This is a genomic window from Tuberibacillus calidus DSM 17572 (genome assembly GCF_000430685.1).
GTDB classification, from domain to species: domain Bacteria; phylum Bacillota; class Bacilli; order Bacillales; family Sporolactobacillaceae; genus Tuberibacillus; species Tuberibacillus calidus.
Map to the genome: position 1 here is coordinate 1 of NZ_AUMM01000018.1, position 57,671 is coordinate 57,671.

The following is a 57,671-nucleotide window of genomic DNA, read 5'->3' on the forward strand; positions in this document are numbered from 1 at the left end:
GATCCGGGGCATGAAAAAAATGAAGGTGCGCTGCGGGCTGGCTCTTTGCGTCATGCTGGCGATGGCGATCGGCCGGGTCAAAGAAAAGCAGGGAGATCACCTCCGAAGCCTCGTAAAGGCGGCGTAAACCAATATCCACAAGTGGATAAGTCGGGAAGGAGAAAAAATCCACAAATGCGAATTGTGGATAACGGGTGGCGTATGCCCTTTTTTGGGAAGCTGGAGAAACATGTTGGATTTAGGATCCGATCAAAAGGGACTCTTTGCGGAAAATCCGTATATCAAGCAAAAAAATTTGGCGACGTAGACCCCAAAATCGCTACATCGCAAAAAGCTCGGATAAAAGAACGGTTGTTCTTATACGAAAAACGTGATACCTTATTCTTAACTAATTGACTTTACCCTTAAGGAGGTGTAGCCCGAACCGGGGCAGGCGATGGATAAGCTCTCAGATGAATTATTGATTGAGTCTTATTATAAGGCAAAAGAACTCCAACTCAGCACCGATTTTATAAATCTCATTGAACAAGAAATCCGCAGACGCTCGCTGGAATGTCTGTTGCAATTGAATTAAAATCTCTTACATATGAGCGGTGACTCGCTCATTTTTTATTTTTCCGTTACAATATGGGTAATAAGTACCAAGGGGGGCTTTGATTTGAAAAATGTCGTTGTCAGTAAAATCGTTCAATACGTTTTTACCGAAGACCAGCTTCGCGGCAAATGGCGGGAACATAACAAAAAGCGATACTTTGAAGATCTTTCGAATCAGGAATTAATGGCTTTGGCTAAAAGAATATTGGAAGCGGCTTCACACAGCGAATTGGAGGAATTTACCGTTGGCTCTCCATGGCGAACAAAAGCCGATGCCGAAGGAAAAATGATCGCTGAAGACGATAGCGACCCGACGATGCACATTGAAGTCATAGACACTGAAAAAATCGCGGAAGAACCGAAAGTGATCGCTATCGACCGTCTATACCGCCTGCGATGCATGGCATGCAGTTTGGTTTTCTTTCTAGAAAATTCTGATATAGATATCACGACGTTAAAATGTCCCGCATGCGGCGGTCATGTACATGCTAAACGAGATTAAAAAAGAAGGAGTGACCGGCACATGTCCTTTTATATCGCCATCGCAATCTTTCTCATTACATACGCCATCATCATTTCTGAAAAAATCAACCGCGCCGTCATCGCACTGGCTGGCGCAGCTGTTGCCATTCTAGCGGGAATCGTCGATTTCGATGACGCTTTTTCACACTATATTGATTGGGGAACGATCTCTCTTCTTATCGGAATGATGATTTTGGTCGGCATTACAAACAAAACAGGGGTCTTTCAGTATGCGGCGATCAAGTCCGCTCGTCTTGTTAAAGGGCAACCTGCCCGCATCCTTGTCATCCTGTCCATATTGACAGGGGTGGGTTCGGCTTTTTTAGATAATGTGACGACGGTTTTACTCATCGTCCCCGTTACCTTTTCGATTACGCGCATCCTTGGCGTTAAACCATTTCCTTTTTTAATTTCCGAAGTCCTTTTTTCCAATATCGGCGGAACGGCCACCCTAATCGGTGACCCGCCAAATATCATGATCGGTCAAGCCAACAAGCATTTAACGTTTAATGCCTTTTTACTTCATTTAACACCGGTTATTATTGTGATCGGGGCTGTAACTGTTTTTCTTTTATATCTCATGTTTCGCAAGGAGTTAAACGTTTCCGAAGAAAAACGCCAAGCACTGATGAAGTTAGATGAGAAGGAGTTCATTAAAGACCCGAAGTTAATGAAAAAATCGCTCATCGTTCTTGCTCTGACCATTTTAGGTTTTCTGCTGCATCCGGTCATCCATGTTGAAGCGTCAGTCATTGCTATATGTGGGGCTATCGTCCTCATGTTAATTGGCGTGAAACATAATGAAGTGGATGAAACGCTGTCAGGGATCGAATGGGAAACGATTTTCTTTTTTGCGGGATTGTTCACCTTGATTGGTGCCCTGGAAGCCGTCGGCGTCATTAAGGATCTTGCCAAGCTCGCCCTTGAACTGACCAATGGCAACATCACATTAACCGCACTTTTAATTTTATGGGTTTCCGGCTTTGCCTCAGCGACCATCGACAATATCCCCTATGTCGCTACCTTAATTCCCCTCATCCAAAACATGGCCGAGGGGATGGGTTATGCAGTTGATTCACCGCATATTAATGCGCTCTGGTGGGCCTTATCGCTTGGTGCTTGTTTAGGTGGTAACGGCACGCTCATCGGTGCCAGTGCAAATGTCGTCGTCGCTGGCCTCGCTGCCAGAGAAGGGCACGGCTTCTCCTACATGGATTTTCTAAAAATCGATGCGCCGCTGACACTTGTGGCACTCATCATTTCAACGGTTTACATATATTTTAGGTATTTAGTTTTTCTTTAAAAGGGAGAAGGACTTTCGCCAATCGAACCCGTATCTATAACTATGCTTGTGACTTACAGCGCAACGAAGGACTTGATGTGGACAGTTTTTTATCCTTTCTTACCAGAACAAAAAAAGTAAAAGGCCGCGATGAGCCTTTTAAATCTTAATTTATGACTAAGGAAGGCCGCCAATGACGACCTTCCTTTTCTATTTTTGACTACCAGACGTAAGCGGCACCTACAATGATCAAGAGAATAAACAACACAACGATTAAGGCAAAGCCTGCCCCAAATCCGCCGGCGTAACTCATGAAATCACTCCTATCTCCTAAAGGTTTGAACTTTCATTGACACTATATGATACTTTCTGCCCCGACGTCAGGGCAGGTGCGGAGATTCCGTAAAAAAGTAGGCCGTTATGAGAAACATGGACAGGCTTTCCGTTCTTCTGGCCTAACTGTGAATGAGTCACATATTTTTAAGACCCACATCCAAAACTAAGAAAAACTGCTAAAGCGGGTGACAGTATGACTCCTTCATGGCTATCACTTATACCTTTTCTCATCGTTATTCCAGTTTCCATTATCACAAAGCAAGTGCAGCCAGGGTTATTCGTGGCTTTGCTCGTTGGCAGCTACCTTGTTGAGCCAAGTCTTCTCGGCGGCATAAAAAAGTTCTTGGACTATATTGTACACACGACGATTGTGTCGAATAATATACGAATTATTATTTTCCTTTATGGTTTCGCTGGGCTGATTAACATTATTAAAATGGCCGGCGGGATTAAAGGATTTGTGGACCTTGTCAGCAAAAAGGTGAAAACGAAAAGAAGTGCCATGGCCCTGACATGGCTTTCCACGATCGGGACCTTCAGCGATCCGGATTTCCGCATTGTTACCATTGCGCCAATCATGAAAGCGCTGAAAGATCGCTTAAAAATGTCGGCGCGCCGCATCGGCATCGTCATCGAAGTAACTTCTAATCCCGTTGTCGCGCTTGTACCGATCGCGACAGGGTTTGTCGGTTACATGGTGAGCATCATTAACACAGCGCTCAAGCAGGCCGGCATTCACCGAGCGCCTTACCTGACTTATGTTGAAAGCATCCCGTTTAACTTTTTTTCCTTTGCGATTCTTGGAGTCGGGATTTATTACACTTTCTTTATGCATCGGAAACATGAAAAAAAATATCATTTTACCGAAAATGAAAAAGCTGAAGCATTAAACAATGCCCGAAAATCGAGCGAGACGATCCCTCAGCTGGTTACACCGCCTCCGCAGCCGTCCTATGCCATGCTAAATGAAATGGCCCAAGAGCCGATGCCATTCCAATCCATCACAACAAATGCCGCCCCGCCGTTTAGTCCCGTCCAAAGCGGGGAATTATCCAATCTCGCTGACATCTCACTGAACGGTACAGGAGCCAAGCCGATTGTGGGCGGCGCATCTGATCGATTGCCAAAAAATAATGACCAACCAGTTTTAGGGCAAATGGGTGCGAATACTGCTAACCCCACAGGATCTAACGGCAACGCCCTTTCACTAAACGGGGGGCTGCCGTCGAACCCAAACGGCATGGCGGGACAGCCCAACGTCAACACTCTTCCGCAGAATGGGCTGCAACAGCCCCAACCAAACGCCATGTCGCCTCAGCCGGTCGGTAACACGCCTAACGGGGTGCAACTATCAAACGCAAACGGCATGGCGGGACAACCCAACGTCAACACTCTTCCGCCGAATGGGCCGCAACTGTCCCAACCAAACGCCATGTCGCCTCAGCCGGCCGGTAACACGCCTAGCGGGGTGCAACTTTCAAACGCAAACGGCATGGCGGGACAACCCAACGTCAACACTCTTCCGCCGAATGGGCCGCAATCATCCTTTTCAAGCGAGCTATCGGAACAACCTGTTGGTAACGCAAACCCACCGGCTGAACCATCGATGACAAATCCAAATCATGTGCCTTTACCTGACACATCGAATGCGTCCCTGTCCGCTACCACTATGTCAGCCGTTACGACAGCGCACGACCATGTTTTTAATGAAGAGTATGCCCGTAACTTAGATGCCTCTTTATTGAACAGCGGACATGTTGAAAAAATGAACAACCCGAATGAAAAACAAGGTGAGGAAGATCTACAGCAACCGAATAAAGATTATGACGAAAAAACCCCATCACGGCCGTGGAATTTGATTTTGCCGTTAGGAACCGTTTTGCTCCTCACCCTCTTTTTGAGTTGGTGGGACGGCCACTTTAAGGCAAACACTTTCTTTGGTGCTTTTATAAAGGTGGATGCCCTTGGGGTGATGCTTGAAGCCTTACTCATTACCTTGATTTTGACCATCATCTTTTTTATGGTACAAAAATTTCCGGTGGCCAAAATTGTCACCCACTTCATAAATGGTGGCAATCAGTTGATGTCCGTCATTGTGCTTTTGGCACTCATATGGGGGGTTTCAGCCGTATCCGAAGACCTTGGTTTTTCAAAATACATTACCATGCATGTCGAAAACTGGATCCCGCCTAGTCTTGTCGCACCGGTTTTATTCCTGCTTGGTGCTGTCATATCGTATTTTATTGGGTCTTCGTGGGGGACGTGGGGACTTCTCATGCCTCTAGGCATCATGCTCGCCCATCACGCCAATGCGAACATTTTTCTCGTCATCGGCGCCGTCTTTGCCAGCGGAACTTTCGGGGCCTTTGCTTCCCCATTAAGCGATAACACCGTAACACTGTGTACCATACTGGATTTGCCCGTCATTGAGTATGCTAAATCAAAACTCGTTCCGGCGCTCATTGCTGCTGGCATCGCCTGTGTATTATTTATCGGCTTCTCATTTATCCTTTAAGCTGTTGGAATGAGACATAAAGGAGGCCAACAGACACGAACGATCTACAATTTTGGGGAATTTTCGAGCCAGTATTAGTTGTAAAAACGCGCATCACACCATTTAGAGTAGCTTCACATCCCCAAATCGATTTTTATACAAATAGAAACTAAAAACAGGTCGTTTTCTCTCCACGCATGTCGGTAATCGACCCTTCCAAAACATTTATTGTCTTCAACTTTAAAAAATTAGGCTCCGTCTAGCTTTTTGGTGAAGGCGGAGCCAAAATTAGATGCATGATGACCTGCTAAATTAATATTTCTTATTGGTACTTGCCCTATAGACGCAATCAGCGCTTTTATTGCCCAAATGCTGGCTGGAAATAAGATTGACAGTCTTACCCATTATGAAAAAGACCGCCTGCAGGCGGTCTTTTTCATTGCTTAACACTCAGTTTTTCCCCTAGTGAACGCTTTTCGATCTCCTTTTTCAATAACGAGATAAAATCGGGGCTGAGTTCTAGTTTGACAGCTTCAGCATAACATTGTAGCAATGTCTCATCCGACAACAATTTGAGAGACATTTTCTCAATCCCCCTATTTAATCCCAAAAAATTATTTTTCTATATCTAATATAACAGAGATAATTCTTATTTCCTAGTCTTTTTTGACTATTGCAATTGGTTTTTGAACATGTATTGATAATAAAAAATATCATGCCATCTCCCAAATTTCCACCCAACTTCGCGCAAGTGGCCGACGCAGGAAAATCCGAATTTCTCATGTAGTTTAACACTTGCCGTATTCCCTTCGGCGATGATGCTGATCAGCGAATGAAAATGTAACTGTTCTGCTCTTTGTAGGATGTCCCTCATAAGAGCTGTGCCAATGCCATTGCCCCGATGGTTTGACGAAATATAAACCGAGAGTTCGGCTGTGTTTTCATAAGCGGGTTTTGGGTTAAAAGGACTCAAGCAGCAATAACCCGCCACTTCGCCGTTTAACTCTGCGACAATTAATGGATAACGGCCACCATGAGCCTCAAACCATTGTTGACGTTCCTCCAATGTTTTTTCTTCCAAATCAAACGTCGCGTTCAAATTCCGGATCGCCTCATTGTAAATGGCAAGCATCCCAGGAAGGTCATCATAAACCGCATCGCGTATCGTGAGCACAGCGATTCCTCCTTATATTCCTTAACGCCCATATTATAACGAATAAACGTCCAGGAGGCACCGGGCTTTTTTGCGTTTTTTAAAGAAACGTGCGGCTTGGTCATATTGCTATTGATAAAACTTAAGCTTGATTTCGTTCACACGTTACCCATAAAGTAAAAAAACTGCCCAAAAACCGCAGGCAATGGCGAAAGTTTTGCGATTTGGGCAGATATGGATGATCTCCATTGGGGTTCGAAATATCGGACGGTTTTAGCCGTCAAGCTTATTTAGTCAAAAATATCCTCGAATATATCAAAGAAAGACTTTTTCTTCTTGTGCTTATGGCCATAGTGTTTGTGATAATCATGATGGCTACCTTTGATGTAAGTATCATGCGGGGCATAACCCTCATACCATTGGTTGAATGGCTCGCGGAACGCCCGCGCCTCTTGCAAGAGTTTATCAAGTTCCCCTCGGTCCAGCCAGACGCCTTTACAGCTTGGACAAATGTCTATGAGGACTCCTTCTTTTTCCACTTCTTTCATCCGAACCTCATCACAGACTGGGCAAAACATGAAACAACCTCCTTTATTCATATTTCTTAATACGACCATTTTCCGAGGCTGGTTTCATTTTAACGCATTCTTCCAAAGTACTCGTGCGGCTGCACCCCTTTCCCTTGTGTTCCTATTTTCCCTCTTTGAAAACTGTAACAACCTGCGGACAGGCACCGGACGGGCGTTTGCCTCATATGTTACATATAAGGCTTTAAAGTCCAGTTTAACGGAGGTGGGACCGTGTTTTCGCTAATCGGGAGCCTCACATACTTGATTAAGGAGTTCTGGCTTTTTGTCTCTTACGTCAAAAACAACGCCTTCCCGCAACCGCTTCCGGAAGACGAAGAACGCGAATGCCTTGAACGGATGGCTGCGGGCGATAAAGCCGCCCGGGATAAACTGATTGAACATAACTTAAGGCTAGTGGCCCACATTGTCAAGAAGTTCGAGAACACGAAAGAAGACAGCGAAGATTTAATCTCCATCGGCACAATCGGTTTGATCAAGGCGATCGAAAGCTATGCACCAGGCAAGGGAACGAAACTGGCGACTTATGCGGCGCGCTGTATAGAAAACGAAATTCTCATGCATCTGAGAAGTTTGAAAAAAACTCGGAAAGACATATCCCTGAATGACCCGATTGGTCAAGATAAGGAAGGGAACGAAATTTCACTCATCGATGTTCTGAAATCCAAAAATAAGGATATCGTCGATGAGATCTCCTTAAAAATGGAGAAAAAGAAAATATATGAGTACTTACACATTCTTGATGACCGGGAAAAAGAGGTCGTTATTGCCCGCTTCGGGTTGGATAACCACAAAGAATTGACGCAGCGAGAAATTGCGAAAATGCTCAACATCTCTCGCAGTTACGTCTCACGGATTGAAAAGCGCGCCTTGATGAAGCTATTTAATGAATTTTACCGGCAGCCAAATCGAAAAAGTCGATAATAAAGGGGATTGCCTTAAACAGGTAGTCCCCTTCCACCAATTTAATCACTAATATTAAACACCTATAACAGACATAATATTTGGATGCCGCTCTGTAAAAAATCGCTAAAATTCAGCAGCTTCCAGACAGCCCCGTTACAAGGAAGACCGCTGTCCTCGGCTTTTTTTCAAAACCACATAAGCCATTTATTCCTTCATTTTCTTCCATTCTCTCATTTCATTAATCTTTTTAAAAGTACAAGTCTCACTACAACCCATATTCCTCGTGTTCAACACAAGACCTATTTTGATACACACACGGAGTTTGTCTGACGAAAAAAATGGCCATGTTTTTGTAACAAAAGCACAACCACCAATGGCAAAAAATGCAGAGAATACCCACTTTCTGTTAAACATTGTTTAAAAATATTACAAAACCCGTCGATTTTTGAAATATAACTTAAATAATTAGTAAAATAAATCCGACCAAAGGCCTGCTATAATAGGAATAAATAAAAGATTAGCGTTTTCATAGAAACCCATTTGTTAGGGGGAGGACCGATGGGGAACAAATTGACGACGACTGTTGCCGGCCTTTGCGCCTGCGGAATGTTGCTGGTTGCGCCATTAAGTGCCTCGGCAGATACATACTCATCTTTGGTAAAACAAAAAAATTCCGTTACCAAGCAAAAACAAGCTGTTAAAAGCGATTTGGAAAAGCTAAAAAGCCAAATTGAAACATTGACCGGAAACATTTCCAAAACCCAAATCGAAATTGGCAAAATCCAAGCCGAAGTGACGAAGCTGAATCAATCCATTGCGGAGACGCAAAAACGCATTGATGAACGGCAAAAGCTGTTGAAAGATCGCATGGTCGCTTCTTATAAAAACGGCGGGTCTTCTGTCAACATTTTAGAAGTGCTCATGGGTGCTGACAGCTTCGGTGATTTTATCAACCGGGCAGTAGCCATCTACAATATTACCGACCATGATAAAGATATGATCCAGAAACAAATGGCTGACCAAAAGCTGTTAAAGGATCAAAAGGCAAAAGTCAAAAAGGACTTGGCCAAAACGGAACAAAAACTACAAGAACTCAATCAACTCGTCGCCAAAATTAAAGCCATTCAAAGCGAAAAGCAAACGACGCTTAATGATTTAAATAGTAAGGAAAATAAACTTCTTGCACAAATTCAAAAGGAAAACGCAAGAAAAACGGCATTAGTTACGAGACCAAACAGCGGGCAAACGGTAGATGCCAACACCATCGTGCAAATGGCCTATATTCCGCAAAGTGCAGCCAATGGCGATATCGGTGACCTCGTCAGTGCCGCCCGTCGGTATATCGGTCACTCATCCTATGGGTTCGGGGCCATGGATCCCGTACACGGCGTCTTTGACTGCTCGGGATTTGTCAACTGGGCCTATCAGCAAATTGGCATCAATCTTGGTACGCGTTCGACATCCGGACTGCAGTATGTCGGTTCTCAAGTCTCCCGAAGCGAACTGCGTCCCGGCGACTTGGTTTTCTTCAATACATACAAGAATAACGGTCATGTCGGCATTTACATTGGTGGCGGTCAATTCATCGGTTCTCAAAATGGAACAGGCGTTGCGATTGTCAGCCTGAGCCACCCCTATTGGAACAGCCGCTACAGCACAGCGCGCCGTGTGCTTCATTAAGGAATGAAAAAACGAGGCTGTCTCTCATGTTCTGATCAGGACATTGGAGACAGCCTTTACTTTTTCTTTCGCTCATGTCTATCATTTGCCCCTCTAAAACTTGCCTTCTGTCCTTTTCTCCCTTTAAATACTTCCTGCTGCAATTTCCTTCTAAGGACTAAAATTTCTATTTTACTATTCAACAGGTTTTCCATTTTTCTATACAAGTCATTTGCCAAAGTCACATATGTATGAATATGGGGGTGTCGAAACATGAATTTAACGGTCATGATTGTCGGGGCGATTGCTATTTTCTTTCTGATCGGCCTTGCTGCACACTTTCAAGTAACCCGCTCCTTAACCAAGTGGCTGGACGAAGTGCAGAATCTTGCTTTCGATCGCACAAGCCGAAACCCACCATCGCCTTGGCTCGGCGTAGTCATTGAAGAGTATCGCAACCATCGCGTAAACCAAATCCCTGTCAATACCCAAGCATTGATTGAGAAACATTTGATGCAACAACGGGTGGTGCTTGCTGGAATTTTTCCCGCTCCAATTGGTAATGTCGCAAAAATGATCGGCTTTATTCCATCTTTTACGATCATTCTTGGTGTCCTCGGCACCTTTATTGGCCTCACGCAATCGCTGTTTGCAATGCAGCATACCCTGCTTTCTCTTGGGAACGGACAGGAAAACGGCCCCTTGTCCTTTGATGCCGTTTTAGCCGCGATCTCCTCTCCCTTCCAAGGGATGAGCACAGCTTTTATTACAAGCATCGCCGGAATCGGCACCGCTTTTCTGCTCAATTTCCTCCAATCAGGTTTTCTGTCCGGCGGCCGTTCCGTCTCCTATTTGACGAATAAACTTTTTAGCGAATGTGAGACATTGCTTGAGCACGTTTATGAAGCCAAAATAGCCCTTGAACAACCGAATGATACATACGAGCGCATCCTAGAGCGGCTGGCCAATAGAATCCGTGACAGTTTCCAAGAAACGATCGGAGATTTCAGTCAAAATATGATCCATTTCACCGAAAAGCTGGACGAAACCGTCGCAAAAGTTCACACATTGATCGGTCAATTGCAAACCCATGCCGAAGCCTTTTCGCAATCGGCGGAAAAGCTGAAATTGGTGAGTGTGTCTTTCGACAAAACAGCCATGCGATTTGCTGAAGCAAACAAAAGCAGCGAAAACCAGGTCCAAGCCTTAAAAGCAGCGGTCGAACGCGCTTTCCAACGGGCGGAATCTCACGAACAACGGTTAGAACAAGCGGCTAAACAAACGCTAAGCTTTATCGAAAGAAGCGACAAAAAGTCCGAGGAGCTCAGCCGCCAATTCTTGCGCGCAATGGAAGCGCAAATGGAAGGTTTCCACGAAAAATATGATCTAGCCGCAAACCACCTGCAGCGCCAACAAGAAGACTTTATTTATAAACAACAGGAAATGACCAATCAATACGCCCAGACAGCAGAGGCGTTTTCGGAGTCAATCGATCAACTCGAACGCTCGCTATATCAAATGTTCGAGAAGACGAAGCGCGATATTCTTGATCATATAAAATATCAAAACGACCGAAAAGCGCAATGGTTGAACCAAGATGACCGCCGCCAAGAGCTGCGCGATTTGTCAAGGAGCTTCGAAACCCTCTCGCACAACATGGAACGGCAGTGGGCGGACAATCAACGATATATCCAAGATTTTTACCAATTATTGAACCGAATCTCTTACCTCATCGAACAACAAACCGCCTACCAGCAACAGAAGATGTCCCGCCCATTACCAACACGGGTGATTGACACATGAAGTCGAGGAAACCATGGATCTCCGAACGGGTCGAAGAACAATACTGGCCCTCATTCACCGATATGATGGCGATGGTCGTCCTCGTTTTTTTATTTATCAGCCTCATCGCTTTCGTGCAAAGCATCTATCATTCCTATGAACAAACACAAATCCGTCGTGAACTCGCTAAAGCCGCAAATATAAAAAAGCATATTTCCGATTTGATTAATAAAAAAATGGCTGACCAAGTTGGGCGTGATAAAATCATTCGCGGGCCGAATAATACGATATCCATTCAAGGGGATGTCCTCTTTGATTCTGCGAGCGCGAGACTTAATGAGAAAGGTAAAAAAGTTTTGGACAATGTCGCCGATGCCCTCGTCGATATTATCAACGACAAGGCATTAAGCCAATATATTTACATCATCTTGATTGAAGGGCATACGGATTCGGTACCGTATGATAATTGGCATTTATCGTCCGACCGCGCCTTAGCCGTCTTAAAATACATGCAAAAGGCAAACCCGAAACTCAGTGAAGATCGCTATGCCAAATTTCTTGCGGTCACGGGCTACTCAAAATATAAGCCAGCCGTCCAAGGCGATTCACCGGAAGCCAGGCAAAAAAACCGTCGCATCTCTTTTCAAATCATCCTTGACGACAACAAATGGCAAACCAAAATCAAAGACATTATGGTCGGAAAATAACGGTAGACGTTTAAAACGCTATCCACCGATTTTTATACTTTCTCGCAAAAAAAAAGTGCGAAAGCCTTCCGCGGCTTTCGCACTTTTGTTTTTTGACATTAACCTTCGAGCAATAAGGATTCTGGATCTTCCAGGAGTTCCTTGACTTTTACGAGGAAGCTGACGGCTTCCTTGCCATCGACGATCCGGTGGTCGTAAGACAGAGCCAAATACATCATCGGGCGGATTTCCATCGTTTCTTTATCGATCGCGACTGGGCGATATTGGATTTTGTGCATGCCCAAAATACCAACTTGTGGGGCATTTAAGATCGGTGTCGAAATCAGGGAACCGAATGTCCCGCCGTTTGTAATCGTAAAGGTGCCGCCTTGTAAGTCAGCGAGAGTGAGTTTACCGGATCGGGCTTTTACGGCGAGGTCGGCAATATCCCTTTCGATTTCCGCAAACGTTTTCCGGTCAGCATCGCGAACGACCGGAACAACAAGTCCTTCATCGGTTGAAACAGCGATGCCAATATCGTAAAACTTCTTAATCAACAAATCCGTTCCTTGAATTTCCGCATTGAGAAGAGGGAATTCTTTCAAGGCGCCGACAACGGCTTTTGTAAAGAAGCTCATAAAGCCAAGTTTCACATCATGTTTTTTCATAAAGGCGTCTTTACGGCGGGCCCGGACATCCATGATGGCCGTCATGTCGACTTCATTAAATGTTGTCAGCATCGCTGCCGTGTGTTGAGCTTCCACGAGTCGAGTCGCAATCGTTTGACGACGGCGCGTCATGCGAACACGCTCAACGGGTTTTGCCGGGTTTTCGGTGGCTTTCGGCGCCGTTGCGCTAGCAGCCGGTTGAGCTTGTGATGCCGCCGGTTTTGTTGCTTCGCGTTTCACATCTTCAGGGCGAATGCGGCCGAGCGGATCACTTGCTGCAACGGTTTTCAAATCGATGCCAAGTTCACGGGCGAGCTTGCGGGCAGCCGGCGTTGCCACCAAGCGTTCATGGCTTTCAGCTGCTTCAGCTGCAGCCGGTGCTTCTGCTTTCGGGGCTTGAGCTTCCGGCTGTGCTTCTTCTTTTTTCGCCTCTGGTGCTGCTTTCGGTGCTTCTCCCGGAGCAGCATTCGGATCTAACACCGCAATGACTTCACCGACTTCAACGGTATCGCCTTCACCTTTCTTAATTTCTGTTAAAACCCCTTCGTCTTCAGCGGCGATTTGAACATTGACTTTATCGGTTTCCAATTCGACGATGTCATCGCCTTTATTCACCTTTTCACCGACATTTTTTAACCATTTGGCAATGGTACCTTCTGTGATGGATTCCGCCAGTTCCGGAACTTTTACTTCAACCACAATGTTTCCTCCTCAATGATCGGACACGTTATTGGATTTTCAATGCTTCCTTGAAATATAGGGCTTCTTTTAAAATGTTTTCTTGTTCTTGTTTATGAACATCCGGTTCACCAACGGCCGGGCTGGACCGATCGGGGCGACCGACATAGCCAATCGACCATTTGCCGCCTGAGAGGGCAACGAGCCGCGGATAAACAAACGACCATGCGCCCATATTTTTCGGTTCTTCTTGCACCCAAACGATTTCTTTTAAGTTGGTAAAGCGTTTGGCGATTTCAGCAATTTCTACGGCCGGGAACGGATAAAGCTGTTCCACACGGACGATGTGGATGTTATCCGGTACTTCTCCTTTTTGCAATTCGCTTGCCAAATCGACGGCGATTTTCCCGCTCGCGACGATCAAACGGGTAACCTTTTCCGTCTCTGTGCCTGTTCCTTCCTGCTCTATGATAGCTTGGAAGCGTCCAGCCGTCAAAGCTGGGCCATTTACCGTAGCAAGCGGATGGCGTAAGAGGCTCTTCGGTGTAACGATCACTAGCGGACGCACCGCTTCACTTTGCAACAGGGCCGCTTGGCGTCTAATAATATGGAAATATTGACCTGCTGTTGATAGATTAGCGACGATCCAGTTGTTTTCGGCAGCCAACTGTAAAAATCTTTCCAAACGGGCACTGGAATGTTCAGGGCCTTGACCTTCAAAGCCATGCGGCAAGAGCATGACGAGCCCAGATTTTTGCCCCCATTTTGCACGGCTGGCCGAAATGAATTGATCAAACATGACTTGCGCCGTATTGGCAAAGTCGCCAAATTGCGCTTCCCAAAGCACAAGTGTTTCAGGTGCAAAAACATTATAGCCATATTCAAATCCGACCACAGCCGTTTCAGTCAGCGGGCTGTTGTGAATGGCAAACGATGCCCGCGCATCTTTTAGCTGATGGAGCGGGGAAAATGTCTTCCCAGTTTTCGGATCGTGTAAAACCAAGTGCCTGTGGGCGAATGTGCCGCGCTCGGTATCTTGGCCCGTGATGCGAATCGGTGTGCCGTCTTTTAAAATCGAGGCAAACGCAAGTGCTTCTGCATGTCCCCAATCGATTTTACCTTCCGGCGAAATCGCCTCTGCGCGACGGCGCAAAATGCGCTCAAGCTTCGGATAAACCGAAAAGCCTTCCGGCCATTCCAAAAGGTCGGCATTCAAGCGCTTAAGCTCGTCTTCAGGAACCGCAGTATCCATTTCCGGCAGCGGATTTGTCACCGCTTCAGGCGGAGCTGTTTCTTCTGATTTGCCATTGGTATTTGCTTTGACTTCTTCAAAGACGTTTTGCAAATGTTGTTGCAAATCTTCATCAAGCTTGACGACATCGCTTTCAGTGACAACGCCTGCTTTGATCAATTTTTCAGCATAAACGAGCCGCACCGTTGGATGAGCCGTCACTTTTTCATAAAATAACGGCTGGGTGACAAACGGATCGTCCATTTCGTTATGACCAAAGCGGCGATAGCCAACGAGGTCAATAAGAATATCCTTCTTAAACCGTTGACGATAGTCGTAGGCGAATAGAATGACCGCAAGACAAGCTTCCGGATCATCGGCATTGACGTGAATGACCGGAATTTCAAAGCCCTTAGCGAGATCGCTCGCATACCGAGTAGAGCGGTCATCATCGCTTTCCGTTGTAAAACCAATAAGGTTATTAGCAATAATGTGGATCGTGCCTCCGGTTTGATAACCTTTAAGGCGGCTCATGTTTAGCGTTTCCGGGACGACCCCTTCACCGGAAAACGCCGCATCACCATGCACCATGATGGCAAACGCTTTCGTCACATCTTGCTCAGGATAACCGGGCTTCGTGCGATCGTCTTGAGCCGCACGCGCATAGCCTTCGATGACAGGGTCAACGACTTCCAAATGGCTCGGGTTGTTGGCGAGCGTAATTCTCGCTTTTACTTCCCCGTTATCTTTAATGTAACGGTCGCCGCCCAAGTGATATTTCACATCACCCGTCCAGCCGCCTGTGACCGGAACAAATTCTTCCGACGGATAATCTTTATTCGGCGAATGATTGAATTCCGCGATCATGCTGTGATACGGTTTATTTAACACATGGGTCAATACATTCAATCGCCCTCTGTGAGCCATGCCGATGAGAAAGTTTTTCGTTCCATCTTTTAAACCTCGACGAACGAGAGCATTCAACATCGGAACGAGCATGTCAACGCCTTCAATGGAAAACCGCTTTTGACCAACAAATGTCTTGTGAAGGAACTTTTCAAAACCTTCGACTTTTGTCAGTTCTTTCAAGAGATCCAAACGCTCTTCATTTGTCAGTTCGACCTTCACGCCGCTTTTTTCCACTCGCTCGATCAGCCAAGACAATTCCTCTTCATCGTGAATATGGCTGAATTCAAACGCAATGGTTTCTGTATAAATCTTTTTCAGGCGCTCAATGGCGTCAAAGCCCGTATGAACGTCGGCCGGAGCGTTTTTCCAAATCAAACGGGCTGGTATTGCCCGCAAGTCGCTGTCTGTCAGCCCATAATGTTCCGGCTCAAGCATGCGGGTATCTGGCTCTTTTCCGTTGATCGGATAGATGTCAGCGGCCAAATGGCCATAGGTGCGTATATTATCGGCGAGCTTGACAGCCGCCACGATTTTTTCCATATCGGCTTCGGCAAAACCGCCTACTGCACCGCGTGAATGGACTTCGGTAAAACCAGCTGGTGGCGCTCCCCAGCGTTCAAAAAGTTCCCTAAGATCCGCTTCCACCGATTGCGGATCATTTAAATACAACTCATATTGGTCTTGGATATAGCCTAAGTTTGGTCCGTAATATTGTTCCCAAGGCGATCCAACACCGCTTCTCTCCGCTGCCATGAATGGACACTCCTAACTTTGAATGAAATAACAGCAAACTAAGAAGACTGATGAAATAAAACATGACGAGTCACTCAGTTAGGGACTGTGTGCTCGATTTTCCGTCGACCGTGCTGACACCGGACCCCTCTCCCTTTTCCGTTCAATATTTATCTACGTAGCCATTTTAGTACAATAAATCGACAGGATTCAAGTCACAGGGTGCATTTCTTGTGCTTTATTAAAAAATTTCCATGCACCAGTAACAGGAGTCATTCTATTTATAGCATAATGAAACGCACCCGCCAAGAGTGAGCCCTTCTCACCTGAAGTATTTCTTTTTTTATGGTACAGAAAAAGAAAACCTAACTCCCCCCGCTTTTTTCACTACAAGCTTGCGGTGTTTCTTCCCGCAAAAGTCATTACTTCACATATACAAAACTTGGCTCCTGCCAACCTTTTAAACGAGGCTAGAGCGGTAGTGACCCTAAGGCTGGATTGAAAAATGATAGGCTTTCTTACCTAGCATAAGAAAAAACGATAGCCGAAAAGACTATCGTTTGGCATTTATCCTATAAATTTTCTTCATAGCGCTTCTTGGCCACTTGAAGCCGCCAATAAAAAACAAATGCTACCAGAAGAAAAACTAAACCAGCGATCATAAGGCCTTCGGCTCTCCCCGCTGTTTTTCCATCCATGGGCAGGGCAGAACCAATATATAAAAAGGCGCTGATGAATAAAAAGATAAAACTAAAACGTTTGTAGTCGGTGATTTTATGTTTGAGCTGTTTCATTTCCCGATCTTTTTCCATTGTTCTCCCTCCCTTTTCCTACTGTAACATGGAAAAAGGGCAGGATGAACCGGTAAATGCTGTTAATCGCCTAAAGCTTGCTTCAGATCCTCGATGAGGTCGTCGATATCTTCCACGCCGACGGAAAGGCGAATGAGTCCATCCGTAATGCCAAGTTCATCGCGGCGGTCTTTCGGAATGGAGGCGTGCGTCATTTTTGCCGGCACCGAAATTAAACTTTCGACGGCCCCAAGGCTTTCGGCAATAGTAAACCATTTGATCTTCCGCAACACTTGCTCCGATAACGCTTCGCTTCCGACGTCAAAGGAAATCATTCCGCCGAAGCCTGCAGCTTGGGCTTTCGCGATGCTGTGGCCGGGATGGTTTTCTAAACCGGGATAATACACTTTCTTTACCTTCGGATGTTGGGATAAGAAGTCAGCCAATTCCCAGGCGTTCTTCTCATGCGCTTCCATTCTTAATGCCAGCGTGCGTATTCCGCGGATGAGAAGGAATGAATCCTGCGGTCCAAGAATCCCGCCGGTTGAATTTTGGATAAAATGAAGGCGTTCGGCTAATTCTTCGGTTTTTACGACCACTAAGCCGCCCACGACATCACTATGGCCGCTTAAATATTTGGTCGCGCTATGCAGGACGATATCTGCCCCTAATTCCAGCGGGCGTTGAAGATAGGGGGTGTTAAACGTATTATCGACGATTAAAAGGAGCCCCTTTTCGTGCGCCAGTCGGCTCACAGCCCGGAGATCCGTAATTTTAAGGAGCGGATTCGTCGGGGTTTCAATATAAATGGCTTTCGTTTTTTCCGTTAAAGCTCCGGCAAGGGCCTCAAAATCACTCGTATCAACAAACGTAACGTCGATGCCGAAGCGGTTTAATACCTTCGTCATCACCCGGAACGTACCGCCATACACATCATCTGTCATGACAATATGGTCGCCTTTGTCAAAAAGCATCATGACGGCCGTAATCGCCGCCATACCAGATGAGAAGGCAAAGCCTGCATGACCGTTTTCTAATTCTTTGATTAATTCTTCCAGGGCATAGCGCGTTGGGTTTTTCGTCCGCGAATACTCATACCCTCTGTGTTGGCCAGGGCCGTCTTGTTCGTACGTGCTCGTTTGGTAGATCGGTACCGTCACTGCTCCTGTGACTTTATCTCCGGTGATGCCGGCGTGAATCATTTTCGTTTTTAATTTCATGACTACAGGCCTCCCTCATAAATCTTCTTGCTCAAGTAGCGATCGCTTGAATCCGGGAAAATCGTGACGATCACTGTGCCTTTTTTGGCCTTTTTGGCTTCCGCCATCGCTGCCACAAATGCGGCACCAGAAGAACTTCCGACGAGAAGCCCCTCTTTCCGAGCCAGCTCTTTAACCGCTTGGAAGGCGTCATCATCCGGCACCGTATGAAAGGCATCGAAATAGCTTGTGTCCATAAAAGGCGGCAGAAATTCCATCCCGATGCCTTCGGTTTTATGCGGACCGGGTTCACCTCCACCTAAAATAGAGCCTTCGGGTTCAACGATGACCGTCTTTATATTCGGATTTTGTTCCTTCAGGTAACGCGCGCAACCCATGAAAGTGCCGCCGCTTCCCGCTCCAGCAACAAAAATATCCACATGGCCATCGGTATCTCGCCAAATTTCCGGGCCGAGCGTGTGATAATAGGTGTCAGGGTTAGCTGGATTAGAAAACTGTGAAGGGGAATAGGAATTCGGAATCTCTTTTAATAGTTCTTCCGCTTTTTTAATCGCGCCCTTCATCCCCTCTTCAGTCGGCGTATGGATGATTTCTGCGCCGAGCGCTTTCATAATCGCCTGTTTTTCCACACTGAATTTTTCCGGAACACAAAAGATGACGCGCAAATTTTTCCCAATGGCGGAAAGTGCGAGACCAATACCAGTATTCCCTGCTGTCGGTTCAATGATCGTTCCGCCTTCTTGCAACTTTCCGCTCTCCAAAGCATCTTGGATCAAGGCTTGACCGAGCCGGTCCTTGATGCTGCCGCCGGGATTAAAGCTTTCAAGTTTCGCCAAAAGGCGCACGCCGTCAGGGAGCGGAAAAGCGGTGATTTCAACCAAGGGGGTATTTCCAATAAGTTCTTTGACGTTACGATACATATTCATGGCGCCTCATTCCGCAAAAACTTGACGCCATTCGGATTTTCCAGCGAGCATTTTTCGGGCTATGGCTTGCGCCCCTTCTAGGCTGTGATTCGCCGCCCAACCGCATTGGACAGGATTACATGCCGGCACCTCTGTCGCATTGATGACATCGTTTAAGGTTTTTTCAATGGCAAGAAGCACTTCGTCATAGCTTTCATTATTTAAAATCGACAGGTAAAAACCGGTTTGGCATCCCATTGGACTGAGATCAATCACATGATCGATGTGGTTGCGAATGTTTTCCGCCATGAGATGTTCAAGGGAATGAAGCCCTGGCATGTCCATGTGTTCTTTATTCGGTTGGCAAAAGCGGATGTCGTATTTATAAATTTTGTCCCCATGATCGCCTTCTATGACTCCAACGAGTCTGACGTATGGCGCTTTGACCTTGGTATGGTCCAAATTAAAGCTTTCGACATTCATCTTTTTAGCCATGGTTTTTCAACTCCTTCAACATATATAAAATGCATTCCGCCGAATGTTTCGCCGCTGTTTTTAAAAACTGATCAAAAGAAATGTTAGCATCTTTTCCGGCAATATCAGATAATGCGCGAATGATGACAAACGGCACACCGAATTGGTGACACACTTGGGCAATGGCAGCTGCTTCCATTTCCCCGGCTTTTAATTCCGGAAATTTCTGCTTGATAAAAGCCACGCGGTCAGGATCTGAAAGAAACGCATCACCGGTTGCGATTAAGCCTTTTGTCACGCGGGCGGAACCGAACTCCGCTTGACAAGCTTTCTCCGCAATCCCGACGAGGAATGGGTCAGCTGTAAAAGCCGCCGGAAGCTGAGGAACTTGCCCATAGTCATAGCCAAAAGCGGTAACATCCACGTCATGATGGCGAATTTCCGTCGAGATTACGACATCGCCAACGTCCAGGTTTTTGTCGAAACCGCCGGCTGAACCAGTGTTGATGACATAATCAGGTTGAAAACGATCGATTAAAAGCGTGGCTCCCATTGCGGCGTTCACCTTGCCGATGCCGGATTGAAGCAAAACGACATCCAAGCCTTCTAATTGTCCTTCGTAAAAGCGCAAGCCTGCCCATTCTTGTTCACGAAGCCGGCTGATATTTTGCTTTAATAGTGCTACCTCTTCTGCCATCGCGCCGATCATTCCGATGCGCAAAGCGTCCACTCCTATCTGTTATCTTTTGGTCGCATCCATTAACCAGACATATCGGTTTAAAGGTTCAAAGGACACGTCAAACCCGTTTTTCTCAAACAAAACTGCCATGGTTTCCTTCAATGGATAGTACTCAGTTTCCAAATCATGGGCCAGGTGTTGATAACCTTTTTGTAAGGCTTCTTCAACCATAGCCTTTTTCTCGAACAGATTTTTAAACATTGTATCTGCGAAAACGATTTTACCATTTTTCTTTAATAATTGCCCATATAAACGCAAGGCCTGATCTTTTTCATCATCGGTTAAATGATGGAAGGCGTACGAGCTGACAACGGAATTTACCTCCGGGAAGTGGGGAAAATGGAGAAAATCCCCATCATACAAATCTAAATCTGGAAATTTTTCTTTCGCTTTCGTCCGCATTCCCGCACTCGGTTCAATGCCGTGAACGAGGTAACCTTTAGCGAGCAATTTCTCCGTTAAGTTGCCGGTTCCGACGCCAAATTCCAACACATGACCATAGCTGCGCTCGGCCACCGCCTCAAGAATGCGCTCATAATCTTGAAAAACCTCTTTATATTCCTCGTCACCGCCCATGACGGTACTGTCATAAGTGTCGGCCCAATCATTAAAAAGATCAACAAATTCCAACCCCATCACATTCACCTACCCTTATTTCCGAGTAACTTTATAGGTTTAATCAATTTTATAAGTTAAAAGTATCATATTACGGATCATAAAGCAAAAAACCAATCTTATAGCTCAAAACTTATCGATGTTTTTTGGGGCGTGAAAATTTGGCGAAACAAGAAAATTTGTCGCACTTTCTTAACTATATAAAAAAGCCCCAGGGCATGATGCCTCTGAGACTTTTGACTGTATTTTACTTCACACTGATGGGCTGCCAACCTTTGTTGGTCACCCACTGTAAAACGACTTCATAAACTTTTCCGGGGTTTTGTTTATCAGACACTTTTCCGTAAGATTTATCAGGACCGCCGCCATTGCCAAGCCAGAGGATCGTCATCTGATCTTCTGGTATTCCCGTGGCGTATGACAAAGCTTTAACTTTTTCTTCCCAATCTACCGTTCCTTTATCATAGCTCGTGACATGCGGTTCTGACTGCTTTGTCCCAATAGGATGCCACGGCCCCTGAGGTCCTCCGCCTGTCGTATCATAAGACATAGATGCATCGGATGGATTGTTGTTTTGATCAGGTTCGGAAGTATTGGCATTATCCGTCGTATCTTCAGCTGATTGGCTTTGATCGGCATTTTCATCCTTTGTTTGATCTTTTGTATTTTTTTCTTTAGACGTTTGTTTTGTGGTTTTCGGTTTTTGTTGGGCCGCATGATGCGAACTATTTGTCGTTGTTTCCGGCGTATGAAAAATGGACACTAACAAAAACCCGCCGACAAACAGAATGCAGACGATGACAATCCCAATCGCCCAGTTTAGAAAGCGATCGAAGCGTTGTTCTTTTTTCCGCGAAGATCGGGACAACCGAAAATCATCATTTTTTGGCATAGTGACCCTCCTTCACTGTCTCTATAAAATCATAGCATCATTACAGTCCTTTTGCGCAGAAAAAGTCCTGTGCACATCCAACGATCTCTGAAATCTCTTTTATTTTCTCGTTGGCATAAGGTTTTACACGGGTTCAGCCATTTGTACTTTGTAATGCATTCCCTTTTAAGTTTTTCGTAAAGAGTAACAGATTTAGGGCGTCGTCGCCCCCACAGCCATTGCCCATTTGCCTCGTAAAGTGTATGGACCTGTCCAATTTTTAAGGGGAGCAAATGTTGCTTAAATCATTCGCTACGGGAGACGGAACATCCTCTTTTTGACGCGTTTTTCTCCAAACATGTGTATGCGGTTGTCCGGAAGATTATGCTATCACCTGCTTCTTCTAATGCGCAAAAGGTGCAGCCAACCCATTGTCCTTTTATTAAAGTAAAAAAGAAGGATCAAGGTTTCGTATGATCCTTCTCATAAAGACGATTCACGAGTTCTTTGTAGACGTTATAGACAGCATTTCCGTGCTGATGTCTAAGATCAACCACAACCATTACGTATTTGGGATCATCAGCGGGAAAATAGCCTGCAAACCATTGATTCGTATACCCATGCCCCGTTTCGGCGGTCCCGGATTTTCCCGCCACCGGATATTTGGCATCATTGAGGGAATGAGCGGTGCCATCGGGATTTTTCACGACGCCTCTAAGAAGTTGTTCAAGCTTCATCGCCGTATACCTGTCAATGGTTTGTCCCGGTAACTTCTGTTGGGGAAAGGTTGTGAGCGTGACACCAGGTAGCTTATTGTAATCAATTTCGGTTGCGACGCGCACGCTTCGTTTCTCCCCGCCGCGGGCAATGGTGGCCATCATATTGGCCACAGAAAGCGGCGTTAATTTCACATTGCGCTGCCCAATCGCCGTTTGGGCAATCGCCTTATGGTCACGGCGATCTGCTTCATCCTCCCAGATAATATTCTGTCCTTCATCACGAATCTGCCTGAAGTCCTCAAAATGAAACACTTTTCCCGACCATCCCGACTTTTGCATGAGCCCAAGCATAGCTGCAAATTTATCGAGCACTTTAGGGTCGGTTTCCATCAAGCGGTTGGCCAGTGACCCAAACGTATAGTTGCAGCTTTGGTAAAAGCTTTCGGCAAAATCCAATTGACCAAGTCGGCGGTCAGCAGGCCCGTCCCCGTATGGGTTCTGATTGCAATTGAACGTTTCTTCAGGTGAAAGAATATTTTTTTGAATCGCTGCTGCAGCCGTTACGATTTTAAAGACGGATCCGGGATACTGTGGCGTAAGCATATAATTGGGATGAAGAAACGGGCGCTCGGGATCAATGGCCGGACGGCTTGCCATCGCCAAGAGATTACTCGTTTCCGCATCTAAAAGAACAACCCCACCATATTCAATGCCGCTCTGATCTAGTGAGCTCTCCACCATTTCTTGCAGCGATTTATCCAATGTAGAGACGACTTTTAACGGATAATAATCCGATTCGCTTTCCGCTGACAGTTTGACTTCTTCACCAAACAGCGGTTCACCCGTCGCGGTTGTGTGATATAAAAGTTTTTGTTCATGGTGCGACAACAAGAAAGGATCGAAGGCTTCCTCCATGCCGATGACCCCGACCGGTGTTGTTTCTGTCACTACCCCTGCTTTCAATAGTTCCGGATAACGTGAATGGACGAGACTGGCATTTTCTCCAACCGCCCCAACAATATAGGAGGCTTGATCCGGACGCATGTAACGGATGGTCACCACCTCGCAACCGGGAATGCCTAAAGCGTTGACGGCCTTTTTTTGTTCATCCGTCAGTGTCAACGTCTTCAAATCGTAGGCAAAAGGTTTTTTGGCGTGATCCACCGCATATTTCAGAGCCCCCGGGGAGACGCCGATGATTTCTGCCACTTTCTCAACCGGCCAGTCAGTGTTCTTTAAAAACGGAAACAACACGAGCGCATTTTTTTCATCGGCGTTAAGCGCCTGACCGTTTCGATCGACGATGAGGCCGCGGCCATTGTTGATCACAAAGCCAGTCGTTCGTTGCTCAATGCTTTTTTGTATTAAGTTAATGTTTTGCTCAGAAAATGATTCGGTCGAAAAAAGCTGGATGTCCGCAAGCCGCAAGATGAGTGCACAAAAACCGCAAAGAAATAAGATGCCCATAAGGATGAGTCGTTTTCTTATCATCCAACCACTCCTCATCCCCATTTTTGACATCTATAAAAGCGCTTAATCCCGGAAATGAAACAAAGGCCGATGCTTTTTTGGCATCAGCCTTTCCTGTGCTGGCTAGGAAATATAAATGTTTTTTGGTCCAGCAGAAGTAGAACGAAGGCTCCGCCTGCACCTTTAAGGGTTTGGCGGAGCCAAGTTTCTTCAGAAGAGGTTTGTTTCATTCCAACGGTCGCTTTTTACCAAAGGCATTTCCCGTTTATTTTACCGTAACGATTTTCACGCGCAATTCCCCGCCGGGTGTCGGAACGGTGACCTCATCGCCGACCTTTTTGCCAATCAGGCTGCGGCCCATTGGCGAATCGTTGGAAATTTTCCCTTCAAAAGGATCGGATTCGGCACTGCCGACGATCGTGTACGATTCTTCTTCACCATCAGGGAGTTCGATGAACGTTACCGATTTACCAATATTGACAACATCCGGATTATCGGCATCGTCTTCAACGACAACCGAATTGCGGATGATTTGTTCCAATTGTTGAATGCGTGCTTCCACGAATGCTTGCTCGTCTTTTGCAGCATCATATTCCGAGTTTTCAGAGAGGTCTCCGAAGCTGCGGGCCACTTTAATGCGTTCCACCACTTGTTTGCGGCGTTCTGTTTTCAAATATTCCAATTCTTGTTCAAGTTTGCGCTTGCCTTCTGCGGTCATATAATGTTTTTTTTCTTCGGACATACCCTAACACACTCCTTCTTTTGTCTCACTAAAATAAAGAAAAATGGCTCGACGAATTTTTTGGAGCCTTCATTGCCCTGATATGGGTACTGGCCAGAATGCTTTCTTACCAGTATAAAATAATGAACGGTCAAAAACCGTTTCTTTTCAACACCATGCGCATTTTCGAAATCTGTTTCGTTTGAATTATGACCTGTCCAAAACGGCGTTTTCACTAAGCGATGAGGCTTGATTCAAAATGGATCGTATCTTGGTGACCATAAGATCAATGGCAACGGCATTTTGGCCGCCTTCCGGAATAATGATGTCCGCATACCGTTTCGTCGGCTCGACGAATTGGTTATGCATCGGCCGGACGACTGAGAGATATTGCTCAATGACAGAGTTTACGGATCGCCCACGCTCATATGTATCGCGCAGCAATCGACGAATAACGCGGAGATCCGAATCAGTGTCCACAAAAACTTTAATGTCCATTAAGTTCCGGAGGCGCTCATCTTCCAAAATAAGAATGCCCTCCAAAATAATGACATCTTTCGGTTCTATTGGGATAATTTTATCACTTCTCGTGTGAACTGTATAGTCATAAACTGGTTTTTCGATCGGTTCAAAGCGTAGTAATTTTTCAAGATGTTCAATTAAAAGATCATTATCAAAGGCGAGCGGATGATCGTAATTCGTTTTTAACCGTTCTTCCATTGACTTATGATCTTGCGCTTTATAATATGCATCTTGCTCGATGACGGCGATGGATTGATCAGGAAAATTGCGGTATATTTCGTTGGCCACCGTCGTTTTACCCGAGCCGGATCCTCCTGCTACACCAATTATAATCGGTTTTTTTGACATACAACTAACCCTTTCACTCGTTCTTTCGTATACTGACGCTCAAACCGTCACCGATCGGCACGAAAATCGTATCGAATGCCTCGTTTTGGCTGAGCCAACGATTAAAGTCGTGCATCTTGTGCGAGAGCTTTCGCCACCGCTTCGGCGCTTCATCCGGTTCGAGCACAAAACCTCTCAAGAAGACATTATCACAGATGATGACGCCGGTGGCCTCTATTAATGGTGCCACCAAGGTAAAGTACGCCTGATAGTGGGCTTTGCCTGCATCAATCAAGATAAAATCATATGGCGCTCGCTCCGAAAGCGCGTCATGCATAGTGAGAACGTCGCCAGAAAGCACATCTATTTGCGACTCTAAACCAAAGGAGCGGATGTTTTTTAACGCTTCCTCGACCATTTGCGGATCGCGTTCCACCGTCGTAATCCGGCTTTCAGGACCCGCTGCCAGTGCCATTTTCAGTGCTGACCATCCTATGGCCGTGCCTATTTCTAGAATTCGTTTTGGCTGCTTAAGGCGCAAAAATTGTTCCACAAGCGCCATCGCCTCAAGCCGCATGATGGGTATGCGGTTTGCCGTGGCGTGTAATGTGAGAGTTCGCACGGCTTCCGATTCCCGATCATTAAGACGGTTCGCATATTCCCGCCAATCAACAGATACCATTATGACACCCCGTTTTTATAAACACAAGTAGAGAGAAGAGGAGCACCAAGCGGTTACTCCCCTTTCACATGGCTCCATTCACTCCGGTATTTTCTCACATTCGCGTTGTGCTCGTCCAGCGTTTCCGCATAAAGCACTTTTCCATTTGGGCGAGCATAAAAGTATAGGTTTTTGCTAGGAATCGGATTTAAGACCGCGATAATCGATATTTCGCTTGGGTTATTAATTGGACCAGCGGGAAGCCCCTTCACTTTATAAGTGTTATACGGCGAATCGACGTTTAAATCCTTTTCCGTATAAGTCACTATATGCCGCTGTTCAGCGTATGAAATCGTCGGATCGGTTTGCAGAAGCATGTTTCGCTTCAACCGATTGTAAAAGACACCGGCGATCTTCCGGCGGTCGGTCTCATTATTGGCCTCACCTTCAACAAGGGAAGCCATGGTTAATACCTTATGCAAAGAGCCGAGTGAACTCTTCTGAATGTCATCTTGATATTTATTGGCAATCTTACTCGTTTTATCCAACATGGCTTTAATCATCACATCAAGGCTTGGGTTCTTCTTTGTAAATTGATAAGTCGCCGGGAATAAATATCCTTCCAAAGGATATTTTATATTTTTATCCGAAATGGGTGCTTTTAAAAATGGATAATCCTTCAAGTAGTGGGTTTTTATATAATTGCGATCCGCCATTTTCTTTAAAATATCATTTTCGTCTAAATTCGTCTTCTGAGCAATCCGCTTGGCGATATCTTTCACCCAATAGCCTTCAGGTATGGTTAACGTCAGACCATTGGTATACGTTTTCCCCGATTCCATGATGCTGATCACTTCATCAATCGTCATAGAAGGCGATAATTGGTAAACACCGGCCATAAAATCGTTTTCATTTTTATATTTGCAGTAGTAATGAAAAACAGTGCCGTTGCGTATGACCTTTTTTTTCTCGAGAATTTCCCCTATTTCTCCAACCGAAGCACCGTTTGGAATCGTCACGACCACTTTTTTAGCACTATTGGGATCTAAAGGTTTTAAGGCGCGGTTTATATAGAAATAAACCGATCCGACGCCTGCTAAAATAACGACGATAATGGCCGACAATGCGATGACGACAATGCGTCGTACTAACCGATTCTCCTCGGCGCGTTCCAACAACTTTTTATTTTTATCTTCGAAATTAGACAATCACGACGCCCCTTTCAAACGTTCACGACAATTATACTATAAGTTCGTCACTTGTCGAGATAGGGGCGAAATCTGTAAGGGAAATTTAAAGAAATTTTGCCAAATGAGCGCTATCCACCGCTCTCGCAGTCTATTTATCAAATGAAACATTATGACGATCTTACCCATTCAAGATTTTTTACCGTAACCAAGACCTTGGTTGCCCTTATACTAAACTGAAAAATAATGTAAAAAAAGCGGTCTTACAGAGTAAGCCGCTTTTAGATTTCTTCTTCTGAGAACGTATTGATCATTTCTTCGACCATGTCCCATTCTTCATCGGTTTCGATCGGGTAGAGGTTAAAGTCGTCCCCGTTTTCTTCATACCGAAAACCAAATACTTCTTCATAATCGTCATCGTCGGTGTCTTCAGGGGCTTCGACCGGTTTGACGACCATATACGATTTTCCGGTCTCCTCGACATCAAAGGTAAAAAGGACGTCAAATAGATGTTCCTCGCCGTTTTCATCGGGAATAATAATGCGGTCTTCTTCATCATGTTCATGAATATGGTTTGTCATGATCCGTTCCTCCATTTCGCGTCCGATCCAAATAATTTTGTAAAATTAGGACGGCCGCCATTTTATCAATCACTTTTTTCCGTTTACCCCGGCTCACGTCAGCTTCAATCAGCCGGCGTTCTGCTTCCATCGTTGATAACCGTTCATCGGACATCACAACAGGTATGTCAAACCGCTTTCTAAGTTGGCAAGCAAAGGCGAGGCAGTCTTCGCCGCGCTCGCCGACCGTCCCATTCATGTTTTTCGGCAGGCCGACGACTAATCGATCCACTTCATAGGCCTCGATTAACGCGGCAAGGCGTTGGAATAATTCATGTCTTTTATGTTGCGCATAATGGATGGTTTCAATACCTTGCGCTGTCAGTCCAAGCGCATCGCTGATCGCTACCCCGACCGTTTTCGTTCCGTAATCTAAGCCCATGATTCGCATAAACGGCACCTTAATCCCGATATTTTTCCAAATAGGAGGTCACAAGCTCTTCAATAATCTCATCACGCTCCACTTTTCGGATGAGATTGCGTGCGTCTTGGTGCCGCGGGATATAGGCGGGGTCTCCCGATAACAGATACCCAACTATCTGATTGATCGGATTATACCCTTTGTCTTGCAAGGCTTGATAAACCTTGAACAAGACGTCTTTTATGTCTTGTTTATCCGGATCGTCGTGGAAACTAAATTTCATCGTCTTGTCCACAATCGGTCTCCCCCTTATCGCTAAATAACTATTACACTCGCTGAACAGGGTTGATGCTTCAGAACTCCGCTTTAGTTATATGAAACGGCTCTTAAGGTGAGCGGACGCTTTAAAAAGTCCGTCGCAAACTTTGGTCAACCTTGTCCGGCGCGCTAATCAACGTTGGTTCAGTCATACCCGCTGCATTCACGGTTCTTACGCTAAATAGGCACTTATTTTCGGCTTAATACACCTTCAATCCATTCTGGCACAAAGGCGAGCGCTTTGTCGAGTTCGGCGACATTTTTGCCCCCGGCTTGCGCCATGTCTGGCCGTCCTCCGCCTCCGCCGCCGCAACGTTGGGCGACTTCCTTGACGAGTTTTCCGGCATGGAAGCCCTTTTCAATCCAATCTTTCGTCACGCCGCAAACGATGTTCACCTTACCATCGTGAGCAGCTGCTAATACCATAATACCCGATTTGACAGTATTTTTTAACTGGTCGACGGTCGTTCTCAGCCCATTCATATCCAAACCATCGATTCGATGAACAAGAACCGGAACGCCTCCGATCGTTCTGACGTGATTGACCAGCTCACCGACTTGTTGTTGACTTAATTTCGCTATGAGTGAGGCTTTTTCCTTTTCCAGCGTCGATATTTGTTCACGCAGGCCATTAATTCTTTCAGGAATGCCATCTAAATTAGTTTTCAATTCTGATGCTATAGCTTGCATATCTTTTAGGCGTTTATTTAACAAATCAAAGGCGTATTTTCCGGTGACGGCTTCAATGCGCCTTGTACCTGCGCCTATCCCAGCTTCGGATACGATTTTAAACAGGCCGATTTCCGCTGAATTTCGCACGTGGCAGCCACCGCACAATTCCAAACTGTAATCGCCGATTTTTACGACGCGGACAATGTCCCCGTATTTTTCTCCGAATAACGCCATCGCCCCCATGGCTTTGGCTTCCTGCAAGCCTTTTTCCATCGTCTCCACAGGTAGGGATGCCCATATTTTTTCATTAACAATGGCTTCAATCTGCGCCAACTCTTCTTCCGTGATTTTTCCAAAATGGGAAAAATCGAAGCGCAATCGATCCGGGGCAACGAGTGATCCGGCTTGGTTAACATGAGAACCAAGGACATCTTTTAATGCTTGATGCAAAAGATGGGTCGCCGAATGGTTGCGTTCCGCATGCCGGCGGCGTTCACTGTCGATTTTTGCGACAAACTGGTCGCCGACAGTCACCTCTCCTTTTTCTACTACAACAGTATGCAAGTTCTGACCGTTTGGCGCTTTTTGAACGTCCTTAACAATAAGTTTTGCCTGCTCGTTTTCGATGACACCGATATCTGCAACTTGTCCACCGCTTTCGGCATAAAACGGGGTCTGATCAAGCATCACGAGCACTTCTTCGCCGGCTTGGGCTTTCGTGATGCGTTCATTGTTTTTAATCATAACGGTCAAAACGGCTGAAGCCTTTTGTTCACCATAGCCGATAAAACGGCTTTCTTCTGTAATTTCCCGCAATGTCGTGTTTTGCACGTGCATGGAATCAACATCTTGGCGGGCATTTCGAGCTCTTTCTCTTTGTGCGCTTAACGCCTTTTCAAAACCTTCAAGGTCGACCTTTAAGCCTTCTTTTTGGGCATATTCTTCGGTTAATTCAACCGGAAAACCGAATGTATCATAAAGTTTAAATGCCTCTTCCCCTGATAGGACGGTTTCGCCCCGCTCTTTCGCCGTTTTGATTAACCCTGAGAGAATCGCCACACCTTCATGCAAGGTTTCATGGAAGCGCTCCTCTTCGGAACGGATGACTTTTTGCACATAAGGAATGTTGGCGCGCAAATTGTCATAGAAATCACCCATGATGTCGGCGACAACCGGCACGAGTTCATACATAAACGGTTTTTCAAGACCGAGGTCCATCGCAAAGCGGACAGCCCGACGGATTAGACGGCGTAAAACATAACCACGGCCCTCATTGGAAGGCAGTGCCCCATCTGAGATGGCAAACGTAACGGTCCGAATGTGATCGCTGATGACCTTAAACGCTGTGTCACCCTCTTTGGATGCGCCGTATTGTTTTCCGGAGATGCGTTCGATTTGCTGAATGATCGGCAGGAACAGATCCGTATCAAAGTTGGTCTTCCCGTCTTGAATAACCGAAACCATGCGCTCAAGGCCCATCCCTGTATCAATGTTTTTCTTTGGTAGCGGTGTATATGAACCGTCAGGATTATGGTTAAATTGCGAAAAGACGAGGTTCCAAACTTCTAGATAACGCTCGTTTTCGCCTCCCGGATACAATTCCGGGTCATTCGGGTCATCACCGTATTCCGGCCCGCGGTCATAAAAAATTTCAGAGTTCGGTCCACAAGGGCCTTCGCCGATATCCCAGAAGTTTTCTTTCAGGCGAATAATCCGCTCTTCCGGAAGCCCTATTTCTTTATTCCAGATTTCAAAGGCTTCATCATCTTCGGGATGAATGGTGACCGAAAGCCGATCCGGCTCAAAACCAATCCAGTTTTGATCCGTTAAGAATTCCCACGCCCAATGAATGGCTTCCCTTTTAAAATAATCACCAACCGAGAAATTGCCGAGCATTTCAAAAAATGTATGGTGGCGGGCGGTGATGCCGACATTTTCAATATCATTTGTGCGGATCGCTTTTTGGGCATTGCAAATGCGCGGATTATCCGGAACGACACGTCCATCGAAATATTTTTTTAACGTGGCAACCCCACTGTTGATCCAGAGCAGTGACGGATCATCAACGGGAATGAGTGAAGCGCTTGGCTCCACCTTATGCCCTTTTTCTTTGAAAAAATCGAGGAACATTTGACGGACTTCCTTTGACGTTAAACGTTTCATGACAACGACCTCCATTTTTCTTGTAAAAATAATAAAAACCCCCATCCACACAGGGACGAGAGTTGTGCTCACGCGGTACCACCCTGGTTACAAGGCGTAAAGACGCACTTGTCACCTCCACTGATGTTAACGGGTCAACCGGCAGGGATTAGCTGCACTCCGGAGTGGCATCCGTCCGACTCCCCTATGGATTTTCTTTCAGCCGTGGAAAATCCTCTCTGGTTAGGCCGTCGTACGGTTCGCTCCATCAACGCATTTCACGTATAAAAACGGATTATGCCGTCATTATAGATGAGAATCTTCTTCGTTGTCAATTTTTTTTGCGTAGTAATGCCAAAAATGGCGGATGAAGACGCGCAAAGTGATAAAAATCGGCACCGCCACAAGCATGCCGAGCACCCCACCCATATCGCCGCCGACAACAAGTGACAGCATGATAAAAATCGGATGAATGTTGACGCTTTTTCCGACAATCAATGGGCTGAGGATGTTGCCCTCCAAAAAATGAAGAACCAGAATGAACGCTGTGACAAAAATCGCTTTTTTTACAGATAGCGTCACAGCAATAAGAATCGCTGGCACAGCGCCGATTGCTGGTCCGAAATAGGGGATGATATCGGTGATCCCAATAAAAATACCTAAAATCACTGAGTAAGGCATGTGGAGAAGCCATAGGCCGACCGTTGCGATTGCACCCAAAGCAAAGCAAACCATGAGCTGTCCGCGTATATAACTGCCAAGTGAGATGTCGATCTCATGGACAAGGCGAACCGCTTCTTTTCGCCATTTCTTTGGCGTATGCCGATACAGCCAAGATTTGATGGCTTCCAAATCCTTTAATAAATAAAATACTATAAACGGAATCAATAAAATGGTGAAAATAGACCGGAACAATTTTTGAATGCCTTCAACAATTTTGCGAACGATGTTGTTGACACCTTGTTCCACCGAGGCAAGGAGCCGATCAAAGTGGTCATGAACCGTTTCCGGGAAGTCGGATGTCGCGTAATAGAAATGATTCACCTCATGATGATAAAGCCTGGACAATTCCGGAGCTTGTTTGGCAAAACTCCTTAATTGTTCCACAAAGATCGGCGCCCCTTTGACACCCGCATAGATGACCGTCCCAAAAAACAAGACATAGATGATAAGGATCGAAAGCGTTCTTGGTAGACCTTGTTGGTGAAGTTTTTCTATCAGTGGATGCAAAAGATAAGCAATCAAAACTGCGATGAGAAAAGGGGCGAGAATAGCCAAGAGATAGCCAATGGCATGGCCAATGTACGGCAGCAGTTTTAGTATAATCCAGCAATTTAAAAAGATAAGCAAAAGGACGAGCAAACGCTTCAACCAAACGCCAACCGACCACTTTTTCATAAAAAATCCCTCCGTTCTTATCATGCACAAACCAAGCCGGTTCAATCATACGGAGGAATCAAGGACAGTGGCCTTCATCTAAAAGGCCATTGATTATGCATTTTCAACGCGCAATTCACTTTCATCGAATAGATCATCCAATGTTGTCAAGCTGCCATCTTCTTCAACTTGGCTGAGCGACAACCGCCCCTGAATAAGCGACAATTCGATGAAACAATCCCAACAGTAAAATTGATTCGTGCCGATTTTCCCTAAATTTTTGCTTTTACAATTTGGACAATGCATCAACTTCACCTCATGCCACAGCTTTTCCATTTTTTCGGCTTTTCATACGAGCATTTTCCAATCCGGCCAAGTTTTCACAATCAACATTGGGTCAAAAGGCTTATCATGCCCTATGACATTCGAACTGTTTTTATCCAAACTTTTCGATAACCCACACAAATCGAAAAAAATGCCTTATATTATTTGAAAAGGAGGTTGGCAGAATGGCAGAAATGAAGCTCATCCCTTATCGCTTGGAACAAGTGTTGGAGACGGCCGGTGAAACCCCACAGGGTGTGGAACTGGTTCAAGCTCCGGCTGTATGGCAGGAAAGCCGAATGGGCGAAGGAGTGGTCGTTGCCGTTATCGATACCGGTGTACAAGCCGACCATCCCGACCTCAAAGGACGAATCATCGACGGACGCAATTTTACGACAGACTACAATGGTGACCCTCATCAATTTTCCGATAACAATGGGCATGGGACGCATGTCGCGGGAACGATTGCAGCCAACAACGATGAAAATGGCGTCGTCGGTGTTGCTCCGAAAGCAAAGATTTTGGCATTAAAAGTGTTAACCGCAGACGGAAGCGGTCAGTACCAGTGGATTATTGACGCTATCAACTATGCGGTCGATTGGAAAGGACCAAATGGGGAAAAAGTTGGGGTCATCTCGATGTCACTGGGCGGGCCGGATGATGATGAAGACCTGCATAACGCGATTAAAAAAGCCGTTGCTAATGGCATTCCCGTTGTCGTCGCCGCCGGAAATGATGGAGACGACGACGATCGCACCCCGGAATATTCTTATCCTGGGGATTACAATGAAGTGATTCAAGTAGGAGCCATTGACTTCAATCTTAAGCTTGCCCCTTTTTCCAATACGAATGATGAAATTGACTTGGTGGCACCGGGTGTGAATATTTTATCAACCTTCCCAACGAACCGATACGCTGTGTTATCAGGAACATCCATGGCTACCCCGCACGTTTCCGGAGCAGTTGCCCTTTTGATTAATGCCACAAAAGACTATTTCGGACGGAACTTAACCGAAGCAGAACTGTACGCCCAACTCGTAAAAAGGACATTTCCTTTAGGGTTATCGGGACAAGCGGAAGGAAATGGACTCGTTTATTTGAACCTTGTTGAAAAAATTCGTGAGTCTATTAATATTAACAATACCCCTTTAGGCCATGCCTAAAATTGGACAATCTCTCTAAAAAAAAGTTGATCCACGAGCATGTTCTCATGGGTCAACTTTTTTAAATAAACACTTCCTCAAATGGGAAGTCGTCTTCGCTATCGTTTACGCTTTTTGCAAATCGCTGTTCCAGCTTCTCTTTTAATCGCGAATGCCTGCGGTCGACATCGGTTTGGTCGATCGCATATCTTAGGGCCGCCCCTTCCCCGCACATGATTAAATAAGATTTACTGCGAGTAATTGCCGTATAGATTAAATTGCGGCGCAGCATGCGGTGATAGCCCCGTACGACGGGAAGGACGACGATCGGGAATTCACTACCTTGCGATTTATGAATCGAACAACAATACGCAAGGGTAATTTGATTTAAATCCCGCCTTAAATATGAAACTTCAATCCCATCAAACGAAACAACGAGCATGTCTTCGTTTTCTTTCGTTTCCTTAGCCCAAAATATGGCCACGATTTCCCCAATATCACCATTAAAGACATTCGCATCGGGATTGTTGATGAGCTGCAACACCTTATCCCCCGCCCGAAAGACACGATCACCGAATTTTAACGAGCGCTTATCTTCGCTTTCAGGGTTAAACAAATTTTGCAACGCTTCATTAAGGGCGTCGATGCCGGCATTGCCCTTGTAAATCGGCGCTAACACCTGAATGTCCCTCGCCGTGTAACCTTTTTTAATAGCGTTTTCGCATACTTGACAGACGACATCGATGATTTGCGCTTGTTGGCAGTAGAAAAAGCGGCGATCCTCTTTTGGCTGATCAAAATCATCAGGCAAATGCCCGTTTTTAATCGCATGGGCCAGTTCAACGATCGATGAACCTTCAGCTTGCCGGTAAATATCCGTCAATTTGACTGTCGGTATGACCCCTGAGTTGATCAGATCATTTAAAACTTGTCCGGGTCCGACAGAAGGGAGCTGGTCCTCATCGCCAACAATGATCACTTGAGTGGGAAGCGCGAGTGATTTCAGCAAATGGTTAGCCAGCCAAATATCGACCATCGACATTTCATCGATAATGAGGAGGCGGACAGAGAGCGGCTCTTCTTCATCATGTTCAAATTGACCACCGCTACCGCGCCAGCCGAGCAAGCGATGGATGGTCGATGCCGGTAGACCGGTCGATTCACTCATCCGTTTTGCCGCCCGTCCCGTCGGTGCCGCCAAAGCGATCGGAAAGGGCGTGCCGTTACCATAATCTTTAGGGTTTAGGGACAGGCCGTTTATTTCGGCAAAAATCTCAACGATGCCTTTAATCACTGTGGTTTTTCCTGTTCCGGGACCACCGGTCAGCACCATAATGGGTGAGGATAAAGCGGTGCGGATCGCTTCGCGTTGCGAGTCGGCATATTGAATGCCAATCCTTTCCTCCAATGCACCAAGCGCCTCAAAGAATTCACTTTCGGAAAAGCCACCAGCAAACTCCGTCTGTTCTGACAGCTTTTTCACAGACGTCACGAGACCTTTTTCCGCAAAATATAAAGAAGGTAGGTAAACATCCTCTTCTTCGATGACTAATTTCCCCTCTTCTTCTAGAATCTCCATCTCGTGTTTAATGGCTTGCGGATCGATGGTTTCTTCTTGACTTGATAAAAGTTTTTCCGTCCCTTTTACGGTTTCATCATACGGCATGAAAACATGGCCATCGTTCATACAACATTCGTTCAGCCAGTAAAGGATCCCGGCTTGAATGCGCTCGGGATGATGCCCGCTCAACCCCAAAAGACGGCCGATTTCATCAGCACGTTGAAACCCGATGCCCTCTACATCTTGAATCAATCGATAGGGGTTGTTTTGGATGATCTCTAACGCCTGGTTGCCATAGGTTTGATAGATTTTCATCGACAATTGCGGGCCAAACCCGAAATCGGACAGGCCGATCATCACTTTTTCCAAACCTTGATGCTCGAGCAATGTTTCATAGATAAACGTTGCTTTGTCTTTGGATAGCTTCGGGACCTGCTGTAAACAATCGGGATTTTCCAAAATCATCGAGATGGCTTTTTCTCCTAAAGTATCCACAATGCTCTCCGCCGTTTTCCGACCGATTCCCGGGAAAAGATCCCCTGATAAATATTGAGCAATGCCTGCTTTGGATTGGGGCAAGAGTTTGCGAAATTGCTGAACTTCATATTGTTCGCCGTAGCGCGGATGGCGCTTGATGGTCCCGAAAAACTGATACGTTTCGTGCAAGTGAATGACGGGAAAATAACCGCAAACCGCGATGTCCTTATGACTAATGGCTTCATTCGTTTCTTCAATCTTTACCCTCATGACGGTATAGGCATTCTCTTCGCTATGGAAAATAATGTGATGCGGCGTTCCCTTAATATATTTTTTCTCCTCGGAAAAGAGATCCAATGCGGATTGTTCGTTCATCGCGCTTCGCTTCCTTTAGGGCATCTTTTCATGGGACCCGTTTTCCAGTCGGTCGACCTGCTTCAATCCGTTGGCGGCCAGCAGATGGTCAGGCTGGATGGCCAAAGCTTTTTCAAAACAATGGCGCGCTTTAGCGTACGCTTCTTTATAGGCATAAGCGACGCCGAGATTATAGTAGCTATCCGCATGTCGGTCGTCTTGGTCCAGGACGCACTTGAATTGCTCAATGGCTAGATCGACTTCACCGAGCGCCCCAAGACAGAGGGCATATTGAAAACGCGCCTCAAGGTCTGCTTGATTCAATTCGACTGCTCTTTGCAAATGGACGAGCGCCATTCTTTTTTGTTCGAGATGAAAATACGCCATCCCGAGCATATAATGGAGATCCCCATCGGAGACGCCGTTTTTTTCGGCCAACTGGTAGCTCGGTATAGCTTCTTCAAACCGCTTCAGTTCGTAATAGGCATTGCCTAAACCATAATGGGCGGCACCGCATGCTCCATCAAGCGCAATGGCTCTCTCAAAAAACGGCACCGCTTTCTCAGGGTCATGTAAGCGCAGAAGCAAATTGCCAAAATTCGTGTAACCAATCGGATCTTTCGGATTGGCCTCAATGGCTTGGTTAAACGCTTCAGCCGCTTTTTCAAACTGTTTCTCTTTTAGATAACGCCACCCTGTCTCATTCCAATTCGTCATGTTATCACCCGAACCGTTAATTCTCTCGTTAAGTATATCAAAAAAGCAAGCGAGGTTGAAAGCATCGGGTAAATTGCCGTTTGAAGGCTTATTGATAAACTTCAATGTGAATGGGACCGACCCTTCTGTTTTCATCACCAAAGGATACTTTCCATATACCGCGTGAAGGAAAGTGCAGGGAGACCTTATACATATATTTAGCCCCAACCTTTTCTCTGATTTGATTAGAAATCGGTTCCTTTGAATAGGATGGAATGCCATAAATGCTGTCGGTATATACGATTCTTTCTCCCGTGGAGGATACGGTCAAAACCTCGTCGGCATGTTGAAGTTTTTTCCATGTAAAAAGCCATGTCGTATAATAACGGTTGGCATGCACTTTTTGATCCTCAAGAAGCAAAACTTTGCCCTCAATACCATTGACAAGATGGGAAGTACCATCCACTTTCACGATTATGGTTTCTTGATGATCTTTTATCTTGTCATAAATCCCGAAGCCGAGAAAATAAAGAAAGGCAATGGAGAGAGTGATCACCGTGAGACGAAACGTTTTTTTGTTGAAGGACAAGGTAAATTGTAAATTAGGAAGATAAATATAAACTGCAATAATCAAAACAAGCAGGATGAGAACAAAAACGCTAATATAAATAAACATCGAATCCCCCCTTTTTGCTAAATTATACCTCTTTTCCACTAGTCTGAAAACTGTTGAAATTTCCCTGCATAAATTTCTTGACCGCTCTTCCCGCATACTAATCGTACGGGGTGATGCACATGTTTCAAGAGTTATTTGAAGCCGCCATTGTCGGCGGGGGACCGGCCGGATTGAGTGCTGCGCTGACGCTTGGAAGGGCTAGGAGGTCAACAGTCATCATTGATCATCATAAGCCGCGCAATAAAATGGTCCGCCACTCTCACGGTTTTCTGACACGAGACGGCTTATCGCCGCGTGAATTCCGTGAACTCGCAAAGGAAGAATTAAAAAAATACCCTTCCGTCCGATTTATCAATGACGAAATTGTTGATGTGAGGCGGAATCACAAAATTTTTCAGGTCACCACCAAAAATGGCGTTCTTGAAACAAAAAAAATGCTGTTTGCGACTGGCCTTGTCGATGTGCTGCCGGAAATTGATGGGTTCGATGCGGTATACGGAATCAGTGCCTTTATCTGCCCATACTGTGATGGCTGGGAATTTCGCGATAAACCGATTGCGATCATCGGCCATCAATTAGCCGATTTTCATTTTGTTAAAGCGCTCTATGGTTGGAGTCACGATGTCCGCGCTTTTTACGAACGGCAAGTATAACCTCGATGATTCACTGCGGCAAGCCTTTCAGCAAAAAAACATTCCGGTTTTTGAGGAGAAGATTCACAAATTATGGCATTCGGATGGTCAATTGCAGGCCATTGAACTTGAAAGCGGTCAAACCGTTGCGAGAAGCGGCATCTTTTTCAATCCCAAAACCCAACAAAGCTCTCTGATCCCGAAAAAACTTGGGGTTCCTATGGATCAATTGGGTCAATACAAAACAAAAGAAGATGGAAAAACCAATATCGATGGCCTCTACATCGCTGGCGACTGCCGTAACCATCTTCATCAAATTATTCACGCCGCCTCAGACGGTGCCAAAGCAGCCGTCAGCATCAATATGGAACTGTTAAAGGAAGCTTGGGATGAAGTGGGATTGTGAATACAAGACAGTATGGCATCTCTAATCGATACGGGCTTACATAAACAAAATAAAACCACATGGGATGGGCCCCATGTGGCAGCTTTATTATAAAACGGCTTGGACAAAATCGAGTTTTTCAAAGTAATTTTTTTGTAGAACGGTCGTAATGGTGCCGCCGCCAAGACAGATGTCTCCGTCATAAAAGACAACGGCTTGCCCCGGTGTAATCGCCTTTTGTGGTTCATGGAACATCACTTTCACCGTACCGCCTACTTGCGGCATCACGGTGACCGGTTGGTCAGGCTGGCGGTAGCGGAATTTCGCGGTGCAGGTAAAGAGTGATTCCTGCGGCAGGCCGTTGATCCAGTTGACGTTTTCCGCCGTCAAACCTTCGGAGAACAAAGCCGGGTGATTTTCGGGTGCAACGTATAAAATATTGTTTTTCAAATCTTTGCCGCAAACAAACCACGGGCCACCTGGACCGCCGATGCCAAGACCTTGGCGTTGTCCATTTGTGTAGTACATCAGGCCGTCATGCATGCCCTTGTACTCACCGTCAATCGTTCGAATTTCTCCTTTTTGCGCTGGTAAATAGTGGCTGAGAAATTCCTTGAAGTTGCGCTCACCAATAAAACAAATGCCCGTGCTGTCCTTTTTATTGGCGGTTGCCAGTTGATGCGTTCTCGCTATGTCTCTGACTTCCGATTTGGTCAACCCACCGAGCGGGAACATGACTCGGGACAATTGAGCTTCGGTTAATTGATTCAGAAAATACGTTTGATCTTTGCCGCGGTCCACCCCGCGCAACATGCGTACGTGGCCGTCGATGTGTTCAACGCGGGCGTAATGGCCGGTGGCGACATAATCCGCGCCAAGCGCCAAGGCATGCTCTAAAAAGGCTTTAAATTTAATTTCTTTATTGCAGACAACATCGGGATTGGGCGTCCGCCCCGCTTTGTATTCATCCAAAAAATAGGTGAACACCTTGTCCCAATATTCTTTTTCAAAATTGACCGCGTAATAAGGAATGCCAATTTGCCCAGCGACGCGCGAAACATCTTCATAATCTTCCGTTGCCGTACAAACGCCGTTTTCATCGGTATCATCCCAGTTTTTCATGAAAATGCCAACGACATCATACCCTTGTTGCTTAAGAAGTAGTGCCGTCACCGAGGAATCGACGCCCCCGGACATACCGACAACCACCCGTGTTTTTTCCGGTGCTTTGGTCATGGGGCCAACTCCTTTCCTCATTTTGATGTAAAAATGCTCGATTTGTCAGCCGGAATGTTTTGGCTTCTGCCATCCGGAGACCGTTTTCGCGATGATCCGGGCGGCTGTTTCTACTTGCTCTTCCGTATTATATAGGCCAAAGCTGATGCGAAGCGAACTTTTTGCTTGGGGGGCATCACTACCAAACATGGCGGTTAAAACATGGGAGGGTTCGACGGAGCCTGCCGTACAAGCTGAACCGCTCGACACCGCAACACCAGCGAGATCAAGAGCGGATAAAAGTGCTTCAACCCGAGTTCCAGGAAAATATAGATTTAAAATATGTGCCAAGCCATTTTCTAGGTCGCCGTTGATGGCAAAGTCAATGCCTTCTTCCGTTAAACGATCGAGCATCCTTTGACGGAGACGGTACATCATTTGCTTTTTTTCCTCACGGTTTTCACTAACCAGTTTCACCGCCTTGGCCATGCCGACGATGCCGGGGACATTATGCGTACCGGCGCGGCGTTTGCGCTCTTGTTCCCCGCCGTGTTGATAAGTCTCAAGTAATACGCCTTCGCGAATGTACAAAAAACCGACACCCTTAGGGCCATTAAATTTATGGGCGGTGATGGACATTAAATCGACCCCGATGTCGCGCACATTGATCGCCTCTAAGCCGAAAGCTTGGACCGCATCGGTATGAAAGAGCGCGTTTGTCCCTTTTAGGAGAGAGGCAATTTCCTTAATCGGTTGTAAGGTGCCGACTTCATTATTCCCATACATAATGGAAACGAGGATCGTGTCCGGGCGTAACGCGTTTTTAAATGCATCTAGAGAAATCCGGCCTTTCTGATCCACATCCAAATAAGTGACGTCAAAACCTTCTTTTTCAAGATGTTCACATGTATGAAGAACGGCATGGTGCTCGATTTTCGTTGTGATAATATGGCGTCCCAATGCTTGCCGTGCATGAGCGGCACCAATCAAAGCGGCGTTGTCGGATTCTGTTCCACCGCTTGTAAAGATAATTTCCTTTGGAGTAGCCCCAATTTCGGCCGCGATCACTTCACGAGCATCCTCAATCAGTTTTCGCGCTTCTCGGCCAAAATAATGAATGCTTGACGGATTGCCAAAAATTTCACGATAGACGGGGAGCATCGCCTCAACGACAGCCGGATCTACAGGTGTTGTCGCCGCGTGATCGAGATATATATGATCCAACGTATCCACTTCCTCACTGACGATCTTAGATATAAAACATATAAGGATCCTGAACTTGCATATTTTCGTTATAATGCACAAGGTCAGCGACCGACGTGCTTTCTAAAACATCTTTTACCGCATCGCGGATCTTTAACCATAGCTCGCGTTTTGCCGGGTCATCATCATCCATCACTTCCACCGGCTGGATTGGGCCTTCAAGCACCCGAATGATATCTGCGGCCGTAATGTCTTCAGGATTGCGGGATAATTCATACCCGCCATAAGCCCCGCGAATGCTTTTGACAAGTCCTGCATTTCGAAGCGGGGCGATCAATTGTTCAAGGTAATGCTCAGATAAATGATTTTCCGTGGCAATCGTTTTTAATGAGAGAGGTCCCTTGCCATAATTTTTACCTAGGGCCATCATAATCGTTAAGCCGTACCGCCCTTTAGTCGAGATTTTCAAAATCACTCACCTCATCTTTCATTCCGATCATTTCATGTCACTTTTTAGGTACGTCACCATTTATGCGCTCATATTTGCGGCAATAGCTTTTGAACCTTTTATTGACAGATCCCACCTACGCCGCTCAAGCAAAGTCTCATAACCTTCAAAAAAGAAAAACACTGTAGATCAAAGACGGGAATGCTTATTTTAGCGATTAAGGAATGAAGCGATCAATAATAACAATCATCATTATAACATAAGCCGGATATCTTTCGACAATTCGTGACGGTCGCTTCTTCTTGCATTCTCTCGGCGAGTATTGTATTTTTCCAACAGAAGGAGCGTTTGTAGAAATGGATTTATTTGATTATTCAAACTCAAAGAAAATCGCAACACCACTCGCTGACCGGATGCGTCCACGGACACTAGATGAGTTTATCGGTCAAAGTCATATCGTTGGCGAAGGGCGGTTGCTCAGACGGGCCATTTTAGCTGACCATCTGACGCCGATGATTTTCTTTGGGCCGCCTGGAACCGGAAAAACGACGCTGGCCAAAATCATCGCCGGAACAACATCGGCATTTTTTCAACAAATTAATGCAGTAACAAGTGGCGTCCAAGATATTCGCCGCATCACGAGCGAAGCTAAAGAGCGGCTTTCGTTCGAAGAGAAGCGCACGGTCGTTTTTATCGATGAAATTCACCGTTTTAATAAGAGCCAACAAGATGCGCTTTTACCTTTCGTTGAGGATGGGACGATCATCCTCATCGGTGCAACCACGGAAAGCCCGCTCTTTGAAATCAATGCTGCGCTCTTGAGTCGTTCGCGGCTTTTTCGATTCGAGCCATTGTCAGACGATGACATTAAACACGTCTTACAACAAGCATTGCAAGATAAGGAAAGAGGATACGGGAATTATCCAATTCGTATCGAAGAGGATGCCTTGGATCATCTCGTCAATGTGGCCAATGGCGATGCCCGTACAGCTCTATCAGCGCTTGAGTTGGCTGTATTAACAACGCCGCCGGATAAAAATGGTGATATTCACATTACGCTTGAGGTAGCTGAAGAATCGATACAGGAACGCGTGCTCCAATACGATAAAAACGGCGATAACCATTACGACACCATTTCTGCTTTTATTAAGAGCATGCGCGGGTCCGACCCCGATGCGACGATGTATTGGCTAGCCAAAATGATAGCCGCGGGAGAAGACCCCCGCTTCATTGCCCGGCGCATTTATGTCCATGCCGCTGAAGATGTCGGCATGGCTGACCCTAATGCGCTGCTCATCGCTCAAGCAGCCGCTTATGCGGTCGAGTATGTCGGCATGCCTGAAGCGCGCATCCCGTTGGCCGAAGCGGCCTTATACATTGCCACTGCACCAAAATCCAACAGTGTTGTCATGGCCATCGATCAAGCGCTCAAAACCGTCCGCGAAGAAAGAACGGGAGAAGTCCCCATTCACCTGAGAGATGCCCACCATAAGGGCGCCGGAAAGCGATTAGGTCACGGCGTCGATTATAAATACCCTCATGATTTTCAAGATGGCTACGTCCCTCAGGCTTACTTGCCAAAGACGTTAGAAGGCCGCAAATTTTATGCACCGTCACCTCGAGGTTACGAAAAAACGGTACAAAAACGGCTGGATTACTGGCAGATGCGCCGGAATGAAACACCAGAAAAATAAAAGATATATAGAAAATTTTATAGTTTATGGTATAAACTGCCTGATTTTTGTCAATGATTTTGACAAAACCTAATAAACTTCTAAGGAGAGGTCAAAACATGACAAAAGTAAGGCAAGATGCTTGGAGCCACGAGGATGATTTACTCCTAGCCGAAACGGTGTTGAGGCATATTCGCGAAGGTTCAACTCAATTGGATGCCTTTGAGGAAGTCGGTGACAAATTGAATCGCACTGGGGCAGCTTGCGGCTTTCGCTGGAATGCGATCGTTCGCAAAAAATATGAAAAGGCAATCGAATTGGCTAAAAGGCAGCGCAAACAATTAAAGCGCGCCAACCAAAGACGACCAAGAGTTTGGACCCAAGCGGCCGATGGTGCTTCTCAGCAAGCTCTCGAAATGCCCATTGCCACCGCAACTGGTGAGAAAACCATCACGCTTTCCGATGTCATCGTTTTTCTACAAAACTTACAAACTCATGATCATCAAAGCGATCGCCTCGCTAAGGAAAATGAGGAACTGAAAGCCAGAAATAAAGAGCTGGAAGAAAAAGTTGCTCAGTTGGAAAAAGAAAACGAAAAAATCAAGAAGAACCAAAAGACAATCGAAGAAGACTATCAAGCACTCATCGGTATTATGGACCGTGCACGCCGCATGGTCATGCTGCAGGACGATAATGAATCCACGGCTCCAAAATTTAAAATGGACAAAAACGGAAATCTTGAAAAACTGGCAAAATAAAACGACGGTTTTTGTCCGTCGTTTTTTATACGGTATCGTTTTTCAAGTCGGCATCAGGGAACAATGGCCCAGCCTTCGTCCAGAACACTGGGTCGAGCTGAGTTTTTTCTTTACCTTTCAAGGTAAGCGTAAAAAATGGTGAGTACGTCCGCGTGATGATGGAAAATGCTAAAAAACATACAGAGAGTCCCAATAGTGCCGTATTCGACTCGAGTTTTGAACCCGCCTCAGGCAGGTGGGTGCCCTGTTCTTTTCTTCATACGTCCACTCTTTGGAGGCCTGTATTCCGAAAAGAAACGTCCGGGCTCCCTTTCAAATGGTGTTCGGTCAAAACATGTAGTCTGCTACGGTCACATCAGGACTCTCTGCTTGATTTGTAACTGTATTTTATCATACATCTGTTTGGGCTTCAAGGGCATCTGCCCCTGAATTACCCCGTTTTCAATTAAGACTCCGCGGCGAGTTCCTTTTTGTCAGTCAATTTCAAAGCTAGTTCCTTAAGCTGCTTGGCGGAGACCGGTGCCGGGGCTTCCGTTAACAAGTCCGTCGCATTGGCCGTTTTTGGAAAAGCGATGGTATCACGGAGAGACGATCTTCCGCTTAATAACATGACGATGCGGTCAATACCTAAAGCAATACCGCCATGCGGTGGAGCACCATAATCAAAGGCTTCGAGGAGAAAACCGAACTGCGCCTCAGCATCGGCTAAATCGAACCCGAGCAATTTAAACATGCGTTCTTGCATATCGCGCCGGTAAATCCGTCGCGAACCGCTGCCAAGTTCAAAGCCGTTTAACACTAGGTCATACGCCTCCGCCCGGACGACACCAGGGTTGGTTTCCAAAAATTCCATATCCTCTTCCATCGGCATCGTAAACGGATGATGTTCCGCTACATAACGACCCTCTTCCTCATCCCATGAAAAGAGCGGGAATTCCGTCACCCATAAAAAGTTGAAACGTTTTTGATCAATGAGACCAAGTTCTTTTCCTAGTTTCAAGCGCAAAGCACCAAGGCTGTTTGCAACAACTTGCGGTTTATCGGCAACGAACAAGAGAAGATCGCCGTCTTTTGCACTCGTAGCCGTTTTGATTTGTTGAGCCGTTTCTTCATCAATAAACTTGGCGATGGGACCCTTAAAATTCCCTTCCTCGACTTTCAACCAAGCTAAACCTTTGGCCCCATATTGGTTGACAAATTCCGTTAATTCATCGATCGTTTTTCTGGAGAAATCGCTAGCTCGTCCCTCGACATTCAAGGCTTTCACTTGTCCGCCGGAATTCACGGCATCGGCAAACACTTTAAATCCGCTATTTTCCACAGCTTTGGACACATCGAGCAATTCCATCCCGAAGCGCGTATCCGGTTTATCGCTACCATAACGCGCCATCGCTTCTTGCCACGTCAAGCGTGGAAATGGCGTTGGCAGATCCAAGCCGAGCGTGTTTTTTACAATGCTTTTCATCATGTCCTCAATCAGGGCAAAAAACGGTTCTTTTTCGAAGAAAGACACCTCAATATCAATCTGCGTGAATTCCGGTTGGCGATCGGCCCGCAAGTCTTCATCGCGGAAACAACGGACAATTTGGTAATATTTATCCATTCCGCCGACCATGAGCAGTTGTTTAAACAGCTGTGGTGATTGAGGCAATGCAAAAAATGACCCAGGATGGACGCGGCTCGGAACGAGATAATCACGAGCCCCTTCAGGCGTACTGCGCGTCAGCATCGGCGTCTCAACTTCAAGAAAACCGCGGGAATCCAGAAAGTCTCGGATGGCTTTATTCGTTTTATGGCGAAGTTGGAATGTCTTCTGCATGACGGGACGGCGCAAATCCAGATAGCGATATTTTAGGCGTACTTCCTCAGAAGCTTCCGTGTCATCGGTAATGGAAAAAGGCGGCGTTTTGGATTCATTAATCACGCGTATGGTGTCAACGCGCACTTCAATTTTCCCCGTTGGCATTTTTTCATTAACAGCGCCTGGATCACGGGCAACCACCGTTCCTTCGACCTCGATCACATATTCGCTGCGTACGGTTTCAGCGACTTCCATTGCTTCTTTTGACACTTCCGGATTGCAAACGACTTGAACGATGCCTTCACGGTCGCGCAAGTCAATAAAAATTAATCCGCCGAGGTCACGCCGGCGCGCCACCCATCCTTGTAAGCGAACATATTCACCAATATGCGTTTCGGATAATAGACCGCAATAAATCGTTCGTCCCATAGGCTTAATCCTCCAATTTCGTTTTCAAGTAGTCAATGATTTGATCTTCTTCCACGTCCACTTGCTCACCCGTTTCCATGTCTTTAATCGATAGCACATGGCGGGCGATTTCATCATCACCGAGAACGGCGACAAACCTTGCCCCCAAGCGGTCGGCTTGCTTAAATTGCGCTTTGACTTTTCGGTCCATATAGTCCATGTCAGCTGAAATGCCGGCTTTCCGACAGGCATATAAAAGCTTCGTTGCAACCGCTCTAGCCTTTTCGCCAATCGGCGCAAAGAAGCAATCCAATGTCCGAGAGCCGCTGACTTCAAGGCCTTCTGCTTTCATCGCAAGAATCACGCGTTCAAAACTCAGGCCGAAGCCGATGCCGGAAACGCGAGGGCCGCCAAATTCTTCAACAAGACCGTTGTAACGTCCGCCGCCGCAAAGCGTCGTAATCGCCCCGAAGTCGGCACCCATAATTTCAAAAGTTGTGTGATGATAATAATCGAGCCCTCGGACCAATGTCGGGTCGACTTCATAAGTGATCCCCATATCATCAAGCGCTTCTTTAACAGCATGGAAAAAGGCTTTTGAAGATTCATTTAAGTAATCCAAAATCGATGGGGCAGATTGGATTAACGGATGCTCCCGGTCCACCTTGCAGTCCAAAATGCGGAGCGGATTGCGTTCAAGCCGATTTTGGCAATCCTCACAAAACTCCCCGATGGCAGGGGAAAAGTGACGAATGAGCGCTTCTCGATGTTTTTTTCGGCTGTCAAGGTCGCCGAGGCTATTGATGACGAGTTTTAACTGTTTTAAACCCAACCGCTTGTAAAACTCGAGGGCAAGAGAGATCACCTCAGCATCAATATGCGGGTCATCCGAGCCGATCGCCTCTACTCCAAACTGGGTAAACTGACGTTGTCTTCCGGCTTGCGGACGCTCATAACGAAACATCGGCCCGCAATAATAAAGTTTGACAGGTTGGTTTGGGTCTCCGTACATTTTATTTTCGACGTACGAACGGACGACGGGTGCTGTCCCTTCCGGACGTAGTGTTAAGCTTCGATTTCCTCTATCCGTAAAAGTGTACATTTCTTTTTGGACAATGTCGGTCGTCTCGCCGACTCCTCGTTGGAACAAATCCGTTGCTTCAAACATAGGTGTGCGTATTTCTCCGTAATTGTATAATCGGCACACTTCTTCAGCGGTCTTCTCCATTCGCTTCCAAATCGACATGTCGCTTGGCAATAGATCAACAGTGCCTCTTGGAACGGTAATGATAGCCATATGATTCCTCCTCCAAAATAAAAATCCCTTGTTCGCGAACGGAACAAGGGACGAGTTTACCCGTGGTGCCACCCTTATTGGAATTTTGAATAAAATTCCCACTTCACCATTAACGCCGGTTGCGCGGTTTTTCCTACTCACCAAAAGGCAATCCCAGGCTTTCAGAAAAACACCTCGGAAGTGTCCTTCATCGGCCGTCAGCGCAGGAATGCTTTCAGCCACGGCATTCCCTCTCTGGGCGTGCGGTCCCCGACTACTCTCTTCGTCATCGGTGATGACTCTCCAATTTAACATTCTCGGTTTTTTCTTATCATAAAAACTGTAACGTCATTTGTCAAGAAAAACTACCGTTGGATTCGCCTTTTTAGTTCGCTGACCGATTCTCTCGCGTGAAAAATCGGCTGCCCCATGGCTTCATCTCTGAAATGCCCGGCCGAATGCGGGATTTCCACATGGTGGGAGTGAACCATTCGGTAGTACTGTTTCATTGAAACGCGCATCCGCCATCCATCCATTCATTGCGTTTTTATTTAGGATGGACGGAGGAGGCAAAACTTAAACGGTTATTTTTCCACAATAATCGTCACAGGTCCATCATTGATGAGCTCAACAGCCATCATAGCCCCAAAAACACCCGTTTCCACCGGCAATCCATTTGCCCGAAGCTTTTCATTAAAATACGTATATAACCGTTCGGCATCGTGTGGTTTGGCAGCTTCCATAAAATTCGGTCGCCGTCCCTTTGAAACGTCGCCGTAGAGCGTAAATTGGGACACCGATAGAATCTCGCCGCCAACATCTTTCACGGACAGATTCATTTTTTGATCGTCATCTTCAAAAATGCGCAACCCGCTGATTTTATCGGCAATAAAATCGGCTTCAGCTTCGGTATCACCGACTTTGATGCCCACAAGCAGCAATAGCCCCTGGCCGATTTCTCCTGTGACTTGACCATCCACCGTGACCTTTGCTTTTTTTACTCTTTGGACGACGACTTTCATGAATGACTCTCCTTAACGTGCATATCTTTTATTAGAACTTCGTCACATGGCTAGGTTTTCTTTGTTTACGACTCCATCACCCGTTTGACCGCATAAATATCGGGAATCCGTTTGATTCTTTCTACGACGCGAATGAGGTGGTTGATATTGTGAATGGCAATGGTCATGTGAATTAAAGCCACTTTATTGCGATCGGCCTTACCAGATACAGCATTGATCGGCGTTTTCGTTTCGGCGACCGCTTGGAGCACTTCGTTTAAAAGCCCATTTCGGTCAAAACCGGTGATTTCGATATCCACATTATATTGTTTTTGTGTATCCGATTCGCTTTCCCATTCCACTTCGATCAGACGGTGACTCGTGCAATCTTGTTGCAGGTTGGGACAATTCACCCTGTGGATGGAAACGCCGCGACCTTTTGTGATATACCCGATAATCTCATCACCAGGAACAGGGTTGCAGCATTTAGAAAGGCGAATCAACACATTATCGATGCCCTTAACACGAACCCCGCTATCTTTCCGCCGTTTCGGCTTATACGCCTTGACATCAGGGAAGGATTTTAAAATGTTTTCCGCTTGACTTTCTTGATCTTTACGAAGTTTTTCCGTCAATCGCGTGACGACTTGTTTTGGTGTGATGCCGTTATAGCCCACCGCCGCGTATATTTCCTCGGCATTGGAAAAATTATATTTCCGTGCGACATTTTCTATATTTTCCGCAACCAATATGTCTTTCGGGTCATACCCTTGATTTTTTAATTCTTTTTCGATTAATTCCTTACCCTTGATGACATTTTCCTCACGGCGTTGTTTCTTATACCATTGGCGAATTTTATTCTTGGCATGGGAACTTGCGGTAATCTTCAGCCAATCCTGTGAAGGCCCGTACGAATGCTTGCTCGTCATGACCTCGACGATATCGCCTGTTTTTAACTTATAGTCCAACGGAACCATTTTTCCGTTTACCTTTGCGCCGACAGTATGGTTGCCAATTTCGGTATGCACGCGATAGGCAAAATCAATGGGCACAGACCCAGCCGGAAGCTCAATGACATCGCCTTTAGGCGTAAAGACAAAAACCATATCTGAAAACAAATCCACTTTGAGGTTTTCCATGAACTCTTTGGCATTAGATGTTTCATTTTGCCACTCGAGTATGCGCCGAAACCATGCTAATTTGTCTTCAAACTTATCGTTCACATTAACTTTCTTGCCTTCTTTATAAGCCCAGTGAGCGGCAATCCCGTATTCAGCGACCTTATGCATTTCCTCTGTTCGAATTTGCACTTCTAACGGGTCGCCGTTCGGTCCTACGACGGTCGTGTGCAGCGACTGGTACATATTCGCCTTGGGCATGGCAATATAATCTTTAAAGCGCCCCGGCATCGGTTTCCAGTGTGTATGAATAATGCCGAGCACAGCATAGCAATCCTTGATGCTCTTAACGATGACGCGGACCGCGAGCAGATCATAAATGTCATTAAATTGCTTGTTTTGGTGTACCATTTTATGGTAAATGCTATAAATATGTTTTGGTCGTCCGTAAATCGTTGCTTCAATGTTGACTTCTTTTAAAAGCTTCTTGATCGTTTCGATGGCTTCCTTAATATCTTGCTCGCGCTCGTTTCGTTTCTTTTTCATCAAGTTGACAATTTTATAATATTGTTGGGGGTTTAGGAACCGTAAGGCGATATCTTCCAATTCCCATTTAATCGTTGATATCCCGAGGCGGTAGGCGAGCGGGGCAAAAATTTCCAATGTTTCTTTAGCCTTTTGGACTTGTTTATCGGCCGGCATATACTTTAACGTCCGCATGTTATGAAGGCGGTCTGCGAGTTTGATAAGCACGCAACGGATGTCTTGAGCCATGGCTACAAACATTTTCCGATGATTTTCCGCTTGCTGATCTTCCTTGGACGTATATTCAAAACGGCGAAGTTTCGTAACCCCATCGACTAACGTCGCGACCTCTTCACCGAATTGCGTTTTTATATCTTCTAACGTTACCGATGTATCTTCCACAACGTCATGTAAAAGGCCTCCGATGATTGTCGTTTTATCCATATCTAAATCGACGAGGATTTCCGCAACTTCCACCGGATGGTTAATATAAGGCTCACCGGATCGTCGGGTTTGCCCACGATGGGCTTCTGAGGCAAACCGGTAAGCCTTCTCGATTTCTTCTATATCATTCGGGTCTAAATATTTGGATGCTTTTTCCCGCAAAGTCTCGAAAGTCATACAACCCATCACCTTATCAGACAAGCTGAATATTGATTCTATTATCCTTAATTATCGGATTTGTGTAAAGCCATAACATCCGTGCGTCTTTCGCAGATCAATCTGGCTCATCGGCACATCTGCCGGTTTCATCCAATACCTTCTTAAAAAAGGAAAAAACTTAAAACAATAGGAAAGTTGACTCATAGAGCGATATTTCAACCACCTTGATATATAGTGAGAAAATGAAAGGCGTTTCACTATATATATACGTTGCGGCGGAAACGAAGCCCCAAATGAGTCAACCTTTCATCCATTAATACTTCATCAATGTGAAAATATCATACCCTTTTAGGTTTTCTCGTCCACCGAGCTCAGTTAATTCAATCAGGAAAGCCAAGCCGCAGACGATGCCGCCTAGTTTTTCTACCAATTGAATGGTCGCATTAATCGTTCCACCAGTAGCCAGCAAATCATCGACGATAATCACCCTTTGCCCCGGTTTAATCGCATCTTTATGAATCGTGAGGGCGTCTTTTCCGTATTCCAAACCATAATCCACTTGGATGACTTCCCGCGGCAATTTTCCAGGTTTTCTCACCGGTACAAAACCTAAATCTAAAGCATAGGCAACGGGGCAACCGACGATAAAACCGCGCGCCTCCGGACCGACAACGATATCGGCATTTTTATGGCGACCGTATTCAGCAATTTCCTGAATTGCACTTTTAAAAACCTTCCCGTCTTGCATCAGCGGGGTAATATCCTTAAATACGATTCCTTCTTTCGGGAAGTTCTCGACAATTTCTATATACTCTTTATAGTCCATCCTGCATGTGCCTCCTCAGGCTTATTTTGTCTATCAGCAAAACGGCTGAACCACTGTTTCAATTCTTGACGCCCGGACAACACAAAGGTTTCTTCCAATTTCACTTGCTCCCGCAGCCTTTGATATAGCTTAGAAGAAGTGATCGGCTTTTTAACCGGGTCGCGGACAACGGTCAACTGTCCGTTCTCTATTTTAACAAACTCAAGTTCGGAAAACACGTCTAAAATAAATCGCGAAAGCCCAGCCGACCAACGAAACACGGAAGACAATTCGCGAATGCTATCGTCCATAGTGATATTTTCTTTCCTCAATAAATAAATATATGATTTCTTAAAATGCTCTCTACTCGGTAATTGTGAAAAAAAGCGTGTTTCTTCCTGGTAGAAGACGGCATAAATCCGTTCTGGAAACGGGTGTGTCTCAAAAAGCGTCGTGATTTGCTTCTCGGTTTCCGGCAAATCTAAAAGCACCCAAAAGGGGCGACTTGACGCAAGGGCATTGTCCATATCTTCGCCAAAACAGATGGGAATGTGTAGATCCTGAATGGACAAGCGCTCCAAGGTATGTTTTCTAAAATAAATAAACAATGTTTGATTTTGAGGCAGATTTTGGAGTGATGTCCGGATTTCCTTGTAATTCCGCCAGTCAAAAAGCTGCCACGAATGCGCCTTAAAATCATCAATCATCACTTGTGGTTTCCTGCGCCCGTTCCATTCGTTAATGGTTAAAACGCCGACGACGGCTAGCTCACAATCGGAGGCAATGTGGTGGTAAAAAGACCCTTTTCCGAAAGCGACACCGTCAAGACAATCATCCTCTTTTTTAAAAAGTAATTTCAAGTGATCTTTTTGGGCACCAATTTGTCTGATGTCACTTAAGCGTAGGTTCTCAATGATAAAGCGCGGTTTTGGATTACCAACACCGAAAGGCGCGAGTTGCTCCAAAGATTCAATGAACGAAATGGTGACGTCTTCTAAGTGTAAGTAACCTTCCGCGTGGGTTTTGGGGACAAAGTCTTCCGGGTCGAGACGATCATCGGCGATGGCGTTGAGCCGTTCGGCTAAAACCGGTAAGTTTTCAGCAGGAAGCGTCATGCCAGCAGCCATAGCATGGCCGCCAAAACGAAGCAATAAGTCTCGGCATTGGTTGAGAGCCTCAAAAATATTAAAACCTTCAATGCTTCGCGCAGAGCCTTTGGCCAATCCTGTATCGGGGTCAATGGAAAAAACAAGCGTCGGTCGGTAAAAGCTTTCCATTAGCCGCGAGCAAGCGATGCCAACAACCCCTTCATGCCAGTCTTCCTTGGCAATCACTAAGACATTTTTTAAATGATTAGGGACAGCCTCCGCAAGCCTCCGAGCCTCAGAAGTGATCTGATCGACGACCGCTTTTCTTTCGGTGTTATAGTATTCAAGTTGCTGGGCAAGCGGATAAGCTTCGTTCATATCGGTGGATAGCATGAGCTCAATGGCCGGTTCAGCATGAGCCATGCGTCCCGCGGCGTTGATGCGCGGCCCGAGCAGAAAGCCAATGTCCTCTTCTGTCACAGCTTGCGGATGAATGCCGGCGATTTCCATCAACGCCTTTAGTCCCGGTCGGGTGTCGTTTGCAAGGCGTTTAAGCCCTTTGGTCACGATCAAACGGTTTTCATCGAGAAGCGGCATGAGGTCGGCCACGGTCCCAACCGCTGCAAGATCAAGAAGGTCATCTGGCGCCTCACCCATCAAAGCGTGAATGACCTTAAAAGCGATGCCGGCACCACATAAGGATTTAAACGGATAAGGGCACTCTGGCTGTTTCGGATTGATGATGACATAGGCGTCCGGCAATTCAGGCGGTGGTTCATGATGGTCGGTGACAATATAATCAAGGCCCATAAGTCGCGCCGCCTCTGCCGCTTCATGGGCAGCGATCCCTGTGTCAACGGTCACAACAAGACTGACGCCTTCCGCCCTTGCTTTTTCCAATGCTGGAATATTCGGACCGTATCCTTCCGTAAACCGATTAGGGACATAAAAACGAACATCCCCACCTAGATTTCTTAATCCCGAGACCATAATGGCCGTGGCCGTAACGCCATCGGCATCATAATCGCCGAAAACGAGTATTTTTTCTTTATTTTGAAGCGCCTGATGAATGCGCTCGACAGCCTGCATCATCCCACGCATCATGTAAGGATCATAATAGGCTTTTTTATCAATGTTCAAAAAGGCGAGAGCGCTTTCCGGGTCTTGCAATCCCCGATGATGTAACAGTGCGGCGATCGGCTCGGAAACGCCGATTTCATCCGCTAATTGCCGAACCGCTTCCTCATTTTGATGTTGGATGACCCATCTCGTTCTGGGGTAAAGCAAAGAAGCCACTCCTTCCCATCTCCGTTTTCAGCCCTCACCAGTTATTCGTTGCTGTCGCGTTTGTCCGAATTTCCCGTTTTCGTTTCGCCACTATGGCTTTGTCCTTGGCGTTCTCTTTCCAACCGTTTAATCTGCCTTTCAAGTTGATAAAACCGGACGGCACCGATCACGCCGATGAAAAGCGCTCCGAGGAATGCCGAGCCAAGAATAATCAGAATGAGCGGCCATTTGGCTTGACCGAAAACATAATTAAAAGTGACCGGATTCACATTGGCAACTGAAAAAATGGCGATAACGAGCGCAAGAAAAATGGCCAAAATAAATGCCCACGGTCCTTTCATGACGACACTCCTTTAAAAAATCTGGGGTCAGACCCATCCGAGCCGGACCCCTCCTTAATGAGACCATGCCTTTAAGATTGCACTTGAGGAAGTTTTTTGCGTTTGCGTTCTTTTTTCATATATTGAAATTTCATGACCGCCCAGAGCGGTGAGGCAATAAAAATGGATGAATAAACGCCGCAAATTAATCCGACGAAGATCGCTACATTGAACGTCCAAATTTCGTGACTGCCAAAAATCATTAGCGCTATGACAGCAATTAACACCGTAACGACCGTGTTAATTGAACGCACGAGCGTCTGACGAATACTAGTATTGATAATGTCTGCCAGATCCTCAAATGTTTTCGCTTTCTTCTTGCGGTTTTGCATGTTTTCACGAATCCGGTCAAAGGTAACGATCGTATCGTTAATCGAGTAGCCGACGATCGTTAATACAGCAGCAATAAAAACAATATTCACCTCGAGATGCAAGAGACTGAAAACAGATATGATGAAAAAAGCATCGTGTAAAAGGGCAATGACCGCCGCCAAGCCTTGCAAAAATTCAAAGCGAATCCATACATAGATAATGATGAACACGGAAGAGATCAAGACGGCCCAAAACGCATTTTTGGCCAGTTCACGGCCGATTTGCGGTGAGACCTTGCTCACGTTAGGCTCAACGCCGAATTTTTCTTTAATATCCGCTTTCACTTTCACTTCTTCTTTTTGACTAAGGACATCGCGTAAAGTGACACTCGCGATGTTATGGTTTTGCCCCGATAAAACCGGGCGCTCTGTGCGAAAGCCCATTTTCTCGAATTCCGCCGTCACCTCATTGATGGACAAGGGGTGTTTGGCTTGCAAATCAACACGCGTCCCGCTGGCAAAATCAATGCCGAGGTTTAAGCCGAACACAAATAAGCTGATGATCCCGAGAATGGATAAGACGATCGAAAAGGTAAAGAATTTGTTCCGGTGTTTAACGAAATCGAAGTTTTTAAAGATCACGGATATCACCCTTCTTTACACCGAAATAACCGGGTTTTTGATCCAGTGCACGGCTTGAAACCCATAGCGCAGTTAACAAACGGGCGCCAAAAACGGCCGTGATAAAGCTGGCTAAAATGCTGATGATCAGCATGATCGCAAAACCCTTTACAGAGCTTGTCCCATAGAAAAACATGACGATACCAGCAAGGATCGTTGTTAAGTTGGCGTCAAAAATGGTGCCGAAAGACCGATGGTTCCCGGCTTTAAACGCCGAGCGAATCGATTTTCCGGAACGAATTTCTTCCTTAATTCGCTCAAGCGTAATGATATTCGCGTCCACCGCCATGCCGACCCCTAAAATGAGGGCGGCAATACCCGGTAACGTCAGTACCGCTTGCATGCCGACGAAGACGGCGAGGACAAGATAAATGTATGCGACTAATGTGATATTCGCGATCAGCCCGCCAAAGCGGTAGAAGATAAGCATAAACAGGAAAATCGCAATAATACCGACGATCCCAGCGGTGATCGCTTTATTGAGTGCGTTCACCCCAAGTTGGGCACCAACGGAGTTTGAATAAACTTCTTTCATCTTTACTGGCAAAGCGCCGGCATTCAACAAGTCGGCAAGATTTTGCGCCTCTTCCGTTGTAAACGACCCAGTAATCATGACATTGTTCGTGTTCAATTCTTCCGTCACACTTGGTGCCGAAATAAAAGCCGGTTTTTCTTTCTTACTTTCTTCTTTGTAGGATAGCCCTTTCTTCCAATCGAGCCAAATGACTAATTTATTGTCCGGCGCTGGTTTTTGCAAAATTTCCTTCGTCACTTTAGCAAATTTGTTTGCGTCTTTAATTTTTAAGGCGACATATGGCTGATTCAGTTCGTTATACTCCACTCGCGCCTTTCCGGGAACGAGCTCGGAGCCGTCCATCATTAATTTGTCATTAACATCGCGAAAAGTAAGGTGCGCCGTCGTCGACAGCAATTCCCGGGCTTGGGCTTGATCTTTTACCCCAGCCAGCTGTACGCGAATCCTGTCACTACCTTCGATCGAAATTTGCGGTTCACTGACACCTAGAACATTGATGCGTTTTTGAATCGCCGAAACCGCATCGTTGAGCGTACTTTTTGACGGCTTGTGACCATCAATGGTCCGGACTTGATAAAGGACTTCAAAACCACCCTTTAAATCAAGGCCAAGATTGACTTTATGTATGAGCGGCTTAGCGGTGAATCCGATAAGGACCGCAAGCAGTACTAAGATTAAAAAAAAGGATAGGATTTTTCCTTTTTTTACCATGTTTTTATCCCCCTTTAGCTGCCGCCATCTCGTATACCAATAAATTTATTATAGTCAGTCAGCTTTTTCCCTGTCAATTGCAGTTCAGGTGCGCATCCAAGCCCGTCACCCTTAGGCAAAAAAAAGCCGCTTCTTTTAAAAGAGCGGTTCTCCATCCTTAAAAATGTCCATGTCTTTAAACATTTCCACCCTTAATTTATTCATATAATCATTCACTGACAGCCGCATGAGCTGGCCGACAATGCGATGGCATTTCATCTCGACCTTATTTTTTTGCATGATTTCCTTCGCAAAAGCCCAAAGCTCATCGGCAGTCAACCGTTCCAACCCTAGCAAATGAAACTCTTCCAATTTACTGATCAAAAACGGTTCAATTTTCTCCCGCCATTGATCATAGCCATGCTCATCCTTTTCCTCCAGTGGTTCCGTCAATGGCATCACCCCCATGCCTGTTTCTAATTTCATGATAGCTTTAGGTGCCGGCACTGTCAAACAAGCCCTAAACGCCCCTTAGAGAACTTGTCATGCTTGGCCTACCTCATGGCATATACATTTTTTAAAGAACTAGCTGACTTGTCCTTGAAAGCAGGGGTAAAATGACGAAACAAACATTCCTTAAAGGTGCTTTTATTTTAATGGTTGCCGGCATGGTGACAAAGGTGCTTG

General features: G+C 45.9%; 54 protein-coding genes, 1 other RNA gene, 1 pseudogene and 1 other annotated feature (1 of these 57 running past the window's edge). Of the genes and pseudogenes, 15 read left to right on the forward strand and 41 right to left on the reverse strand.

What is annotated here, in order from left to right; genetic code table 11:
* The 4 genes from H532_RS20505 to H532_RS0105440 all read left to right on the forward strand — a co-directional run.
* A partial coding sequence (locus H532_RS20505) for a hypothetical protein (RefSeq protein ID WP_038111625.1) occupies nt 1-396 on the forward strand: 396 nt, incomplete at its 5' end.
* Nucleotides 397-436: 40 nt separating this feature from the next.
* The gene (sda, locus tag H532_RS0105430; RefSeq protein ID WP_027724646.1) at nt 437-574 is read left to right on the forward strand and encodes a sporulation histidine kinase inhibitor Sda; all 138 of its coding nucleotides are present in this window, start codon (nt 437-439) and stop codon (nt 572-574) included.
* An 84-nt stretch (nt 575-658) separates the two neighbouring features.
* Entirely contained in the window at nt 659-1,096 is a 438-nt protein-coding gene (locus tag H532_RS0105435; RefSeq protein ID WP_027724647.1) for a hypothetical protein, read from the forward strand.
* Nucleotides 1,097-1,117: 21 nt separating this feature from the next.
* Nucleotides 1,118-2,419, forward strand: a complete 1,302-nt coding sequence (locus tag H532_RS0105440; RefSeq protein ID WP_027724648.1) for an ArsB/NhaD family transporter — start codon at nt 1,118-1,120, stop codon at nt 2,417-2,419.
* A gap of 199 nt (nt 2,420-2,618) precedes the next feature.
* Here the strand turns inward: H532_RS0105440 and H532_RS19825 are convergent, their stop codons facing one another.
* Nucleotides 2,619-2,711 carry a YjcZ family sporulation protein gene (locus tag H532_RS19825; protein ID WP_081412330.1) on the reverse strand — a complete coding sequence of 31 codons (93 nt, stop codon included), beginning with the start codon at nt 2,709-2,711 and terminating at the stop codon, nt 2,619-2,621.
* 216 nt (nt 2,712-2,927) lie between these two features.
* Here H532_RS19825 and H532_RS20800 point away from each other — a divergent pair, with 216 nt between their 5' ends.
* Entirely contained in the window at nt 2,928-5,249 is a 2,322-nt protein-coding gene (locus H532_RS20800; protein ID WP_051263160.1) for a Na+/H+ antiporter NhaC family protein, read from the forward strand.
* Between the two features lie 415 nt (nt 5,250-5,664).
* Here the strand turns inward: H532_RS20800 and H532_RS0105465 are convergent, their stop codons facing one another.
* From H532_RS0105465 to H532_RS0105475, 3 genes are all read right to left on the reverse strand, one after another.
* Nucleotides 5,665-5,811 carry a sporulation histidine kinase inhibitor Sda gene (locus H532_RS0105465; RefSeq protein WP_038111627.1) on the reverse strand — a complete coding sequence of 49 codons (147 nt, stop codon included), beginning with the start codon at nt 5,809-5,811 and terminating at the stop codon, nt 5,665-5,667.
* An 87-nt stretch (nt 5,812-5,898) separates the two neighbouring features.
* Nucleotides 5,899-6,402 carry a GNAT family N-acetyltransferase gene (locus H532_RS0105470; protein WP_027724650.1) on the reverse strand — a complete coding sequence of 168 codons (504 nt, stop codon included), beginning with the start codon at nt 6,400-6,402 and terminating at the stop codon, nt 5,899-5,901.
* Between the two features lie 269 nt (nt 6,403-6,671).
* Entirely contained in the window at nt 6,672-6,959 is a 288-nt protein-coding gene (locus H532_RS0105475; RefSeq protein ID WP_027724651.1) for a TFIIB-type zinc ribbon-containing protein, read from the reverse strand.
* A gap of 222 nt (nt 6,960-7,181) precedes the next feature.
* Here H532_RS0105475 and sigK point away from each other — a divergent pair, with 222 nt between their 5' ends.
* The 4 genes from sigK to H532_RS0105495 all read left to right on the forward strand — a co-directional run bounded on the left by sigK (nt 7,182) and on the right by H532_RS0105495 (nt 12,022).
* Entirely contained in the window at nt 7,182-7,892 is a 711-nt protein-coding gene (sigK, locus tag H532_RS0105480; RefSeq protein ID WP_027724652.1) for an RNA polymerase sporulation sigma factor SigK, read from the forward strand.
* Between the two features lie 540 nt (nt 7,893-8,432).
* The gene (locus tag H532_RS17980) at nt 8,433-9,554 is read left to right on the forward strand and encodes a coiled-coil domain-containing protein (protein ID WP_051263161.1); all 1,122 of its coding nucleotides are present in this window, start codon (nt 8,433-8,435) and stop codon (nt 9,552-9,554) included.
* A gap of 252 nt (nt 9,555-9,806) precedes the next feature.
* Nucleotides 9,807-11,336, forward strand: a complete 1,530-nt coding sequence (locus H532_RS0105490; RefSeq protein WP_027724653.1) for a hypothetical protein — start codon at nt 9,807-9,809, stop codon at nt 11,334-11,336.
* A complete protein-coding gene (locus tag H532_RS0105495) occupies nt 11,333-12,022 on the forward strand; it encodes an OmpA/MotB family protein (protein WP_027724654.1) in 690 nt (229 codons plus the stop codon). Before H532_RS0105490 ends, H532_RS0105495 begins: the two co-directional genes overlap by 4 nt.
* A gap of 98 nt (nt 12,023-12,120) precedes the next feature.
* On the opposite strand, the gene odhB is transcribed toward H532_RS0105495, so the two are convergent.
* From odhB to H532_RS0105600, 20 genes are all read right to left on the reverse strand, one after another.
* Entirely contained in the window at nt 12,121-13,368 is a 1,248-nt protein-coding gene (odhB, locus tag H532_RS0105505; RefSeq protein WP_027724655.1) for a 2-oxoglutarate dehydrogenase complex dihydrolipoyllysine-residue succinyltransferase, read from the reverse strand.
* 28 nt (nt 13,369-13,396) lie between these two features.
* Entirely contained in the window at nt 13,397-16,240 is a 2,844-nt protein-coding gene (locus H532_RS0105510; protein WP_027724656.1) for a 2-oxoglutarate dehydrogenase E1 component, read from the reverse strand.
* A gap of 551 nt (nt 16,241-16,791) precedes the next feature.
* The gene (locus tag H532_RS0105515) at nt 16,792-17,031 is read right to left on the reverse strand and encodes a YrhC family protein (protein ID WP_027724657.1); all 240 of its coding nucleotides are present in this window, start codon (nt 17,029-17,031) and stop codon (nt 16,792-16,794) included.
* A 62-nt stretch (nt 17,032-17,093) separates the two neighbouring features.
* Nucleotides 17,094-18,230, reverse strand: a complete 1,137-nt coding sequence (locus tag H532_RS0105520) for a bifunctional cystathionine gamma-lyase/homocysteine desulfhydrase (protein ID WP_027724658.1) — start codon at nt 18,228-18,230, stop codon at nt 17,094-17,096.
* A gap of 2 nt (nt 18,231-18,232) precedes the next feature.
* Complete coding sequence (gene cysK, locus H532_RS0105525; protein WP_027724659.1) at nt 18,233-19,156, reverse strand: cysteine synthase A; 924 nt, start codon at nt 19,154-19,156, stop codon at nt 18,233-18,235.
* A 6-nt stretch (nt 19,157-19,162) separates the two neighbouring features.
* A complete protein-coding gene (locus H532_RS0105530) occupies nt 19,163-19,630 on the reverse strand; it encodes an S-ribosylhomocysteine lyase (protein ID WP_027724660.1) in 468 nt (155 codons plus the stop codon).
* Nucleotides 19,623-20,330, reverse strand: coding sequence for a 5'-methylthioadenosine/S-adenosylhomocysteine nucleosidase (mtnN, locus tag H532_RS0105535; RefSeq protein ID WP_027724661.1), 708 nt, complete (start codon nt 20,328-20,330; stop codon nt 19,623-19,625). Before mtnN ends, H532_RS0105530 begins: the two co-directional genes overlap by 8 nt.
* Before the next feature lie 18 nt (nt 20,331-20,348).
* Nucleotides 20,349-20,984 carry a class I SAM-dependent DNA methyltransferase gene (locus H532_RS0105540; protein ID WP_027724662.1) on the reverse strand — a complete coding sequence of 212 codons (636 nt, stop codon included), beginning with the start codon at nt 20,982-20,984 and terminating at the stop codon, nt 20,349-20,351.
* A 226-nt stretch (nt 20,985-21,210) separates the two neighbouring features.
* Entirely contained in the window at nt 21,211-21,855 is a 645-nt protein-coding gene (locus tag H532_RS19480) for a YrrS family protein (RefSeq protein WP_027724663.1), read from the reverse strand.
* Nucleotides 21,856-22,295: 440 nt separating this feature from the next.
* Entirely contained in the window at nt 22,296-24,044 is a 1,749-nt protein-coding gene (locus tag H532_RS0105550) for a peptidoglycan D,D-transpeptidase FtsI family protein (protein ID WP_038111630.1), read from the reverse strand.
* A 244-nt stretch (nt 24,045-24,288) separates the two neighbouring features.
* A complete protein-coding gene (gene greA / locus H532_RS0105555) occupies nt 24,289-24,765 on the reverse strand; it encodes a transcription elongation factor GreA (RefSeq protein WP_027724665.1) in 477 nt (158 codons plus the stop codon).
* A 186-nt stretch (nt 24,766-24,951) separates the two neighbouring features.
* Nucleotides 24,952-25,614: a uridine kinase gene (gene udk / locus H532_RS0105560; protein WP_027724666.1), complete on the reverse strand. Its 663-nt coding sequence runs from the start codon at nt 25,612-25,614 to the stop codon at nt 24,952-24,954.
* Between the two features lie 13 nt (nt 25,615-25,627).
* Nucleotides 25,628-26,275: an O-methyltransferase gene (locus tag H532_RS17990; protein WP_051263162.1), complete on the reverse strand. Its 648-nt coding sequence runs from the start codon at nt 26,273-26,275 to the stop codon at nt 25,628-25,630.
* A 53-nt stretch (nt 26,276-26,328) separates the two neighbouring features.
* Nucleotides 26,329-27,462: an endolytic transglycosylase MltG gene (mltG, locus tag H532_RS0105570; protein ID WP_027724667.1), complete on the reverse strand. Its 1,134-nt coding sequence runs from the start codon at nt 27,460-27,462 to the stop codon at nt 26,329-26,331.
* Between the two features lie 260 nt (nt 27,463-27,722).
* The gene (locus H532_RS0105575; protein ID WP_027724668.1) at nt 27,723-28,022 is read right to left on the reverse strand and encodes a DUF1292 domain-containing protein; all 300 of its coding nucleotides are present in this window, start codon (nt 28,020-28,022) and stop codon (nt 27,723-27,725) included.
* Nucleotides 28,003-28,452 (reverse strand): Holliday junction resolvase RuvX, encoded by a 450-nt coding sequence (gene ruvX, locus H532_RS17995; protein ID WP_051263163.1) that lies wholly within the window; start codon nt 28,450-28,452, stop codon nt 28,003-28,005. Before ruvX ends, H532_RS0105575 begins: the two co-directional genes overlap by 20 nt.
* A 10-nt stretch (nt 28,453-28,462) precedes the next feature.
* Complete coding sequence (locus H532_RS0105585) at nt 28,463-28,705, reverse strand: IreB family regulatory phosphoprotein (RefSeq protein ID WP_038111646.1); 243 nt, start codon at nt 28,703-28,705, stop codon at nt 28,463-28,465.
* 224 nt (nt 28,706-28,929) lie between these two features.
* A complete protein-coding gene (alaS, locus tag H532_RS0105590; protein ID WP_027724670.1) occupies nt 28,930-31,575 on the reverse strand; it encodes an alanine--tRNA ligase in 2,646 nt (881 codons plus the stop codon).
* Nucleotides 31,576-31,860: 285 nt separating this feature from the next.
* Complete coding sequence (locus H532_RS0105595; RefSeq protein ID WP_027724671.1) at nt 31,861-32,952, reverse strand: AI-2E family transporter; 1,092 nt, start codon at nt 32,950-32,952, stop codon at nt 31,861-31,863.
* Nucleotides 32,953-33,045: 93 nt separating this feature from the next.
* The gene (locus H532_RS0105600) at nt 33,046-33,237 is read right to left on the reverse strand and encodes a hypothetical protein (protein ID WP_027724672.1); all 192 of its coding nucleotides are present in this window, start codon (nt 33,235-33,237) and stop codon (nt 33,046-33,048) included.
* A gap of 203 nt (nt 33,238-33,440) precedes the next feature.
* On the opposite strand from H532_RS0105600, the gene H532_RS0105605 reads away from it, so the two are divergent.
* The gene (locus tag H532_RS0105605) at nt 33,441-34,418 is read left to right on the forward strand and encodes a S8 family peptidase (RefSeq protein ID WP_027724673.1); all 978 of its coding nucleotides are present in this window, start codon (nt 33,441-33,443) and stop codon (nt 34,416-34,418) included.
* Nucleotides 34,419-34,479: 61 nt separating this feature from the next.
* Here the strand turns inward: H532_RS0105605 and recD2 are convergent, their stop codons facing one another.
* The 3 genes from recD2 to H532_RS0105620 are packed head-to-tail and all read right to left on the reverse strand — an operon-like array spanning nt 34,480 to nt 38,161.
* Complete coding sequence (gene recD2 / locus H532_RS0105610) at nt 34,480-36,810, reverse strand: SF1B family DNA helicase RecD2 (protein ID WP_027724674.1); 2,331 nt, start codon at nt 36,808-36,810, stop codon at nt 34,480-34,482.
* Between the two features lie 15 nt (nt 36,811-36,825).
* Nucleotides 36,826-37,641 carry a tetratricopeptide repeat protein gene (locus H532_RS0105615; protein ID WP_245566414.1) on the reverse strand — a complete coding sequence of 272 codons (816 nt, stop codon included), beginning with the start codon at nt 37,639-37,641 and terminating at the stop codon, nt 36,826-36,828.
* Entirely contained in the window at nt 37,595-38,161 is a 567-nt protein-coding gene (locus H532_RS0105620; protein ID WP_027724676.1) for a hypothetical protein, read from the reverse strand. The genes H532_RS0105615 and H532_RS0105620 overlap by 47 nt, the downstream gene beginning before the upstream one ends.
* Nucleotides 38,162-38,280: 119 nt before the next feature.
* Between H532_RS0105620 and H532_RS20930 the strand changes: the two genes are divergently transcribed.
* Together H532_RS20930 and H532_RS20935 are read left to right on the forward strand one after the other, a co-directional pair.
* Nucleotides 38,281-38,814: an NAD(P)/FAD-dependent oxidoreductase gene (locus H532_RS20930; protein ID WP_051263164.1), complete on the forward strand. Its 534-nt coding sequence runs from the start codon at nt 38,281-38,283 to the stop codon at nt 38,812-38,814.
* Entirely contained in the window at nt 38,783-39,199 is a 417-nt protein-coding gene (locus tag H532_RS20935; RefSeq protein WP_051263165.1) for an FAD-dependent oxidoreductase, read from the forward strand. Before H532_RS20930 ends, H532_RS20935 begins: the two co-directional genes overlap by 32 nt.
* A gap of 87 nt (nt 39,200-39,286) precedes the next feature.
* On the opposite strand, the gene mnmA is transcribed toward H532_RS20935, so the two are convergent.
* From mnmA to cymR, 3 genes are read right to left on the reverse strand one after another with little or no spacing between them, the layout of a single operon-like run.
* A complete protein-coding gene (gene mnmA / locus H532_RS0105630; protein ID WP_027724677.1) occupies nt 39,287-40,414 on the reverse strand; it encodes a tRNA 2-thiouridine(34) synthase MnmA in 1,128 nt (375 codons plus the stop codon).
* Between the two features lie 45 nt (nt 40,415-40,459).
* Nucleotides 40,460-41,617 carry a cysteine desulfurase family protein gene (locus H532_RS0105635; RefSeq protein ID WP_027724678.1) on the reverse strand — a complete coding sequence of 386 codons (1,158 nt, stop codon included), beginning with the start codon at nt 41,615-41,617 and terminating at the stop codon, nt 40,460-40,462.
* Nucleotides 41,618-41,642: 25 nt separating this feature from the next.
* Nucleotides 41,643-42,065 carry a cysteine metabolism transcriptional regulator CymR gene (cymR, locus tag H532_RS0105640; protein WP_027724679.1) on the reverse strand — a complete coding sequence of 141 codons (423 nt, stop codon included), beginning with the start codon at nt 42,063-42,065 and terminating at the stop codon, nt 41,643-41,645.
* 335 nt (nt 42,066-42,400) lie between these two features.
* Between cymR and H532_RS0105645 the strand changes: the two genes are divergently transcribed.
* Complete coding sequence (locus H532_RS0105645; RefSeq protein ID WP_027724680.1) at nt 42,401-43,738, forward strand: AAA family ATPase; 1,338 nt, start codon at nt 42,401-42,403, stop codon at nt 43,736-43,738.
* Nucleotides 43,739-43,836: 98 nt separating this feature from the next.
* Nucleotides 43,837-44,475 (forward strand): RsfA family transcriptional regulator, encoded by a 639-nt coding sequence (locus H532_RS0105650; protein WP_027724681.1) that lies wholly within the window; start codon nt 43,837-43,839, stop codon nt 44,473-44,475.
* Between the two features lie 182 nt (nt 44,476-44,657).
* Here H532_RS0105650 and ssrS read toward each other — a convergent pair.
* From ssrS to H532_RS0105700, 11 genes and pseudogenes are all read right to left on the reverse strand, one after another.
* Nucleotides 44,658-44,840, reverse strand: a non-coding RNA gene (gene ssrS, locus H532_RS19835) — 6S RNA.
* Between the two features lie 80 nt (nt 44,841-44,920).
* Nucleotides 44,921-46,705 carry an aspartate--tRNA ligase gene (gene aspS, locus H532_RS0105655; protein ID WP_027724682.1) on the reverse strand — a complete coding sequence of 595 codons (1,785 nt, stop codon included), beginning with the start codon at nt 46,703-46,705 and terminating at the stop codon, nt 44,921-44,923.
* 4 nt (nt 46,706-46,709) lie between these two features.
* Nucleotides 46,710-47,981 (reverse strand): histidine--tRNA ligase, encoded by a 1,272-nt coding sequence (gene hisS, locus H532_RS0105660; RefSeq protein ID WP_038111648.1) that lies wholly within the window; start codon nt 47,979-47,981, stop codon nt 46,710-46,712.
* A 43-nt stretch (nt 47,982-48,024) separates the two neighbouring features.
* Nucleotides 48,025-48,259 (reverse strand) — a binding site (T-box leader).
* A 66-nt stretch (nt 48,260-48,325) separates the two neighbouring features.
* Nucleotides 48,326-48,469, reverse strand: a complete 144-nt coding sequence (locus H532_RS20240) for a hypothetical protein (RefSeq protein ID WP_155994985.1) — start codon at nt 48,467-48,469, stop codon at nt 48,326-48,328.
* Between the two features lie 75 nt (nt 48,470-48,544).
* The gene (gene dtd, locus H532_RS0105670; RefSeq protein ID WP_027724684.1) at nt 48,545-48,982 is read right to left on the reverse strand and encodes a D-aminoacyl-tRNA deacylase; all 438 of its coding nucleotides are present in this window, start codon (nt 48,980-48,982) and stop codon (nt 48,545-48,547) included.
* A 65-nt stretch (nt 48,983-49,047) separates the two neighbouring features.
* Nucleotides 49,048-51,225 carry a RelA/SpoT family protein gene (locus tag H532_RS0105675; protein ID WP_027724685.1) on the reverse strand — a complete coding sequence of 726 codons (2,178 nt, stop codon included), beginning with the start codon at nt 51,223-51,225 and terminating at the stop codon, nt 49,048-49,050.
* 295 nt (nt 51,226-51,520) lie between these two features.
* The gene (locus tag H532_RS0105680) at nt 51,521-52,033 is read right to left on the reverse strand and encodes an adenine phosphoribosyltransferase (RefSeq protein WP_027724686.1); all 513 of its coding nucleotides are present in this window, start codon (nt 52,031-52,033) and stop codon (nt 51,521-51,523) included.
* The gene (gene recJ, locus H532_RS0105685) at nt 52,012-54,387 is read right to left on the reverse strand and encodes a single-stranded-DNA-specific exonuclease RecJ (protein ID WP_027724687.1); all 2,376 of its coding nucleotides are present in this window, start codon (nt 54,385-54,387) and stop codon (nt 52,012-52,014) included. Before recJ ends, H532_RS0105680 begins: the two co-directional genes overlap by 22 nt.
* A 41-nt stretch (nt 54,388-54,428) precedes the next feature.
* Nucleotides 54,429-54,728: a LapA family protein gene (locus H532_RS0105690; RefSeq protein ID WP_027724688.1), complete on the reverse strand. Its 300-nt coding sequence runs from the start codon at nt 54,726-54,728 to the stop codon at nt 54,429-54,431.
* A 71-nt stretch (nt 54,729-54,799) separates the two neighbouring features.
* Nucleotides 54,800-57,005: pseudogene (gene secDF, locus H532_RS18005) on the reverse strand (protein translocase subunit SecDF).
* Between the two features lie 135 nt (nt 57,006-57,140).
* The gene (locus tag H532_RS0105700) at nt 57,141-57,437 is read right to left on the reverse strand and encodes a post-transcriptional regulator (protein ID WP_245566413.1); all 297 of its coding nucleotides are present in this window, start codon (nt 57,435-57,437) and stop codon (nt 57,141-57,143) included.
* 164 nt (nt 57,438-57,601) lie between these two features.
* On the opposite strand from H532_RS0105700, the gene spoVB reads away from it, so the two are divergent.
* A protein-coding gene (spoVB, locus tag H532_RS0105705) for a stage V sporulation protein B (protein ID WP_027724690.1) crosses the window boundary here: on the forward strand, nt 57,602-57,671 show its start. The gene runs 1,481 nt beyond the window's last position; the window shows 70 of its 1,551 coding nt (coding positions 1-70); the start codon lies at nt 57,602-57,604; its stop codon lies off the right edge, out of view.

Excerpts from the sequence above, each read along its gene's own strand:
- sda (WP_027724646.1), top strand. The coding sequence starts at position 437 with ATGGATAAGCTCTCAGATGAATTATTGATTGAGTCTTATTATAAGGCA.
- H532_RS0105440 (WP_027724648.1), top strand. The coding sequence starts at position 1,118 with ATGTCCTTTTATATCGCCATCGCAATCTTTCTCATTACATACGCCATC.
- H532_RS19825 (WP_081412330.1), bottom strand. The coding sequence starts at position 2,711 with ATGAGTTACGCCGGCGGATTTGGGGCAGGCTTTGCCTTAATCGTTGTG.
- H532_RS20800 (WP_051263160.1), top strand. The coding sequence starts at position 2,928 with ATGACTCCTTCATGGCTATCACTTATACCTTTTCTCATCGTTATTCCA.
- H532_RS0105465 (WP_038111627.1), bottom strand. The coding sequence starts at position 5,811 with ATGTCTCTCAAATTGTTGTCGGATGAGACATTGCTACAATGTTATGCT.
- H532_RS0105475 (WP_027724651.1), bottom strand. The coding sequence starts at position 6,959 with ATGTTTTGCCCAGTCTGTGATGAGGTTCGGATGAAAGAAGTGGAAAAA.
- H532_RS17980 (WP_051263161.1), top strand. The coding sequence starts at position 8,433 with ATGGGGAACAAATTGACGACGACTGTTGCCGGCCTTTGCGCCTGCGGA.
- H532_RS0105490 (WP_027724653.1), top strand. The coding sequence starts at position 9,807 with ATGAATTTAACGGTCATGATTGTCGGGGCGATTGCTATTTTCTTTCTG.
- H532_RS0105495 (WP_027724654.1), top strand. The coding sequence starts at position 11,333 with ATGAAGTCGAGGAAACCATGGATCTCCGAACGGGTCGAAGAACAATAC.
- H532_RS0105510 (WP_027724656.1), bottom strand. The coding sequence starts at position 16,240 with ATGGCAGCGGAGAGAAGCGGTGTTGGATCGCCTTGGGAACAATATTAC.
- H532_RS0105515 (WP_027724657.1), bottom strand. The coding sequence starts at position 17,031 with ATGGAAAAAGATCGGGAAATGAAACAGCTCAAACATAAAATCACCGAC.
- H532_RS0105520 (WP_027724658.1), bottom strand. The coding sequence starts at position 18,230 with ATGAAATTAAAAACGAAAATGATTCACGCCGGCATCACCGGAGATAAA.
- cysK (WP_027724659.1), bottom strand. The coding sequence starts at position 19,156 with ATGAATATGTATCGTAACGTCAAAGAACTTATTGGAAATACCCCCTTG.
- H532_RS0105530 (WP_027724660.1), bottom strand. The coding sequence starts at position 19,630 with ATGGCTAAAAAGATGAATGTCGAAAGCTTTAATTTGGACCATACCAAG.
- H532_RS0105540 (WP_027724662.1), bottom strand. The coding sequence starts at position 20,984 with ATGGGGTTGGAATTTGTTGATCTTTTTAATGATTGGGCCGACACTTAT.
- H532_RS19480 (WP_027724663.1), bottom strand. The coding sequence starts at position 21,855 with ATGCCAAAAAATGATGATTTTCGGTTGTCCCGATCTTCGCGGAAAAAA.
- H532_RS0105550 (WP_038111630.1), bottom strand. The coding sequence starts at position 24,044 with ATGATAAGAAAACGACTCATCCTTATGGGCATCTTATTTCTTTGCGGT.
- greA (WP_027724665.1), bottom strand. The coding sequence starts at position 24,765 with ATGTCCGAAGAAAAAAAACATTATATGACCGCAGAAGGCAAGCGCAAA.
- udk (WP_027724666.1), bottom strand. The coding sequence starts at position 25,614 with ATGTCAAAAAAACCGATTATAATTGGTGTAGCAGGAGGATCCGGCTCG.
- H532_RS17990 (WP_051263162.1), bottom strand. The coding sequence starts at position 26,275 with ATGGTATCTGTTGATTGGCGGGAATATGCGAACCGTCTTAATGATCGG.
- H532_RS0105575 (WP_027724668.1), bottom strand. The coding sequence starts at position 28,022 with ATGACAAACCATATTCATGAACATGATGAAGAAGACCGCATTATTATT.
- ruvX (WP_051263163.1), bottom strand. The coding sequence starts at position 28,452 with ATGCGAATCATGGGCTTAGATTACGGAACGAAAACGGTCGGGGTAGCG.
- H532_RS0105585 (WP_038111646.1), bottom strand. The coding sequence starts at position 28,705 with ATGAAATTTAGTTTCCACGACGATCCGGATAAACAAGACATAAAAGAC.
- alaS (WP_027724670.1), bottom strand. The coding sequence starts at position 31,575 with ATGAAACGTTTAACGTCAAAGGAAGTCCGTCAAATGTTCCTCGATTTT.
- H532_RS0105595 (WP_027724671.1), bottom strand. The coding sequence starts at position 32,952 with ATGAAAAAGTGGTCGGTTGGCGTTTGGTTGAAGCGTTTGCTCGTCCTT.
- H532_RS0105600 (WP_027724672.1), bottom strand. The coding sequence starts at position 33,237 with ATGCATTGTCCAAATTGTAAAAGCAAAAATTTAGGGAAAATCGGCACG.
- H532_RS0105605 (WP_027724673.1), top strand. The coding sequence starts at position 33,441 with ATGGCAGAAATGAAGCTCATCCCTTATCGCTTGGAACAAGTGTTGGAG.
- recD2 (WP_027724674.1), bottom strand. The coding sequence starts at position 36,810 with ATGAACGAACAATCCGCATTGGATCTCTTTTCCGAGGAGAAAAAATAT.
- H532_RS0105615 (WP_245566414.1), bottom strand. The coding sequence starts at position 37,641 with ATGAAAACAGAAGGGTCGGTCCCATTCACATTGAAGTTTATCAATAAG.
- H532_RS0105620 (WP_027724676.1), bottom strand. The coding sequence starts at position 38,161 with ATGTTTATTTATATTAGCGTTTTTGTTCTCATCCTGCTTGTTTTGATT.
- H532_RS20930 (WP_051263164.1), top strand. The coding sequence starts at position 38,281 with ATGTTTCAAGAGTTATTTGAAGCCGCCATTGTCGGCGGGGGACCGGCC.
- H532_RS20935 (WP_051263165.1), top strand. The coding sequence starts at position 38,783 with ATGTCCGCGCTTTTTACGAACGGCAAGTATAACCTCGATGATTCACTG.
- mnmA (WP_027724677.1), bottom strand. The coding sequence starts at position 40,414 with ATGACCAAAGCACCGGAAAAAACACGGGTGGTTGTCGGTATGTCCGGG.
- H532_RS0105645 (WP_027724680.1), top strand. The coding sequence starts at position 42,401 with ATGGATTTATTTGATTATTCAAACTCAAAGAAAATCGCAACACCACTC.
- H532_RS0105650 (WP_027724681.1), top strand. The coding sequence starts at position 43,837 with ATGACAAAAGTAAGGCAAGATGCTTGGAGCCACGAGGATGATTTACTC.
- aspS (WP_027724682.1), bottom strand. The coding sequence starts at position 46,705 with ATGGGACGAACGATTTATTGCGGTCTATTATCCGAAACGCATATTGGT.
- hisS (WP_038111648.1), bottom strand. The coding sequence starts at position 47,981 with ATGGCTATCATTACCGTTCCAAGAGGCACTGTTGATCTATTGCCAAGC.
- H532_RS20240 (WP_155994985.1), bottom strand. The coding sequence starts at position 48,469 with ATGAAACAGTACTACCGAATGGTTCACTCCCACCATGTGGAAATCCCG.
- dtd (WP_027724684.1), bottom strand. The coding sequence starts at position 48,982 with ATGAAAGTCGTCGTCCAAAGAGTAAAAAAAGCAAAGGTCACGGTGGAT.
- H532_RS0105675 (WP_027724685.1), bottom strand. The coding sequence starts at position 51,225 with ATGACTTTCGAGACTTTGCGGGAAAAAGCATCCAAATATTTAGACCCG.
- H532_RS0105680 (WP_027724686.1), bottom strand. The coding sequence starts at position 52,033 with ATGGACTATAAAGAGTATATAGAAATTGTCGAGAACTTCCCGAAAGAA.
- H532_RS0105690 (WP_027724688.1), bottom strand. The coding sequence starts at position 54,728 with ATGAAAGGACCGTGGGCATTTATTTTGGCCATTTTTCTTGCGCTCGTT.